General features: G+C 68.3%; 54 protein-coding genes and 2 pseudogenes (2 of these 56 only partly in view). 24 read left to right on the top strand and 32 right to left on the bottom strand.

Annotated features, from left to right (window positions below; translation table 11 throughout):
* Positions 1–1,118, bottom strand: partial view of a helix-turn-helix domain-containing protein gene (locus tag AB0B45_RS14815; RefSeq protein WP_358130210.1) — the beginning only. 2,773 nt of this gene lie to the left of the window's left edge; the window shows 1,118 of its 3,891 coding nt (coding positions 1–1,118); it begins with the start codon at positions 1,116–1,118; its stop codon lies off the left edge, out of view.
* A gap of 265 nt (positions 1,119–1,383) precedes the next feature.
* Here AB0B45_RS14815 and AB0B45_RS14810 point away from each other — a divergent pair, with 265 nt between their 5' ends.
* The 4 genes and pseudogenes from AB0B45_RS14810 to AB0B45_RS14795 all read left to right on the top strand — a co-directional run.
* Entirely contained in the window at positions 1,384–1,857 is a 474-nt protein-coding gene (locus AB0B45_RS14810; RefSeq protein WP_358130207.1) for a hypothetical protein, read from the top strand.
* A 38-nt stretch (positions 1,858–1,895) separates the two neighbouring features.
* Positions 1,896–2,279, top strand: coding sequence for a hypothetical protein (locus tag AB0B45_RS14805; RefSeq protein ID WP_358130204.1), 384 nt, complete (start codon positions 1,896–1,898; stop codon positions 2,277–2,279).
* 44 nt (positions 2,280–2,323) lie between these two features.
* On the top strand, positions 2,324–2,680 hold the full coding sequence (locus AB0B45_RS14800) for a hypothetical protein (RefSeq protein WP_358130203.1): 357 nt from the start codon (positions 2,324–2,326) through the stop codon (positions 2,678–2,680).
* 132 nt (positions 2,681–2,812) lie between these two features.
* Positions 2,813–3,034, top strand: a pseudogene (locus AB0B45_RS14795) (transposase); the annotation flags it as partial.
* 109 nt (positions 3,035–3,143) lie between these two features.
* Here the strand turns inward: AB0B45_RS14795 and AB0B45_RS14790 are convergent.
* From AB0B45_RS14790 to AB0B45_RS14755, 8 genes are all read right to left on the bottom strand, one after another.
* Positions 3,144–3,434 carry a hypothetical protein gene (locus AB0B45_RS14790; protein ID WP_358130200.1) on the bottom strand — a complete coding sequence of 97 codons (291 nt, stop codon included), beginning with the start codon at positions 3,432–3,434 and terminating at the stop codon, positions 3,144–3,146.
* A gap of 5 nt (positions 3,435–3,439) precedes the next feature.
* Positions 3,440–3,751 (bottom strand): hypothetical protein, encoded by a 312-nt coding sequence (locus tag AB0B45_RS14785; RefSeq protein WP_358130197.1) that lies wholly within the window; start codon positions 3,749–3,751, stop codon positions 3,440–3,442.
* A 173-nt stretch (positions 3,752–3,924) separates the two neighbouring features.
* Positions 3,925–4,074, bottom strand: coding sequence for a hypothetical protein (locus AB0B45_RS14780; RefSeq protein ID WP_358130194.1), 150 nt, complete (start codon positions 4,072–4,074; stop codon positions 3,925–3,927).
* Between the two features lie 102 nt (positions 4,075–4,176).
* On the bottom strand, positions 4,177–5,214 hold the full coding sequence (locus tag AB0B45_RS14775; RefSeq protein ID WP_358130192.1) for an ATP-binding cassette domain-containing protein: 1,038 nt from the start codon (positions 5,212–5,214) through the stop codon (positions 4,177–4,179).
* Between the two features lie 217 nt (positions 5,215–5,431).
* Complete coding sequence (locus AB0B45_RS14770) at positions 5,432–6,847, bottom strand: aspartate ammonia-lyase (protein ID WP_358130190.1); 1,416 nt, start codon at positions 6,845–6,847, stop codon at positions 5,432–5,434.
* A 16-nt stretch (positions 6,848–6,863) separates the two neighbouring features.
* Positions 6,864–7,811 (bottom strand): asparaginase, encoded by a 948-nt coding sequence (locus AB0B45_RS14765; RefSeq protein WP_358130187.1) that lies wholly within the window; start codon positions 7,809–7,811, stop codon positions 6,864–6,866.
* Positions 7,812–7,906: 95 nt separating this feature from the next.
* Complete coding sequence (locus AB0B45_RS14760) at positions 7,907–9,370, bottom strand: amino acid permease (RefSeq protein WP_358130184.1); 1,464 nt, start codon at positions 9,368–9,370, stop codon at positions 7,907–7,909.
* Positions 9,367–10,068, bottom strand: a complete 702-nt coding sequence (locus tag AB0B45_RS14755; protein ID WP_358130181.1) for a FadR/GntR family transcriptional regulator — start codon at positions 10,066–10,068, stop codon at positions 9,367–9,369. The genes AB0B45_RS14760 and AB0B45_RS14755 overlap by 4 nt, the downstream gene beginning before the upstream one ends.
* An 814-nt stretch (positions 10,069–10,882) precedes the next feature.
* Here AB0B45_RS14755 and AB0B45_RS14750 point away from each other — a divergent pair.
* Entirely contained in the window at positions 10,883–11,794 is a 912-nt protein-coding gene (locus AB0B45_RS14750; RefSeq protein WP_358130178.1) for a glutaminase, read from the top strand.
* A gap of 291 nt (positions 11,795–12,085) precedes the next feature.
* On the opposite strand, the gene AB0B45_RS14745 is transcribed toward AB0B45_RS14750, so the two are convergent.
* Positions 12,086–13,009 carry a hypothetical protein gene (locus AB0B45_RS14745; RefSeq protein ID WP_358130176.1) on the bottom strand — a complete coding sequence of 308 codons (924 nt, stop codon included), beginning with the start codon at positions 13,007–13,009 and terminating at the stop codon, positions 12,086–12,088.
* Positions 13,010–13,269: 260 nt separating this feature from the next.
* Between AB0B45_RS14745 and AB0B45_RS14740 the strand changes: the two genes are divergently transcribed.
* A complete protein-coding gene (locus tag AB0B45_RS14740; RefSeq protein WP_358130173.1) occupies positions 13,270–13,407 on the top strand; it encodes a hypothetical protein in 138 nt (45 codons plus the stop codon).
* A gap of 117 nt (positions 13,408–13,524) precedes the next feature.
* Here the strand turns inward: AB0B45_RS14740 and AB0B45_RS14735 are convergent.
* The 3 genes and pseudogenes from AB0B45_RS14735 to AB0B45_RS14725 all read right to left on the bottom strand — a co-directional run bounded on the left by AB0B45_RS14735 (position 13,525) and on the right by AB0B45_RS14725 (position 16,282).
* Positions 13,525–14,567 (bottom strand): annotated as a pseudogene (locus tag AB0B45_RS14735) (serine hydrolase domain-containing protein).
* Positions 14,568–14,737: 170 nt separating this feature from the next.
* Positions 14,738–15,199 carry an integrase core domain-containing protein gene (locus AB0B45_RS14730; protein ID WP_358130170.1) on the bottom strand — a complete coding sequence of 154 codons (462 nt, stop codon included), beginning with the start codon at positions 15,197–15,199 and terminating at the stop codon, positions 14,738–14,740.
* A 42-nt stretch (positions 15,200–15,241) separates the two neighbouring features.
* Positions 15,242–16,282, bottom strand: a complete 1,041-nt coding sequence (locus AB0B45_RS14725; RefSeq protein WP_358130167.1) for an integrase core domain-containing protein — start codon at positions 16,280–16,282, stop codon at positions 15,242–15,244.
* A gap of 482 nt (positions 16,283–16,764) precedes the next feature.
* On the opposite strand from AB0B45_RS14725, the gene AB0B45_RS14720 reads away from it, so the two are divergent.
* Positions 16,765–17,166, top strand: a complete 402-nt coding sequence (locus AB0B45_RS14720; RefSeq protein WP_358130164.1) for a hypothetical protein — start codon at positions 16,765–16,767, stop codon at positions 17,164–17,166.
* Between the two features lie 518 nt (positions 17,167–17,684).
* Here the strand turns inward: AB0B45_RS14720 and AB0B45_RS14715 are convergent.
* Positions 17,685–18,002: a hypothetical protein gene (locus AB0B45_RS14715; RefSeq protein WP_358130161.1), complete on the bottom strand. Its 318-nt coding sequence runs from the start codon at positions 18,000–18,002 to the stop codon at positions 17,685–17,687.
* Positions 18,003–18,352: 350 nt separating this feature from the next.
* Entirely contained in the window at positions 18,353–18,841 is a 489-nt protein-coding gene (locus AB0B45_RS14710; protein ID WP_358130159.1) for a MarR family transcriptional regulator, read from the bottom strand.
* Positions 18,842–18,992: 151 nt separating this feature from the next.
* Here AB0B45_RS14710 and AB0B45_RS14705 point away from each other — a divergent pair, with 151 nt between their 5' ends.
* The 10 genes from AB0B45_RS14705 (at position 18,993) to AB0B45_RS14660 (ending at position 31,503) form a co-directional block, all read left to right on the top strand.
* Entirely contained in the window at positions 18,993–19,922 is a 930-nt protein-coding gene (locus tag AB0B45_RS14705; RefSeq protein WP_358130156.1) for an NADP-dependent oxidoreductase, read from the top strand.
* A gap of 45 nt (positions 19,923–19,967) precedes the next feature.
* Complete coding sequence (locus AB0B45_RS14700; protein WP_358130154.1) at positions 19,968–20,924, top strand: alpha/beta hydrolase; 957 nt, start codon at positions 19,968–19,970, stop codon at positions 20,922–20,924.
* A gap of 242 nt (positions 20,925–21,166) precedes the next feature.
* Positions 21,167–21,328: a hypothetical protein gene (locus AB0B45_RS14695; protein WP_358130151.1), complete on the top strand. Its 162-nt coding sequence runs from the start codon at positions 21,167–21,169 to the stop codon at positions 21,326–21,328.
* A gap of 568 nt (positions 21,329–21,896) precedes the next feature.
* Entirely contained in the window at positions 21,897–24,647 is a 2,751-nt protein-coding gene (locus AB0B45_RS14690; RefSeq protein ID WP_358130148.1) for an AAA family ATPase, read from the top strand.
* A gap of 154 nt (positions 24,648–24,801) precedes the next feature.
* Positions 24,802–25,797, top strand: coding sequence for an alpha/beta hydrolase (locus AB0B45_RS14685; protein ID WP_358130145.1), 996 nt, complete (start codon positions 24,802–24,804; stop codon positions 25,795–25,797).
* Between the two features lie 165 nt (positions 25,798–25,962).
* Positions 25,963–26,910 (top strand): alpha/beta hydrolase, encoded by a 948-nt coding sequence (locus tag AB0B45_RS14680; RefSeq protein ID WP_358130142.1) that lies wholly within the window; start codon positions 25,963–25,965, stop codon positions 26,908–26,910.
* An 8-nt stretch (positions 26,911–26,918) separates the two neighbouring features.
* On the top strand, positions 26,919–27,629 hold the full coding sequence (locus tag AB0B45_RS14675; protein ID WP_358130140.1) for an alpha/beta hydrolase: 711 nt from the start codon (positions 26,919–26,921) through the stop codon (positions 27,627–27,629).
* 349 nt (positions 27,630–27,978) lie between these two features.
* A complete protein-coding gene (locus AB0B45_RS14670; RefSeq protein ID WP_358130137.1) occupies positions 27,979–28,833 on the top strand; it encodes an alpha/beta hydrolase in 855 nt (284 codons plus the stop codon).
* A gap of 426 nt (positions 28,834–29,259) precedes the next feature.
* Positions 29,260–30,003: an aspartate/glutamate racemase family protein gene (locus tag AB0B45_RS14665; protein WP_358130134.1), complete on the top strand. Its 744-nt coding sequence runs from the start codon at positions 29,260–29,262 to the stop codon at positions 30,001–30,003.
* A gap of 84 nt (positions 30,004–30,087) precedes the next feature.
* On the top strand, positions 30,088–31,503 hold the full coding sequence (locus AB0B45_RS14660) for an FAD-dependent oxidoreductase (RefSeq protein ID WP_358130131.1): 1,416 nt from the start codon (positions 30,088–30,090) through the stop codon (positions 31,501–31,503).
* A 124-nt stretch (positions 31,504–31,627) separates the two neighbouring features.
* Here AB0B45_RS14660 and AB0B45_RS14655 read toward each other — a convergent pair whose 3' ends face one another.
* Positions 31,628–32,560 carry an MBL fold metallo-hydrolase gene (locus AB0B45_RS14655; RefSeq protein ID WP_358130289.1) on the bottom strand — a complete coding sequence of 311 codons (933 nt, stop codon included), beginning with the start codon at positions 32,558–32,560 and terminating at the stop codon, positions 31,628–31,630.
* Between the two features lie 152 nt (positions 32,561–32,712).
* Positions 32,713–33,105: a zinc-binding dehydrogenase gene (locus tag AB0B45_RS14650; RefSeq protein ID WP_358130129.1), complete on the bottom strand. Its 393-nt coding sequence runs from the start codon at positions 33,103–33,105 to the stop codon at positions 32,713–32,715.
* A 371-nt stretch (positions 33,106–33,476) separates the two neighbouring features.
* Here AB0B45_RS14650 and AB0B45_RS14645 point away from each other — a divergent pair, with 371 nt between their 5' ends.
* Entirely contained in the window at positions 33,477–34,736 is a 1,260-nt protein-coding gene (locus AB0B45_RS14645) for an alpha/beta fold hydrolase (protein WP_358130126.1), read from the top strand.
* Between the two features lie 18 nt (positions 34,737–34,754).
* On the opposite strand, the gene AB0B45_RS14640 is transcribed toward AB0B45_RS14645, so the two are convergent.
* Positions 34,755–36,797, bottom strand: a complete 2,043-nt coding sequence (locus AB0B45_RS14640) for an ATP-binding protein (protein WP_358130124.1) — start codon at positions 36,795–36,797, stop codon at positions 34,755–34,757.
* A gap of 110 nt (positions 36,798–36,907) precedes the next feature.
* On the opposite strand from AB0B45_RS14640, the gene AB0B45_RS14635 reads away from it, so the two are divergent.
* The gene (locus AB0B45_RS14635; RefSeq protein ID WP_358130121.1) at positions 36,908–37,969 is read left to right on the top strand and encodes an SGNH/GDSL hydrolase family protein; all 1,062 of its coding nucleotides are present in this window, start codon (positions 36,908–36,910) and stop codon (positions 37,967–37,969) included.
* 116 nt (positions 37,970–38,085) lie between these two features.
* Here the strand turns inward: AB0B45_RS14635 and murF are convergent, their stop codons facing one another.
* From murF to AB0B45_RS14575, 12 genes are all read right to left on the bottom strand, one after another.
* On the bottom strand, positions 38,086–39,465 hold the full coding sequence (gene murF / locus AB0B45_RS14630; protein WP_358130119.1) for a UDP-N-acetylmuramoyl-tripeptide--D-alanyl-D-alanine ligase: 1,380 nt from the start codon (positions 39,463–39,465) through the stop codon (positions 38,086–38,088).
* A complete protein-coding gene (locus tag AB0B45_RS14625) occupies positions 39,462–40,418 on the bottom strand; it encodes a D-alanine--D-alanine ligase family protein (protein WP_358130116.1) in 957 nt (318 codons plus the stop codon). Before AB0B45_RS14625 ends, murF begins: the two co-directional genes overlap by 4 nt.
* Before the next feature lie 124 nt (positions 40,419–40,542).
* Positions 40,543–40,683 (bottom strand): hypothetical protein, encoded by a 141-nt coding sequence (locus AB0B45_RS14620; RefSeq protein ID WP_358130113.1) that lies wholly within the window; start codon positions 40,681–40,683, stop codon positions 40,543–40,545.
* Between the two features lie 151 nt (positions 40,684–40,834).
* Positions 40,835–41,029 (bottom strand): hypothetical protein, encoded by a 195-nt coding sequence (locus AB0B45_RS14615; protein ID WP_358130110.1) that lies wholly within the window; start codon positions 41,027–41,029, stop codon positions 40,835–40,837.
* Positions 41,030–41,213: 184 nt separating this feature from the next.
* Complete coding sequence (locus AB0B45_RS14610) at positions 41,214–41,747, bottom strand: hypothetical protein (protein ID WP_358130107.1); 534 nt, start codon at positions 41,745–41,747, stop codon at positions 41,214–41,216.
* Between the two features lie 13 nt (positions 41,748–41,760).
* Positions 41,761–42,309 (bottom strand): MauE/DoxX family redox-associated membrane protein, encoded by a 549-nt coding sequence (locus AB0B45_RS14605; protein WP_358130104.1) that lies wholly within the window; start codon positions 42,307–42,309, stop codon positions 41,761–41,763.
* Between the two features lie 13 nt (positions 42,310–42,322).
* Positions 42,323–42,841: a hypothetical protein gene (locus AB0B45_RS14600; RefSeq protein WP_358130101.1), complete on the bottom strand. Its 519-nt coding sequence runs from the start codon at positions 42,839–42,841 to the stop codon at positions 42,323–42,325.
* A 54-nt stretch (positions 42,842–42,895) separates the two neighbouring features.
* Positions 42,896–43,054 carry a hypothetical protein gene (locus tag AB0B45_RS14595; RefSeq protein WP_358130098.1) on the bottom strand — a complete coding sequence of 53 codons (159 nt, stop codon included), beginning with the start codon at positions 43,052–43,054 and terminating at the stop codon, positions 42,896–42,898.
* Positions 43,054–43,572, bottom strand: coding sequence for a hypothetical protein (locus AB0B45_RS14590; RefSeq protein ID WP_358130095.1), 519 nt, complete (start codon positions 43,570–43,572; stop codon positions 43,054–43,056). Before AB0B45_RS14590 ends, AB0B45_RS14595 begins: the two co-directional genes overlap by 1 nt.
* A complete protein-coding gene (locus tag AB0B45_RS14585; protein ID WP_358130093.1) occupies positions 43,569–44,084 on the bottom strand; it encodes a hypothetical protein in 516 nt (171 codons plus the stop codon). Before AB0B45_RS14585 ends, AB0B45_RS14590 begins: the two co-directional genes overlap by 4 nt.
* Positions 44,085–44,089: 5 nt before the next feature.
* Complete coding sequence (locus tag AB0B45_RS14580) at positions 44,090–44,770, bottom strand: hypothetical protein (protein WP_358130090.1); 681 nt, start codon at positions 44,768–44,770, stop codon at positions 44,090–44,092.
* Positions 44,771–45,333: 563 nt separating this feature from the next.
* The gene (locus AB0B45_RS14575; protein WP_358130087.1) at positions 45,334–46,458 is read right to left on the bottom strand and encodes an integrase core domain-containing protein; all 1,125 of its coding nucleotides are present in this window, start codon (positions 46,456–46,458) and stop codon (positions 45,334–45,336) included.
* Between the two features lie 74 nt (positions 46,459–46,532).
* On the opposite strand from AB0B45_RS14575, the gene AB0B45_RS14570 reads away from it, so the two are divergent.
* Entirely contained in the window at positions 46,533–47,369 is an 837-nt protein-coding gene (locus AB0B45_RS14570; protein ID WP_358130084.1) for an AraC family transcriptional regulator ligand-binding domain-containing protein, read from the top strand.
* A gap of 81 nt (positions 47,370–47,450) precedes the next feature.
* Positions 47,451–49,181 (top strand): IS1182 family transposase, encoded by a 1,731-nt coding sequence (locus AB0B45_RS14565; protein ID WP_358130081.1) that lies wholly within the window; start codon positions 47,451–47,453, stop codon positions 49,179–49,181.
* Positions 49,182–49,971: 790 nt separating this feature from the next.
* On the opposite strand, the gene AB0B45_RS14560 is transcribed toward AB0B45_RS14565, so the two are convergent.
* Positions 49,972–53,517: a GDSL-type esterase/lipase family protein gene (locus AB0B45_RS14560; RefSeq protein WP_358130078.1), complete on the bottom strand. Its 3,546-nt coding sequence runs from the start codon at positions 53,515–53,517 to the stop codon at positions 49,972–49,974.
* A 386-nt stretch (positions 53,518–53,903) separates the two neighbouring features.
* Between AB0B45_RS14560 and AB0B45_RS14555 the strand changes: the two genes are divergently transcribed.
* From AB0B45_RS14555 to AB0B45_RS14545, 3 genes are read left to right on the top strand one after another with little or no spacing between them, the layout of a single operon-like run.
* Entirely contained in the window at positions 53,904–54,392 is a 489-nt protein-coding gene (locus tag AB0B45_RS14555) for a hypothetical protein (RefSeq protein WP_358130075.1), read from the top strand.
* Positions 54,393–54,401: 9 nt separating this feature from the next.
* Entirely contained in the window at positions 54,402–55,502 is a 1,101-nt protein-coding gene (locus AB0B45_RS14550) for an integrase core domain-containing protein (protein ID WP_358130072.1), read from the top strand.
* Positions 55,503–55,535: 33 nt separating this feature from the next.
* The gene (locus tag AB0B45_RS14545) at positions 55,536–55,781 is read left to right on the top strand and encodes a hypothetical protein (RefSeq protein WP_358130069.1); all 246 of its coding nucleotides are present in this window, start codon (positions 55,536–55,538) and stop codon (positions 55,779–55,781) included.
* Between the two features lie 695 nt (positions 55,782–56,476).
* On the opposite strand, the gene AB0B45_RS14540 is transcribed toward AB0B45_RS14545, so the two are convergent.
* Positions 56,477–57,671: the 3' portion of an amino acid adenylation domain-containing protein gene (locus tag AB0B45_RS14540; RefSeq protein WP_358130066.1), read on the bottom strand. It continues 1,460 nt past the right edge of the window; 1,195 of the gene's 2,655 nt are visible here — the last part of the coding sequence; the start codon falls outside the window, past its right edge; the stop codon is at positions 56,477–56,479.

The raw sequence follows: 57,671 nt of genomic DNA, 5'->3' as shown, positions 1-57,671 counted from the left end.
GTGCGGGCGACGGCTCCGGCGATCCCGCCGACTGCGCGGTAGCCCGCCACCGTGAGCACGTTCCCCCGGCGTTGCTTCCACGTGGACAGCAGAGCGTGCGAGAGCAGCGGCAGGGCCCCCGGCTCGTGAGCGCGGCCGAGCTGTGGCGCGGGGCCAGGTTCTCGCGGTGGCGCGCCCATGTCGCGAAGCAGCAGCTCGATGAGTCCTGGCTCCAGGGTCAGGCCGCTCTCACGGGCTGGGCCAGTGATGACCTCGGCCAGCTCGTCCGGCGTCATGGGTCCCAGCGGGACATGGCCGTCGTGCAGCGCCTCCACCAGCTCGGGGTGGGCCAGGCAGTGGCTGTAGAAGTCGGCGCGCAGCCCGAGCACGACCAGCGATGCCGTGTCCTCGTCTGCCTGGCCGGGCAGCGGGCGGGATGCCAGAGCGTGGACCCCGACCAGGAAGGCGCGCCGCTGGGCCTGGTCGGCGCAGAGCGTGAACGCCTCCTCGAGCTGGTCGACGATCAGTACCGCACGACCCTTTACGGCGGCTCCCACCTGCGCCGCGAACGCGCCGGGATCTCGCATGAGGGTGGCGGCCAGCCCGGCCGCGTCGCCGCCGAGTGCCGTGCCGAACCCGGCGGCCAGCGCTTCCACAGGAGCCTTCCCTGGCGTGATCAGGACAACCGGCCATCCGCGCGAGCCCGCGGCGGGCAGCGCCCCGCGCTGGACGGCGGGCACCAGTCCCGCGCGCAGTAGGGACGACTTGCCCGCGCCCGAGGGGGCGACGACGACCAGCGGCCCGCGGCGGGGCTCGGCCAGCCGAGCCACCAGCGCGCGCAGGGCGCGCTCACGACCGAAGAACCACCGGGCATCGTGCGGCTCGTAGGCGCTGAGCCCGCGGTAGGGGCAGGCGCCGGCTGACCGCTCTACGAGCCCGGCGAGCTCGCCGCCGGTCTCCAGCACCTGGTCGCACCGGTGTGCCACGCCTGGGGTGAGCGTCTTCTCTCCCGATTCGATGCGGCTGAGGTAGCCCTTGCTGTAGTGCGTCGCCCGGGACAGCTCGTTGAGCGAGAGCCCGCGCTCCGTCCGCAGCCGCCGCAGCCTAGCCCCGGCTTCCTGCGACCCTTCCAAGGACACAGACCCCCCGCTTTCACCGGTCACCAATGCGTTTCCCACGGTAAAGGGAAAGGGCGGAGATCGGCCACCGGAAATAGCGGCACAGAAAAGGCTCATTTATTGCGCTATTGGCCCTGGTTGCCATTTGCGTAGGTTTCCCGGTTGCCCGGAACGCGAGGCGGCGGGCAACCCCTTTTCCCAGGTCACCGTCCGGCGCGATGGTCGAGTCAGCACCACCCCACCACGTCAGGAGGTATCCATCGTGTTTTTGCCCATGGTCCCGGCCGTGGCCGCGCTGCTGTTTTCCGCACATGGCGCCGCGGCCACAGAAGAAACCGCGAACACCGCTCGGAACGGCCGTTTCTGCTCGGTGCTGGTCGGCGCCGCCGCACCCAGGGGCGTCTCACCGACCCTCGCGCAATCGTGCTCGGACCTCTCGCGCCAGGCGGCGGACGCCGGGCTCCGGCTCAAGGCACGCGCCCTTGGGCTGCGGCACCAGGAGGTGCCGATCATGTTCTGGTACACCGACCCGGAGTTCCACGGCGAATGGACGACCGTCTATGGCCAGCACGGTCACTGCGACGCCGCCGGCTACACGGTGCGGCCGAACACCTATTGGGCGACCAAGCTTTCCTCGGTGAAGGGAGCGGCCTACTGCGACCGGATTCGGGTCAACGACGGCCCCGTCTTCGACCTGCCCGCTCCCCGGATGCCCGGAGTCGACTTCGCCAACAAGATCCACGTCTGGGCCAGCCGTTGAGGCGCCCCCTCATCACCAGCACGAGAAGGAGAACACATATGTCCTGCACCGACACCCGCCGCCCGTCCGTCCGCAAGCCCCTGCGTGTCCTGGCGGCAGCCGCCGCGCTGGCCAGCCTGGCCACCGTGGCCACCTCCGTCGCCGTGGCCCCGGCCGAAGCCGCGCAGCGGCGCGACATCTGCGATGCCACGGTTCACCGGGAGTCCGGCCTCTTCGGCAAGTGGTACGTCGAGTCGCGCTGCTCTCAACCGACCACCGCCTACCACCAGGTGGTCGGCAAGTGCGCGTGGATCGGCATCCGCGAGCGGATCATGTACTACACCATCGAGGGGCCTTGGGTGTCGGGAACCGAAGTCTCCCGAGCCACCTGCGCCGGTGTCACGCACTGGATTGAGGGCCTGGACGTCCGGGTGCGCGGCTGATCGCGGCTCACACAGGCACACACACGAGAAAGGATCACCCCGATATGAAGCGCGTTCTCCTGGCCCCGCTCGCTTCGGCCGTCCTCGCCCTGGTCGCGCCAGCCGCGCCGGCCGCCACCGCCGCCTCGACCGTGGTTCACGTGGGCGAGTGGGTGAGCCCGCACCTCACCGTGCACGCCTCTCCAGGCTCCGTCGTTCACGAGCCGGGACGGATCCTCGGCAACATGCTGCCCAGCTGGGACGCCAGCGCCGAGTGCTACTTCGATCGTGGCGCCGCACTGAACCTGTGGGGGCGACACCACAAGGTCTGGGTGAAGATCAAGTGGGGCTGGACCGGTTACGCCTGGGTGTGGGCCGGAGGCCTGCGCTCCCACGCCGGCCTCCCGTTCTGCACCCCCTGACCACCCGTCCGGGGCGGCCTGCCAGGCCGCCCCGGACGGTGCCAGGAGATATTGGCTAGGTGCTCACGATGGCGGAGGAATGATCTTTGTTGTGCTCTGATCTCTCGCTGTAGCCGAGCGAGAGGAGCCCGGGTGGCGAAGCCGAAGCCGTGGGAGGTCAGCGACGAGCTGTGGGCGGTGATCGAGCCGTTGCTGCCCCAGCGTCGGCGGCGCTTCCGGCATCCGGGTCGTCAACGGCTCGATGACCGGCTGGCCTTGCAGGGCATCTTGTTCGTGCTGCACACCGGGATCGCTCGGGAGCACCTGCCGCAGCAGCTGGGCTGCGGCTCGGGGATGACGTGCTGGCGCCGCCTCGCCTCATTGCGTTAGCAGCTCTCAGCCCACCAGGCGGCGAACTTCGTCCAACCCGGCGGACGACTCGACGTAGCCGAGCTCCGAACGCAGCACCTCGAGGAGGTGATCCTCAGCCTTCTTCGCCACCCTCCGCTTCCTCCTCGTCGTCGGGGTTGTCGTCCTCGACCACCGACCCCGGCTCCTGCGGAAGCCACGACTGGTCAGGGCCGAACTCGGTCACATCGGCGCCCATGTACGGCGCGGGCGGCGTCGGATCTTCGTCGTCAGGGGTCACGACGACCTCCACGGTGGTCAGCCGTAGCCAGTCGGCCACGGTCATCTTCAGGTCCGCGCTGGTCACGCGGATGGGGAGCACGGCGGGCACGAGAAGCACGCCGTCCTCGACGGGAAACACGGTCAACTGGGTCAGCCTCGCGTCAGGCTGATCAGAGCGATCACGACACCGGCGATCGTCACCAGGACGCTGGCGACGGCGATGATCTGCTTGGTCCGGTCGGACAGCTGGGCGCGGGTGACGGCTTCTCGTTCGACCGCGTCCGCGCGCGTCTCCAACTGCTCGACCCGTTTGGCCAGCTCCGCGTGACGGCCGTCGACGTGGTCGAGCCGCTGCAAGATCAGCGCGTTCTGGCCGTTGACCCGCTCGAAGCCCAGCTCGACCAGGCCGCGCAGCTCGGCCAGCGCGAGCGTCACTGTTAGAGGCTGCTCCTGGCTCGTCACGGCAGCACCGTCTCACCATCGAGCGAGTAGGTGATCTCGTAGTTGTCGTACTTGCGGGTCACCACCGTGCGGCCCTCGCTCGCCAGGGCTGAGGCGAACTCAGCGGCCGACACCGGCTCCGTCCGATACTGGCCAGGTAGACCAGTCGGATGGTCCACGATCGCGTACAGCACTCACCGGGGCGGCTGACCAGACGGGACATCCCGCACGCACACGAACCACGTCCGATCCGACAGGTACTGCACCTGGCCGCCCGAGTAGTAGGCGCCTCGGCGGGCGTGGCCGTACAGGTAGAACAGCTTGGCCGCCTGGTCCACCTTCACCAGGTCCGGATGTGCTGGCCGCCCGTCGCTGTGAACACGCCCGCGTCCGCAGCGAGAAGGCGAACGCGCCCACACCCCACCTCAATGATCCTTTCCGGTCCGCTAGGGGCGTGTCTTCCTGGCGAACCCGCTGGCGAGCGCCACGTCCCTGATGTCTTTGAGCGCTACAGGGCCCGTGGGAGTCTCCACCTTCCAGAACTCCCACCCGTTACCTACCTGCCCGCCCAACACGAACTCCCCGGCGGTCGAGGGCGCGGCGAACGTCTCACCGGACGCGACCTCGATGCACCCGTCCTCCTTGACCGTGGCTGAGAACGTCTTGCCGCGGCGGCGGGCGGTCAGCGTCGCACCTGGCTGGATCAGGTCGGCCTTGATGAGGTCGCGTGTCTCGACGGGATAGCGGCGGATGCGCGTTCCCTGAGGCAGGACTGGGCCGGGCGCGGCCAGGGACGTCTTGCTCGCCAGGTTGGTCACCACGCCGGCGCTCAGGACGGTCATGCGAGAGGCTACCGGCAGTAGCCTCTCGGGGTCGCGCTCGACGAGGAGTACCGCGATGGAGTTCGGCAGGCCACGGATCACCCTGGCAAGACCGGCTCCCTCAGCGGCAGTGAGACCTGCCGTGAACGCGTCCAGCAGCAGCAGACGAGGACGGGCGGCCAATGCCATCGCCAGCGCCAGCCTGCGCTCCTCGCTCAAGGAGAGTGCGCTGGTCGGCTCCTCCGCTAGCGCGGCCAGATCCACCCGCTCCAGGCACGTGCCGGCCTCGGCTGCGATCTCTATGCGCGTGCGCGCGGGAAGCCAGCCGCTCGACCCTCCGCCGCGTCGCGTGCGCACCGCGAGCTCAACATTGTCACAGCAGGTCAGCCCCACGAACGGGCTGCTGTGCTGAAGGACTCTGACGATACCAAGCATGGTCCTGCGCGACTCCGGTAGCCCGGTGATGGCCTCACCGTCGAACTCCACGGTGCCGAGCGTCGGCGTGAGCGCGCCGGAGATCAACGCGAGCAGCGTCGACTTGCCGGAACCCGGAGGGCCGACGAGCGCGCGGCGTTCGCCTTCCTCGAGGGTGAGGCTGACCCGATCGACCACTTTATGCCCGCGGAACCGCATGGTGACATCACACAAATTGAGCAGGGACATGCTTCCTCCAGAGTCGTGGGGAACAGCAGTCGTGAGACAAATGGCGAGCCGCGCGCCGACCAGCGTCTTCCGTGACCTGGCCGCTGGGGTAGGAGGCCTACGGGGCTCGCCGAGGCCTGGCGGCACGTCGCCGCGCATATCCGCCCGGACCCCGACCCTTCGGCGGCCCAACTCACGGTCGCCACGGCGCTGTACACCGAGGAGACCAGGCCGGCCGCTACTCGGGCCCGCCCCTGACCCCTGCGCCGGCCACCTCCTCCGGGCGCAACAGCGCAGCCAGCCGGTCGGCCGGGAGGAGGCCCTTTTCCAGGACGAGTTCGGCGACGCCGCGGCCGGTGGAGTGTGCTTCCTTGGCGATGGCGGTGGCGGCGGTGTAGCCGATGTGCGGGTTGAGGGCGGTGACGAGCCCGATGGAGTTCTCCACCGCCGCGCGCAGAGTCTCGGTATTGGCGGTGATGCCGGACACGCAGCGTCCGGCGAGGGTGAGGCAGGCGACCCGCAGGTGGGTGATGCTCTTCGCGAGGGAGTGCAGGATGATCGGTTCGAAGGCGTTGAGCTGCAGCTGTCCTGCCTCGGCGGCCATGGTGATGGTGATGTCGTTACCGATGACCTCGAAGGCGACCTGGTTGACGACTTCGGGGATGACCGGGTTGACCTTGCCTGGCATGATGCTGGAACCTGCCTGGGCCGGAGGCAGGTTGATCTCCGCGAGGCCGGCGCGCGGGCCGGAGGAGAGCAGCCGCAGGTCGTTGCAGCTCTTGGAGAGCTTGACGGCGATGCGTTTGAGCACGCTCGACAGGTGGACGAAGGCCCCGCAGTCCTGGGTGGCCTCGACGAGGTTGGCGGCGGTCACCAGGGGGAGTCCGGTGATGGCGGCCAGGTGTCGGCGGGCGGCCTCGGCGTAGCCTGCAGGGGCGTTGAGGCCGGTGCCGATCGCCGTCGCCCCGAGATTGATCTCGTGCATGAGCAGGGCGGACTCGGCGAGCCGGCTCTGGTCCTCCTCCAGCATCACCGCGTACGCGGAGAACTCCTGGCCCAGGGTCATCGGCACCGCGTCCTGGAGCTGGGTGCGGCCCATCTTGAGTATGTCGCGGAACTTCTCGGCCTTGACGGCGAAGGCCTCGCGTAGGAAGGCCATCGCATCGAGCAGTTCGTGCACCATGACGATCGTGGCGACGTTGACGGCGGTCGGATAGACGTCATTGGTGGATTGGCTGAGGTTGACGTCCTCGTTCGGATGCAGGTGGTGATAGTCACCCCTGACGTAACCCAGGATCTCCAGCGCCCGGTTGGCGATCACCTCGTTGGCGTTCATGTTGGTCGAGGTGCCGGCGCCGCCCTGGATCACGTCGACAATGAACTGGTCATGCAGGCGGCCGTCTCGGATCTCCTGGCAGGCGGTGGCGATGGCCGAGGCCTTGTCAGTGGCGAGCAGACCGAGCCCTTCGTTGGCGCGAGCCGCGGCTTCCTTCACCGCGGCGAGCGCGTTGATCAGGTGCGGGTAAGCGGATATCGCCGTACCGGTGATCGGGAAGTTCTCCGCGGCGCGCAGAGTGTGCACGCCCCAGTACGCGCCGGTGGGCACGTCCCGGTAGCCGAGCAGGTCGTGTTCGCGGCGGTGGCCGGCAGTCATGGGCGCAGGTGCTCCTTCACGTGATAAAGGGAGATTTGGGGGCGAGCGCGCCGACGGCCCGTAGGCTTCCGACAGCGGAGCTACCGCCCATGACCGGCGTGCTGGCGAATCCGGCGAGGATCTCGGGGTCGACCCCGCACCGGGCGAGGGCCGCCGCGGCCACGGGCATCCGGGCGCGGTCGGCGCCATCGGCCACCTTCACGCCGACGGTCCGCCCATCCGGCAGGGCCGCGACCTGAACGCCTTCGAATCCGTCCTTGGCGAGCAGGCCCGGCACCGCGCGCATCAGCCGGGCGACGTCCCGCCCCGTGCCGGAGGCCATCTCCGGGTGCTCGCGCATGGCGTGCGCGACCCGGCCCTCGTGGGTGTAGGGCGCGGCCGTCGCCAACCGCGCTACGGCCCGGGTGAGCCCGAGCAGGGATACGGACAACAGTGGTGCGCCGCATCCATCGACCGCTACCCGGGCGACCCCCTGTCCGGTGAGATCCTCCACGGTCGCGGCGACCGCCCGCTGCAGCGGATGCTCAGGGTCGAGGTAATTCGTGAGTGGCCAGTTTCGGATCTGGGCCGTCATCAGCATGGCGGCGTGCTTGCCGGAGCAGTTCTGGACGAGCCGGGTGGGTCCGAGGCCGCGGCGGATCCACTCCTCGCGTACCGCTGGGTCGTAGGGCAAGTCGGGGACGTTGCGCAGGTCCGCCTCTGTCAGCCCGGCGGCGTGCAGGATGCGCCGGGCCGCGGTCAGATGCCGCTCCTGTCCCGAGTGGCTGGCCGCGGCCAGGGCAAGCAGTTCGCCGTCCAGCGGCAGGCCGGCGCGCAGCAGGCCGACCGCCTGGACGGGCTTGAGTGCCGAGCGGGGATAGAACGCGGCCTCGATATCGCCTGCCCGGAATTCCACACCGCCATCCGCGGCCAGCACCACGACCGAGCCGTGGTGGACGCTCTCGATCACGCCTTCGCGCACCACGTGGGCGAGCGGGACGTGGGCCGGTTCGCGAATGGTGGGCGGGCCTCCCAGAGGACGGCCCATGCTGCCGCCCGCCCTGGTGGTGTGACTCATGCTCAGTTTTCGTCCTCGGCGCGCTTGGATTCCGCGGCGTCTCGTACGACGCTGACCCGGCGGCGTACCAGGAACCAGCCGACGACGAGCGCCGCCGCGATAGCGGGGAGTGCCATGACCGTGATGCGTCCGGCTCCCTCGTCGGCCCACATCAGGACCAGCACGAAGGCCAGGAAGGCAAGCGTGACGATCTCGGACCAAGGCGAGCCGGGGAGGCGGTAGTGAGGGCGGACGATGTGGCCTGACCGGGACTTCCGCCAGAAGAGCAGATGACAGACCATGATCACGGACCAGGTGCTCAGGATGCCGATCGCCGCGAAGTTCAGCACGATCTCGAACGCCTTGCTCGGCACGACGTAGTTGAGGCCCACGCCCAGCACGCAGATGGAGCAGGTGAGCAGGATGCCGCCGTACGGCACCTGGCTTCGGCTCATCACGCCGGCGAACTTCGGCGCGGAACCCGACATCGCCATGGAGCGCAGGATGCGCCCGGTGGAGTAGAGCCCAGAGTTGAGGCTGGACAGCGCGGCGGTGAGGACGACGAGGTTCATCACGTCGCCCGCCGCGGGCACTCCGATGTTGGACAGTACGGTCACGAACGGGCTCTCATCGGCCGAGTAGGCGCTCCAGGGCAGCAGCATCGCCAGCAGTACCACCGAGCCGACGTAGAACAGGGCCACGCGCCACATGATGGAGTTGATGGCCTTCGGCACGACCTTCTCCGGCTGGCTGGTCTCGCCCGCCGTGACACCGACCAACTCGACCGAGGCGTAGGCGAAGACGACGCCCTGGATCACCAGCAGCATCGGGAGCGCCCCGTTGGGGAAGATGCCACCGTAGTCCGCGATCAATGATGGCCCTGGAGTGTGGCCTTCGATCGACTGGCCGGCGACCAGCAGGAAGATGCCGATCAGCATGAAGCCGACCAGTGCGCCGACCTTGATGATGGCGAACCAGAATTCCAGCTCACCGAAGATCTTCACGGAGATGAGGTTCACGGTCAGCACGACCGCGAGCGCGATCAGGGCGATCACCCACTGCGGAACATCGGTGAACATGCCCCAGTAGTGCGTGTAGGTCGCCACTGCCGTGATGTCGGCTATTCCGGTGGTCGCCCAGTTCAGGAAGTACATCCAGCCCGCGACGAACGCTCCCTTCTCTCCGAGAAACTCCCGGGCGTAGGAGACGAACGCCCCCGAGGACGGGCGGTGCAGGACAAGTTCGCCCAGGGCACGCACCACAAGGAAGGCGACGACCCCACAAACCGCGTAGGCCACGGCCAGGGACGGCCCGGCGTTGGCGAGCCGTCCGCCCGCGCCGAGAAACAGTCCGGTGCCGATGGCGCCGCCGATGGCGATCATGTTGATGTGGCGGGATTTCAAGGACTTGCTGTAGCCGGCGTCGCCGGCGTCGACATGCGCGGCGGCTTGCTGTTGTCCCTGTTCTGTCTGGAGGGGTTGGCTCACGTCTGGTTTCTGCCTTCCATGGGGGGATCCGTGCGGTGGGGCCGCACGATGGAGGTCAGGGTCGTCTCGACTCGTTCCAGATGGTCCTTCATCGCTTCCACGGCATCGTGCTCGGACTGGTCGATGAGGGCCTCGACGATCGCGCGATGCTCCCGGTTCGACTGCTCGCGCCGTCCGCCGAGTTCGTTGAGGAACGCCGACTGGCGGGCCAGTGCGTCGCGGATCTCCTCGATGACCCTCCGGAAGACCGGGTTCTGGGCAGCTTGGGCGATGGTGAGATGGAAGAGGGTGTCCATCGCCACCCACGCGGTGGTGTCGCTCTCCTGTTCCATCCGCTCCAGCAGGTGCGAGAGATGGTCGAGATCCTCGGGAGTCCGGCGCACGGCCGCGTAGCCGGCCACCGGGATCTCCACATGACGGCGCACCTCGAGGAGGTCGCTCGCGGAGTAGTCGCCGAAGGTCGGGTCCTCCACCGGGCCGTTGGAGACGACAAAGGTGCCCTTGCCGGTGCGAGAGACCGTGAGCCCCATCGTCTGAAGGGCGCGCAGGGCCTCACGGAGCACGGGCCTGCTCACCGCCAGGCGGCGGCAGAGCTCCGCCTCCGAGGGCAGCTTCTCCCCTATCGCATACTCACCTCGCTCGATAGCACCGCGTAGGTAGGTCAGCACCGCTTCCATCGCGCTGACCCGCCTGGGCATACCATCAGCTGTCTGCCTGTCTGACAGGTTCACCCGGGCATCCTCGAACGCGCGCGGCAGAGCTGTCAAGGGGTCCCGTAAGGTGTGCGGGCGCTGCTGTGGAAATTATTGGCGGAGTTGCCGGTAGTGCTCCAAAACTGAAACACAGTGCTTGACCTGCGACGACAGCTTGATACCAGCCCAGCCTTTGAGTATCTGATCAAATCAGGTTGAGCGCTCGCTCGGACGATAATGATCAGCACTGGGATAACTCCAGCTCCACGTAGGTGGACCAATTTTCAGCCGGATGGTCGGTGACCCCGAGGATGTGCACCCGCCGTGTGGAGATCTCCACCATGACCAGGCAACACAGGCGCTTGAGAAGCGTGGTGTCGCAGCGGAAGAAGTCACACGCCAAGATCCCTGATGCACCGCCCCGACCCTTCGGGTCAAGTCGACGTTCTGCTCGGCGGCCTCCGACAACCATCGCTCGACGCGGGAGATCGTCGCGGTCGTGGCGAAGGGCACCAGCGTCAAGCGCCCCACCGACCGGTAAACCAGAGACAACAACACCCCGCGATGGTGACACCCACCGCCCCGATCACGCAGCAAAATCCCAGCTCACAGCACGAAACCGTGTTTCCGAGCGGCACACCCTCGCAATCGCCGGCGCACACGGCGTTCGCAAGACCACCGGGCGCTGGCCGGGCGACGACCCGTCGGCTGGAGCGGCCGGGGCCACCAGCTGAGGCTCTGCTGCGGCGGCCAGTTCGCCCCGCAGCGATAGCGGGATTTGGCGGTCAGGTGGTTGGCAGGCTCAGGCCAGAATGGTCCAGTGAACTACGAGCGACTGCTGCACCGGATCGTGGCCGAGATCGCCCCCAGCATCGGCGCGGGACGGGTGGCCGACTATATTCCGGCCTTGGCCGAGGTTGATCCGGGCCTGTTCGGCATGGCGGTGGCCACCTCCGAGGGCGAGCTCTACGGAGTCGGTGACTGGCAGACCGCAATGTCCATCCAGAGCGTGTCGAAGGTGTTCAGCCTGACCTTGGTGCTGGAGCGGGAGGGGGAACGGATTTGGCGCCGGGTCGGCCGCGAGCCGTCCGGGGATCCGTTCAACTCCCTGCTCCAGCTTGAGCACGATCACGGGATTCCGCGCAATCCGTTCGTGAACGCCGGCGCCCTGGTGGTGACCGACCGGCTGCTCACCCTGACGGGGGATGCCAGAGGCGCGGTCCTGGGTTTCCTTCAAGCTGAGACCGCCAGCAAGTCTGTGGACTTCGCCCCGGCGGTGGCTGCCTCGGAGGCCGAGCACGGACACCGCAACGCCGCGCTGGCCCACTTGATCGCTGACTACGGCAACCTGGAGAACACGGTCGAGGCGGTGCTCGAGCACTACCAGTGGCAGTGCTCGATCATGATGACCTGTGCCGAGCTGGCGCAGGCCGGTTTGTTCCTGGTGCGGCACGGGGTGGCCAGTGATGGGTCTCGGTTGCTGTCCCGCAGCGACGCCAAGCGGCTGAATGCCGCCCTGCTGACCTGCGGCACCTACGACAGCGCGGGGGAGGTCGCCTACCGGGTCGGACTCCCGGCCAAGAGCGGGGTTGGCGGGGCGATCCTGGCCGTGGTGCCGAACCGGTGCGCGCTGGCGGTGTGGGGACCGGGCCTGGATGACAGCGGGAATTCGGTGGCCGGGATCGCCGCGCTGGACGCATTCACCACAAGCACCGGCTGGTCGGTGTTTTGACGCCCATCGCCGCTCGACCAGGGCTTGGCGAGCATCAACAGTGGCTGAAAGGGGAGGCGGAACCTGTCAAACCTGATGAGATACTTGTTGCTTGTAGTGGGTTCTCGGGCTGACAGGTCTCGAGTGGCGGGCGGGTAGCGTCGCCGACCCGTGGAACCGTTCGGGGTGGGCCAGGAACGCCGCGCGTGCAGGTTAGTGACCCTGCGCCTGCCGAAAATTACATCCATGCAGGTCAAGCGGCATGTGAGTACTCGTGAAGGACGCCGCCAAGCCGGTCTCGTCGGCGTATGTTCAGGTCGGTGATTCGCTCTGGATCTGTGATCGGATCCGGGACGGTACCCAGCGGGGCCGCTTGGGCCAGGCTTTGGTGGGCTCGGTGCTGGTTGTAGAACTGTTCGTACTCGCCCAGGGCGTGGGGCAGGTGGCGTTGGCGAGGATCTCGTTGATGAGGGTGGGAAACTTCCCATCCCGGTCTCGGATGAGAAAGCGCGCCCGACAGCCCGCATCGTCCAGATCCATCGCGAGATTCCTTATCGCCTGGGTGACCCAGGCAGCGGTCGGGTGGGCGGTGGTGCCGAGCACGCGGACTCGTCTGGTGGCGTGCTCGATGACGGCCAGGATGTACTGGCGCCGCCCGTTGAGGGTGACGGTCTCGATGAAGTCGCAGGCCAGAAGTGCGTCGGCTTGCGAGCGCAGGAAGTCTGCCCACGTGATGGACGCCCGCTCGGGTGCCGGATCAAGACCCTCCTGCTTGAGGATCTCCCAGACCGTGGACGCAGCGACCTTGATGCCGAGCATGGTCAGCTCGCCGTGCACCCGCCGATATCCCCAGGACGGGTTCTCACGAACCAGACGCAGGATGAGAACTCGGATGGAGCCGACGGCGACCGGGCGCCCAGGCCGCTTTGGCCGGCAGGTACGGGCGTGCCGCTGTTTCACCAGATCGCGGTGCCAGCGCAGGACGGTATCCGGGCGGACGAGAAGCCGCAGCCGGCGCAGGACCTCGCGAGGCAGCGATGTCAGTAGGGCGGCCAGGAAGACACGGTCCTCGGGAGCGAATCTCACCCTGGCATCGGCGCCGAACTGCCGTTCGAGGAGAGTGATCTGGTGACGCAGAGCGAGGATCTCGATGTCCTTGTCCCGATCGCCCATCGGCAGTAGCCGCAGAGCGGCGAAAGCGTTCGTGACGGTCAGATAGGCCAGGCGAAGGAGCACGGCCGATCATCATGCCGCATTCGTTTCCCTCGCCTGGCGTCGAAGCTCCTACACCCCACGCGAAGCCCTGCAAGGCCACGACCTGGGTGGATGGCATTCTCGGCAGGCGCAGCGCAGTGATGCCCAGGATGTGCACACGTCGTGTCTCGATCCCCATGGCGAACAGCACGTACAGGCGTTTGAGGAACACGGTGTCCACGTGTAGGAAGTCGCATGCCAAGATGCCGGACGCTTGCCGCCGTCGGAAGAGGGTGCCCTCGATGCCGGTACTCGCCTCGATCAAGTCCGCCGCCATGGACTGGACTCCGGACGGGCGCCTGGTCCTGACTGGTGACTTCGTCATGACGGACAAGGTGCACCCGGCGGAGTCCGACTATGCGGCCGTGGTGCTCGCCTGACGGTGCGGGGAGACGCGGGTGTCACTCAAGCGGCTGCCCGTTGAACAGCGCCACCTGGCCGTGCTCGCGCCTTAGCGGCTCACGCCTGAGGGGCCTGGCCGCCTTGAAGCTCGCGCCTCACGAGCACAGCAGGTCCGCCCCCGCCTGGGTGATGGCCTTGATGACCGTGAGGTCCTGGGCGGCGTCCAGTGTGGTGGAGACCGCGAAGTGCTTACGCCCGTCGAGTGTGCTGATCGTGGCCGAGGTGAACCCGGCGGCGCCGCCGTTCGTCTGCACGAGCTTGCCCCCGCAGGGCAACGGTGGCGGCGCGGGCGCGCCCTCCGGCGGGGCGGTGATCACCTTCTGCAGGTCGGCGGGCAGCAGCTTGCCCTGGATGAAGGCGGCGCGGTAGGCGGCCATGTCCCGGGCGGTGGAGATCACGCCTCCGGCCCCGTGGCCCCAGCTGGCGTTGATCCGGTCCATGTCGCGCAGCTTGCCGTCGGGCCCCGGCGTGTAGCCGTGGCCGTGCGGCCCCTTGATGCCCACTGGAGGCCGGACCGGCAGATAGGTCTTGGTCATGCCGAGCGGCCGCAACAACGCCGCTCGAACTCGGCGGCCAGGCTCCGGCCGGTGATCCGCTCGATGATCATGGTGAGCAGCGTGTAGTTGGCGCTGGAGTACGAGAACTTCTCCCCCGGCTCCTGGCTGCGGGGCTGAGACCGGGAGACCTTGAGCAGGTCGGCGGGCCGGTAGTAGGTCGTGATGTCGAAGATGTCCACGAGGTCGTGGCGGAACCACTCGGGCACCCCGGAGGTGTGGCGGATCAGCTGCCGTACGGTGATCTCGTCGGCCCGCTCGACCAGATCCTTCTCGGCCACGACCGGCAGGACGTCGCTGAGCCTGTCGTCGAGCCCGAGCCTGCCCTCCTTCACCAGTTGCAGGGCCACGGTCGCGGTCATGCCCTTGGTCTGGGAGCCGATCCGGTAGCGCGCGTCGGCTGGGATCTTCCCTCCTCGGCCGTCGATCAGGCGCGACCCGGCGCTGCCCCGGCCGACGCGCCTGCCGTCCACGTACAGCTCCCCGATGGCCCCCAGCACTCCCTTGGTGTCGGCCAGCCTCTCGACCACCCGTTGCACCTCGGGCCGGGTCAGGGCGTGAGCGGGCTGTGCCGTACCCAGCATCAGCACCGCGCAAGCCAGAGCGGCGTATCTCATCACGATGATCCTTTCCTCGCGTCGGCGGAGTTCGAGGATCTTCGCCGGGGTGCTAACTCCCGATAAGGACCATCCGGAGATACGGCCGCCCCGGGTCGCGATGGGCGGAGCTTGTGGGTGCCGAAAGTGGTGTCACCCTAAGCGACCTGCGCGTACTCATGGATCAGGCCGCCGAGGCGATCTCTGCGAACCAGCCGAATGCGATCCGTCGGCGGGGGCAGATCACGTTGTCCGTTCGGCGACGCCTGGTTCAGGATCCTGTGGGGTCGATGATGGTTGTAGTGATCGGTGCACTCCCCCAGGACATGTCGCAGCTGCCGCTCACCGGTGACCTGCATTCGGTCCAGGCATTCGCGGCGCACACTGCCGATCCACCGCTCGGCAATCGCGTTGGCCCGCGGCGCCCGCGCCGGCGTCGTGATGACCTTCACCCCGATCGAAGAGAACACCGCATCGAACATCGCCGTGAACTTCGCATCTCGATCCCGGATCAGGAACCGCACACCACCGGCGCTTGCCTGCAGGTCCATGAGCAGGTTGCGGGCCTGCTGCACAACCCACGTACCGGTCGGATTCGCCGTCACGCCGGCCAGATGCACCCTGTACCGCTCGAATATCGAGTTACGTGAGCTGAGCTGCGGTTAAGCGGCGTGGTGGTATTCGCTGATCATGCCTGCGACGACGGGTCTTCGGCAAACGGTCCGCAGGTCGTTGAGTTCGGCCACGTCTCGTGCGGACTGCGTTGCGGTGTCCGGGGGCCGTTGGTGCCGGGCCTGGTGCGGCCGATGCCCGTTGTAGTGGATCAGATACTCGCGGAGCACCAAGGCCAGATGGCGTTCACTGAGGATCAGGATCCGGTCCAACAGTTCGCGGCGCAGGGTGCCGGTGACCCGCTCGCAGATGGCGTTCATCCTCGGCGTCCGCGGCAGAGTGGTGACGATCCGAAGCCCTTCGGCTGTGAAGACCTCCCGAAAGGCGATAGTGAGGAGCGGGTCCCGATCGTGGATCAAGAACCGCAGCCCGGCGATGCGCTCCCCCAGGTCCATCGCCAGGTTGCGGGCCTGCTGCAACGTCCACGCCCCGGTCGGATGCGCGGTCACTCCGGCCAGGTGCAGTCGCCGGCTGCCGTGCTCGATGAAGACCAGCACATACAGCCGCTTGAGCAGAATCGTCCCGACCACCAGGAAGTCACACGCGATGATCGCGTGGGCTTGAGCGGTCAGGAACTGCCGCCAACTCGGCCCGGCCCGGCGGGGTGCCGGATCGATACCGGCCCCGTGCAGGATCTCCCACACCGTGGAGGCCGCGATCCTGAAGCCCAGGCGAGCCAACTCGCCCTGAATCCGCCGATGCCCCCAGGTCGGATTCTCCCGCGCCATCCGCACAATCAGCGCCTTGACCGGCCGGCAGGCGCAAGGCCGACCCGGGCACCGCCTGTCGGTGAACGTCCACTTACGCGCCACGAGGTCGCGATGCCAGCACAAGATCGTCGCAGGGGTTACCGGGAACACCTCGGCCCACCGGCGGCGCCGGATCAGTCGAGACAATGCCGCGAACCAGAGCCGGTCGGCACGACCCCATCGCGGCAGGACTCCGAGTTGACGGCGGAGCATTTGGTTCTCGTGCCGGAGCGCCAGCAGCTCAGCCTCTCTGGACGCATCAGAGCGGACCAGCAGCAGCACAAGCCCGCATAAGCACCGAACCACCCGGTAGATCAGCGACAACAGCACCCCGCGATGGGGACAGCCGCCGAACTGATCGCGCAGCAGAATCCCAGCTCAGAGCCCGAAACCGTGTTTTCGAGCGGGACAGCAGCCGCAGGAGCGAGAAGGTGGTCGTCACCAGGAGATAGGCCAAGCGCAGCAACACGACTGATCATCCTGCCGCTATCTGGCGCACCGCTCGAGGCGTTCACCCGAACGGACGGGTCGTCCACCATGCCTTTGACCTGCACGGATGCATAATCGGCACTCACAGGTCTACCCGGAAGGCAAGTTGGATAGAAGTTGGACTTTTTTTGATCTGCCGCATGGTCACCTACGTCGATAAATTCTCTCATCTCGGATCCGTGCGAGTGCAGCAAAGAGAGTGAGCTCTCGGATTCGGGCCGGTGATTGACATGCCTTGCGGTATGTCAATTGAGAGACAAAAGAGGAGATCGTACGTGGGTAAATTCAAGAATGGCCTGATGGCCATCGGCGGCATTGCAATGGTCGGCGGCCTGTTGGCCGCAGGAACGGGTACGAGCAGCGCCGCCAGTGAGATCGGATTCCGGCTTAGCAATTTCAACAGCCTCACAGTCACACTGTGCGTCAACACGGGCACTGACCGCGACTGCCTGAGGGACTCGCGCTTCAACGGACAGTCGGAGGTCAGAACATTGAGCTACGCCAGCTTGAACACGTGGCGCTGTTCGGTGGTCATCCGCGACGGCTTCGGGAAGGTATCCGAGTCTTATGCCACCAAGCCGTTCAGCCGAAACGAGTTCAAGGAATGCCTCGTACACAACGGCAAAATCCTACTCAAGCGGCCCAACGGTACTGAGATCGTGGCCCCCCGGGCTTAACACCTCATAACAAATGATCAGCGAGTATTGCCCGTCGCCGAGCCGACGGGCAATACTCGTCGAGTTATCGCGGGAGCGAAAGCGGCCCCGGCCTTCCGAAAGCGCCTCTTGCGGCCACGGCAGGTTGACACCTGCGGCTGCCGAAAATCGCATACATGCAGTTCAAGCGGCATGTGAGTACTCGTGGAGGATGCCGCCGAGCCGGTCTCGTCGGCGCATGTTCAGGTCGATGATTCGCTCGGGATCTGTGATCGGATCCGGGATGGTACGCAGCGGGGCCGCTTGGGCCAGGGCCTGATGAGCGGTGCCGGTTGTAGAACCGTTCGTACTCGCGCAGGGCGTGACGCGGGTGGCGTTCGTTCCACAGTAAGCAGCGGTCGAGAAGCTCTCGTCGGCACGACTGCACACATCGTTCCATGGCCGCGTTCATGCGCGGCATCCGGATCCCTGTGAGCACGGTCTGGATACCTGCGTCGGAGAGGATCTCGTCCATGAGGGCCGGGAGCTTCGCATCCCGGTCACGGATCAGGTAGCGCACCCGGCAGCCCGCGTCCTCGAGTCAGATCGCGGTGCCGGCGCAGGACGGTATCCGGCCGGACGAGAAGCCGTAGCCGGCGTAGCACCTCGCGCCGCAGCGAGGTCAGAAGCGCGGCGAGAAAGGTCCGGTCCCCAGGCGCGAGTCTCAACCTGCTGTCGGCGCCGAGCTGCCGTTCAAGCACGGCTACCTGGTGGCGCAGGGCGAGTATCTCGATGGCCTTGTCCTGATCGCCCATCGGCAGCAGCCGCAGCGCGGCGAAGGCGTTCGCGGCGGCGAGGTAGGCCAGGCGAAGGAGCACGGCTGATCATCATGCCGCACAGACTGCCTCTCGGAGTGACCGGAGATTGCCCACGCCATGAGAAGACCTGCAAGGCCGGTGACTTGGTCGGATGACTTTTTCGGCAGGCGCAAACCATCGAGTGACCTCACCTCAGGCGTCCGCGCTACAGGGGACCCTCAGGAGAGCTTGCGAGGCGATGACGATGCCACACGCCGCCGACAACTCCGCCGCCACATCGCGTCGCTACGCGATCATCGCCTACGGGACGCCACCCCGGAGCGGGAACCGCAGCTACGAGCGGTAAAGGTGCTGCTGGACGCGCTGGGAGACGGTATCGGGCGTTTCGTCGTTGCTGAAGGGCTGGGCGCTTACTTGCGGGATTTGCGGGGGGCGGCGGAGCGGGGCGGCTCGGCGCGCATGTGGTTGCGGACGCGGGTCATGATGTCGCCGAGGTCGTGCAGGTCCTCTTCAGTGAGGGGGTTGAACAGCAGGCGGCGCACGACCTCGATGTGGCCGGGCAGGACGCGCCCGACGAGGGCGAGGCCGCCGTCGGTGATGGTGACCAGTGTGGCGCGCTCGTCGTCGGGGCTGGGGCCGCGCGTGACGAGGCCGGCCCTCTCCAGCAGGCTGGCCTGGTAGGTCAGGCCGCTGCGGCTGTAGACGACGCCGTCGGCCAGCTCGGTCATGGTCAGCTGCCTGGCGTCGGCGAGGCGGGCCAGGAGCTGGAACTGCACGTAACTCAGGTCGCCCTCCGCCCGCAACTGCTGCTCGACGGCGTGCTGGAGCAGGCTGACGGCCTCCATAAGCGCGAAGTAGGTGCCCAGCTGCGTGGGGTGGAGGGCGTCGGTTTCAGGCATCCACCCATCCTATATGTTTCGAATTCAAAGCATATCTCGAAAGCGCAGTGATGAACGTCACATCCTTCCCGGGATTGCTTTGAACTCGAAGCAGGTTACCGTCTTCGCATCACATCGCTTCGAATTCGAAGCAATAACTCGAGGAGAGATCATGAAGGCAGTCCGGTTCCACCGCTACGGCGACAGCGACGTCCTGACCTACGAGGAGGCAGACCGCCCCGTCCCCGGCGCGGCGCAGGTGCTGGTAAAGGTGGCCGGCACCTCGTTCAACCCGGTCGACGCGGCGATCCGCGCCGGGTACCTGCAGCAGGTGTTCCCGCTGGTCTTCCCGCACGTGCCAGGCATCGACGTCGCCGGCACCGTCGCCGAGCTCGGCCCGGACGTCACCGGCTGGAGCGCCGGAGACCCGGTCGTGGCGTTCCTGCCGATGAGCGCGCCCGGCGCCGCCGCGGAATACGTGCTCGCGCCGTCCGAGGCGCTGGCCCCCGCTCCGCGGACGGTGGATCTGGCCGACGCCGCCGCCCTCCCCGCGACCGCTCTGACGGCCTGGCAGGCACTGTTCGAGCACGCCGAGCTGAGGGCCGGGCAGACCATCCTGATCAATGGCGCCGGCGGCGCGGTCGGCGGGTACGCCGTCCAGCTCGCCAAGCGGGCCAGAGCCACCGTCACCGCGACCGCGAGCGCGCGCAGCGCCGACCGGGTCCGGGCCTACGGGGCCGACCGGATCATCGACTACACCGTCATCCCCGTCACCCAGGCCGCCGGCGGCCGGTTCGACGTCGTGCTCAACCTGGTGACCACCTCGGTGGAGGAGACCGCCGCCCTGGTCGGCCTCGTCAGCGACGGCGGGGTCCTGGTCAGCACCACCACTCCCGCTCCCGAGGACACAGCGCGCGGGGTGCGGACGGTGCGGGCGTTCGCCCGCAGCGACACCGCCCGGCTCGCGGAGCTAGTCGCCCGCGTCGACGCCGGCGAGCTGCGAATCGACGTCGCCGACCGGCGCCCGCTGGCAGACCTCGCCGACGTCCACGAGCAGGCGGTCACCGGGAGGCTCGTCGGCAAGACGGTCATCACTGTCTGACCCTTCCTCACCCTCATCCCCGACACATCCACACGGAGTCCTGTTATGCCTTTCGCTCTTGATCCCCAGGTTGCCGATGCCCTTGCGCCGATCGCCGCGGCGATGGCCGGCAGCACGCCCCCGCCGGTCGGGGACGTCGCCGGCCGCCGCGCCGCGCTGGAAGGGCTCATCGCCCACGCCGACGCGGCCCAGCCGAGGCCTGCCGACGTCACGATCACCGACCACCACCTGCTCACCTCCGACGGCGAGAAGATCCTGCTGCGCTGGTACACCAAGCAGGGCGCGCCCAGCGAGCCCGGACCGGCGGCCGCCTACTTCCACGGCGGCGGCATGATCCTCGGCCACGTCGGGCTGTTCGACGGCGCTATCTCCCGCTACGGCTCCGCCAGCGGCACCCCGATCCTGTCGGTGGACTACCGGCTCGCTCCCGAGCACCCGCACCCGACCCCGGTCGAGGACGCCTACGCCGGCCTCGTATGGCTGCACGAGAACGCCGCCGTACTCGGCGTCGATCCGGCCCGCATCGCGGTCTTCGGCGACAGCGCCGGCGGTGGGATCGCCGCGGCGGTCTCGATCCTGGCGCGAGATCGGCAGGGGCCCGCGATCGCCCAGCAGATACTGGTCATGCCGATGCTCGACGACCGCACCCTCACCCCCGACCCGCAGCTGGCGCCGTACGCGCTTTGGTCCTGGGACGACAACCGCACCGGCTGGGGCGCGCTGCTGGGCGACGCCATCGCCGGCCCCGACGTGCCGGCCCACGCCGCACCCGCACGGGTGGCCGATCCGGCCGGACTGCCCCCGGCCTATATCGAGGTCGGCCAGCTGGACATCTTCCGCGACGAGGACCTCACCTACGCCCTACGGCTCAGCCAGGCCGGCGTCCCGGTCGAGTTCCACCTTCACCCGGGCGTGCCGCACGAGTTCGAGAGCATCGCCTTCATCTCCGACGTGGCCAAGCGTGTCATGGCCGACCGGATCCGGGTCCTCTCCTCACTCTGACGGCATGCGCCGGTGCCGACGGCGGGGGCCCGCCCGGAGGGCGCCTGCCGGTGGCAGGCCGGCCGAGCCGTCCCCGCCGGAGGACCTGGCACAGGTGCACGGAATGACCTCTGGCTAGCCACATGCACCTATGTCGCCAGCCATCTCTCCATTGATCACATCGCTAGGGAACGCACCATGACAACCACCTTTTCACCCCGGACGACGCCGCGATCCTGCTGATCGACCACCAGGTCGGCACCATGCGATGGAAGGATGCCGACGACATCGCCCTGCGCCGCATGGAACGCGCCGGCGCCGACATCACCTCCACCAACCAGGTCCTGGCGGAACTCGCCGCCGACTGGGCTTCACCTTCCGGCCAGAAGGTCCTGCCCATCATGTTCGACCTCATCCCGGCCTGAACCCAGGCCGGCATCCGACCCCGCCCGACATCGACCAATGGCCGGTCACACGCATCGGTCCACCGCCCAGGCGGTCACCCCGATCGGAGACCGGCCATGAGCATGGCATTGCGGGTGCCGATTATTCATCCGTGCAGGTCGCGGGCATGATGCGTTCCCTCGCGCTCCCGTCACTTGCCCGCACGGCGCGCTAGATGGCCGGCCCGGTCTACGGCGGCCCTGCCTGTACGGCGAAGCCGTACGGGGGAAATCGCTCTTGTCGAACGCGATCCAGCGATCCTGGGCGCGCTGCCTGAGGGTACGGCGCTGGACTCGCGGCGAGGACGCGATGTTCGGATTGGCCGGCCATCCGGCGTGTGTGAGCGGCATGGGAGAATGCGTTACTGCTCCGACGCTGTGGCCTGCCTGGCTGAGTAGTCGCTGGCCTCAGGGCAGTGATGCGACGGGAGAGGAGGCATGCCGTGAACGACCCGACCGGTTGTGCCCCTTGCGCAGGGTCCACCAGCTCTTCCGGAGCAGGCATCGTGGAGACGGCGGGCACAGCGCCACGCGTAGGGCCGAGCCAGCTATGACCCTGGTCGGTCGGCGGTCCGAGATCCGTCGCATCCTGAACGTCATCGAGGCGGAGCGCGGCGAATCGCGGATGCTGATCCTGCTCGGCGAGGCCGGCGCGGGCAAGACGAGGTTGGTGGCTGCCGTCGCCGACCATGCCCGTGGCAGCGGAAGGGTCGTACTGACGTGTCAGGGCAGCGAAGCGGAGTCGCAGCAGTCCTTCGCGTCCTTGCACCAGCTGCTTCTTCCTGTCCTGCCGGAGGTCGGCACTCTTGCCGAGCATCTGCGGGGGGCGCTGGAGAGCGCGGTGGGCATCGCTCCGGTGAACGGCCAGCCGGACCCGATGCTGCTGCGTGTGGCGGTCCTGACATTGCTGACTGGCCTCTCCCGGCGGCGGCCCGTCCTGCTGGTCGTGGACGACGTCCAGCACTCCGACCGCGACTCTCTCGACGTCCTCGGCTTCGTAGCCCGCCGTATCACGGCGGAGGACGTTTCGGTGCTGCTGACGTCGCGTGGGCAGACTCCCCCGGAGGGTGTCGCCGGGGACCTGCCCACGCTGCACCTGGGGCCATTGAGCGAGCAGGCCGCGGCTGACCTCGTGGACGCTCAGCCGCACCCGCCCACCGGCCGGGCGCGGATCGACCTGCTCCAGCAGGCCGGCGGAAATCCGCTGGCCATCATCGAGCTGTGCCGGGCGGCCAAGATCGGTGGCACGGGAGCGCTGCCCGGTGGTGGCCTGCCGCAGACGGAGCGCATCCAGCAGATGTACGCAGCGCGTCTGCGCGGCCTGCCGGAGATCACCCAGCGGCTACTCCTGTACGCGGCGGCGTCGGAGTACGAAGACCTCGCCACGATCATGGCCGCCGCCGGCGCGGGGCCGGATATCGCGGTATGGGCTCCCGCCGAGGCCGCCGGCCTGGTCACCGTCGCGGAAGGGCGAGTCGTCTTCCGGCATCCGCTGGCGCGTGCGGGCTCGTATCACGGGGCTCCGGCCTACCTCCGGCAGCGGGCGCATCGGAACCTCGCGGCCGTTCTGACGGCGGATCCGGCCCGCCGGGCCTGGCATCTGGCCGCCGCGTGCCTCGGCCACGACGAGTCGGTGGCGGCGGCCCTGGAGGACACCGCGGAGCTCGCCGAGCGGCGTGGCGGGTTCTTCGCGGCGGCGCGGGCGCTGGAACGGTCGGCGGAGTGCAGCCTCGCCGCGGATGACCGGGCACGCCGGTACGCCAAGGCGCTCAGGGCCGCCAACAACGCCGGCGACCCCTCGTGGGTGCGCGAGCTGTACGGCAAGGTCACGGCGCTGACTCATGATCCGGACGTGCTAGGCCTGGCGGCGTGCGGCGCCGGCATGGCCCTGTCGTTGTTCGGCCACCAGCGGGAGGCGTTCCAGGTGCTGCTCGGAGCGCTGGAGCCGAAGTCCCCGAAGCATGGTACGACGGTGCTCGCCCTGATCGCCGTGCTCCAGGGGGTCGCGTTCCAGTCGGGGCTGCCCGAGGTCAGGGGGCGGATAGCGGGCCTGCTCGACCGGATCGAGACCGGAGGCGGCGACACGCCCTACGCGGAGCTGGAGACGATCGCGGCCTTCGACGCGGTTCGAGCCTCCACCCTGGCTGGGGCCGACCCGACGAACGCCCCCGAGCTGTTGCGGCGGACCTTGCGGCCGAACCTGCCGGAGCCGCTGGTCGGCGTCGCGCAGATGAACCGGTTGAGCGCCGTTGGCTGCATCGCCTGGGCGGCCGACGAGTCCGTGCTGTGCGTGGAGTCCCTCCGGCAGGCGTACGCCATGTTCCGCACGTATGGCTCCATGGGCGTTGCTGCTCCTACGCTGGCGTTGATGGGTTCGGCGCTGATCGACACCGGGCGGTGGGCGGAGGCCGACGACCTGCTGGAGGAGGCCGGGACGCTCGCGGCCGTCCACAAGCTGCGGCACCTGGAGATCGACGTCGAGGCGCTGCGGGTGACCCTCCAAGCCCTGCGCGGTCAGCCCGCGGTCATGCCGGCCGACCCGGCTTGGACGGTCGTCGGCCTGGAGGAGAACCGGGCCACACACGCGCGCTTGCTGCACGCCGCCGGCATCGCCGCCGCGTCGGCGGGCGACTTCGACGGCGCGTTTCGCCGGTTTCGGCTGCTGTTCGACGAGGACGGCGCACCTTTGCACTACTTCCTGTCGCACCGGTCGGTCGCCGATCTCGCGGCGGCCGCCCAGCGGGCGGGCCAGGGGGAAGAGGCGGCCCGCATCATGGCGGCGGTGCGCACCGCGTTGGGCCCGCGGCCGACGACCCGGATGACGCTGCTGCTTCACCACGCCGCCGCGCTCATCGGCGATCCGAAGGACGCCGAGCACCACTTCCGGCTCGCCACGGTGAACCCGGCCGGCGAGGAGTGGCCGCTGGTCCGGGCTCAGGCGAGGCTGCACTACGCGCAGTGGCTGCGCAGGCGGCGGCGCCCGCTGGACGCCCGCCCGCTCCTGGCCACGGCGCTGGAGTCGTTCAACCGGCTCGGCGCGATCGGCCTGGCCGAGGAGGCACGAGGTGAACTGCGGGCGAGCGGCGTCGCCGGCTCTCCCGCACCGGCCGATGCGCTGGCGGGGCTGACCGCTCAGCAGCGCCAGATCGTACGGCTGGCGGCCCAGGGACTACGCAACCGGGAGATCGCCGAGCAGCTGATGCTCTCGCCCCGCACGGTCAGCTACCACCTGTACAACGTTTATCCGAAGCTCGGCGTGAGCAGCCGCAACCAGCTCCGCGCTCTGCTGGGCGATCTGTGACCGCCATGGCGAGCCGTCCGGCGGATGCGCCCATCTCCGAAGGCGGCAGAGATTCCGGTTCGTCGCGGACGGAGGGCAGCGCCGAGGGCGATCGCCCCAGCGGCCGGTGGGCCGCTGCTCGTTGATCACTACGACGACAGGAGAGGTGAGGCGCGTGAGTTTCGAGCCCGTCACGGGCCCAGGAGAGCCCGACCGCTTGGCCGTCGTCCTCGATCCCCTCGTTCAGCGGTTCGTCGAGGCCTCGGCCGCACCGCCCTACCTGCACCAGCTCGGTCCGCTCGACGGCCGGCAGGCGCTCCTGGAGATCCAGGGCCACACGCACGACGACTTCGATGTGGACGCCGAGTACGCCGTGGCGCCGGTGGGCCCCTCCGGGCTCGTCGGCTTCTGGATGTTCCGGCCTCCACGGACGGCCGGTCCTCTACCCGTGGTCGTGTACCTGCACGGCGGCCGCTGGATGCTCGGCGACGCGCGGACTCACGCGCGCATGATCTGCGAGCTGGCGGCCGCCAGTGCCGCCGTGTTTGTGGTCCCCGAGTACACCCGCACTCCCGAGGCCCGCTACCCCGTCGCGCTCGAGGAGTCGTACGCGGTGCTGACATGGTTGGTCGAGCAGGCCGCCGCCCTGGCGCTGGATGGCCGGAGGCTGGCGGTGGCCGGCGACTGTGCCGGTGCGACCATGGCCACGGCGCTCACCATGATGGCCAAGCAGCGCGGCGGCCCCCGCATCCGCGCGCAGCTGCTGTACTACCCGACGACCGACCCGTCCTGCGACACCGTGTCGCGGGAAAAGTTCGCGTCCGGCTACCTTCTGACGCGCGCGGCCTTGGAATGGTACTGGCAGCAGTACACCGACGACGGCGATGAGATCGCCGAACCCACTGCCTCGCCGCTGCGGGCCACCACGGCGGACCTTTCGGGGCTGCCTCCCACCCTGGTCGTATCGGCGGAGGCGGACGTCGTACGGGACGAGGGTGAGCAGTACTCGCGCCTGCTGCGGCGGGCGGGGGTGCCGGTGACCTGCGTGCGCTATCTGGGAACGGTGCACGACTTCGCATTCCTGAACCCGCTGCGGGACAGCCCGCCCACGGTGGCCGCGGTAAGGCAGGGCGGCAGCTTCCTCAAAGACGCCCTGGCCGACCGGCGCTGACACCGACAAGCCGCCTCTCCATCCGCGGAGGAGACAGGTCCCCTCTCTTCAGGATGCAGCCAGCGACAGACCAGTCGATTTACTGATGCATCCGTAAAGGCAGGTTTGCCAGCCTGAGGTGCGTGAGGCCGCAGCGGCACGTCATGCACAGGGAGAGAGGCCAGGATGTCCACTGTCAAACCGGTTCTCGAAAGGGCCGCGCAGGCCTTCGCCGAGGCCACCGCCAACCCGCCCTTCCTGTTCGACCTCGATCCCGCCGACGGCCGCAAGGCCGTAGACGAGGCCCAGACGCCCGAGATCGAGGTGCCGGGCACCGGCAAGGAGATTCTCACGGTCGCCGACGGGTTGACGGTGAGCGTGTTCCGGCCGGCGGGCGTGAGCGACCCCCTCCCGGTGATCCTCTACGTGCACGGGGCGGGCTGGGTGTTCGGCAACGACCACACACACGGCCGTCTTGCCCGCGAGCTGGCCCTCGGCGTGGGCGCGGCGGTGGTGTTCGTCAACTACAGCGCTTCCCCCGAGGCCCGCTACCCGGTCGCGATCGAACAAATCCACACCGCCGCCCGCTGGGTGGTCGAGCAGGGTGCCGCCCATGGCCTGGACGCCTCCCGCCTGGCGGTCGCCGGAGACTCGGTCGGCGGGAACATGGCCATCGCACTCACGTTGCTGGCCAAGGAGCGCGGCGGGATTCCGTTGGCGGCGCAGGTGCTGTTCTATCCGGTCACCGACGCCGCCTTCGACACCGGCTCCTACCACGAGTTCGCCGAGGGGTACTTCCTGCGCCGCGACGGCATGCGGTGGTTCTGGGACCAGTACACCCCTGACGAGGCTGAGCGGGCCGAGATCACCGCCTCGCCGTTGCGGGCCACCACCGGCCAGCTGGCGGGCCTGCCGCCGGCGCTGGTCATCACCGCCGAGGCGGACGTGCTTCGCGACGAGGGCGAGGAGTACGCGAACAAGCTGCGGGCGGCCGGGGTCGCGGTCACCGCTGTGCGCTACCAGGGCGTCATCCACGATTTCGTGATGCTCAACGCCCTGCGCGCAACCCGCGCCGCCGAGGCCGCCATCGGTCAGGCCATCGACTTCCTGTCCACCGCGCTGAAGACCCACTAGGAGCGATCTTGACCACTTCGCCCACCGTCGTCCTCGTCCATGGGGCGTTCGCCGAGTCGGCCAGCTGGAACGGCGTCGTCAGCAGGCTGTGCGAGCATGATCTGAGCGTGATCGCCATCGCCAACCCGCTGCGTAGCCTGTCAGGTGACGCCGATGTCGTAGCCGGCCTGGTGTCCTCCCTCGACGGCCCGGTCGTCCTGGTCGGCCACTCCTACGGCGGCCAGGTCATCTCGGGCGCCGTTCGCGGCGACGAGCAGGTCAAGGCGCTGGTGTTCGTGGCGGCGTTCGCCCCCGAGGAGGGCGAGAGCATCGCCGAGCTGAGCGGCCGCTTTCCCGGCAGCACGCTCGGTGAGACGCTGAACGCGGTCGCGCTGCCCGACGGCGGCACCGATCTGTACATCCGCCAGGAGCGCTACCACCAGCAGTTCGCCGCCGACCTGCCGCCGGAGCGCGCCGCCTTGGATGCCGTCACCCAGCGACCGTTGAACGACCGGGCGTTGCATGACAAGTCCGGTCCGCCGGCCTGGCGGCACCTGCCGTCCTGGTTCGTCTATCCCGAACTGGACTTCAACATCCCGCTAGCCGCGCACCGGTTCATGGCGGAACGGGCCGGTGCCCGCGAGCAGGTAGAGATCGGCGGCGCCTCGCACGCGTTGCCCTCTTCCCAGCCCGTCGCCGTGGCCGATGTCATCCTCAAGGCCGTCGAAGCCGTGGCGTGACGATCCTCTCGCCGCAAGCCGAGCAACACCTGAGCCCCCGCGAGAGTCGGTAAATCGGCATCGGCGGCGGGTCGCCTCGGACTGGTGATCCGCCGAGCCGTCATCCGGGGAGCGCGCTGGTGCGCTGGCGAAGGGCCGTGCCCTGCTCGGTGAGCGACACGTGAACGGCTCGCTCGTCGTCGGCACGGCGCTGGCCTCGTGCCGGCCCGTTCGCCGAGGGGTACCCATCCCCGATGACCGCGGTCCGCCACGCTCCAGCATGGCCGAAAACCAGGCCGAACGCGGCACACCCGTGACTCGCCCCCGTAAGACCGCCACCTCCCGGTAACAACCTCGAAGGAGAACCGCTATGTCTCGTTCCTCCCCCACCCGCTCGGTCGTTCGCACCCTCGCCACCATGGCCATCGCCCCAGTCGTGGTCGGCTCGCTGCTCACCGCCACCGCGGCAAGCAGCAGCGCCGCCGCTTCGCAGCAGGACGAGACATCCAAGGCCAAGCCGACCATCGTCCTTGTCCACGGCGCCTTCGCCGACGCCTCCAGCTGGTCCGATGTCATCCGGCGCCTGCAACGCGACGGCTATCGCGTCATCGCCACTGCCAACCCCCTGCGCGGACTGAGCAGCGACGCCGCCTACCTGCGTAGCGTCCTGGACACCGTGGACGGGCCCGTGGTCCTGGTCGGCCACTCCTATGGCGGCTCGGTCATCAGCCAGGCCGCCGCCGCCGACCCGGACGTCAAGGCGCTGGTCTACATCGCCGCGTTCATCCCCGACGCCGGCGAGAGCGCCGCCGAACTGGCCGGCAAGTACCCCGGCAGCACCCTGGGCGAAACCCTGAGCAAGGCCTCCTACCCCCTGCCCGACGGCGGCACCGGCACCGAGCTAACCATCAACCAGGACAGGTTCCGCAAGCAGTTCGCCGCCGACGTGCCCGCCACTACCGCCGCGATCATGGCAGCCACCCAGCGGCCGGCCTCCACCCTCGCCCTGGAGGAGAAGGCCACGAAGGCCGCCTGGAAAGACATCCGCTCCTACGCCCTGATCGCCGGCAAGGACTACAACATCCCGCCCAGGGCCCAGCAGTGGATGGCCAAGCGCGCCCACTCCCACACCGTCACCATCAAGCGCGCCTCACACGCAATCTCGGTCTCCGAACCCGCAGCCGTCACCGACCTCATCCGCCGCGCCGCCGGCGACATCCGCTGACACACCTCGGCCTCACCGGCCACGGCCGGTACCCGGTCACCGAAGGCGGCCTCCTGCCGGAGGCCGCCTTCGGCCGTTCTCTCTGACGCCACGCAGGCGAAGGCCTTCATCCCAGCGGCCCGAACCATCGACCGGTCCATCGCCGGCCGCACCCGTTCCCCGGCAGTAGCCCACCGGTGCCTACGCTGAATCGCCCTGGCCGGCGTTCGTGCCCGAACCCTCCGCCGCACGGCAGACCAGGGACACCTGCCGCATATCCAGTCGCCGGGCCGTCCCCCTCGCCGGCACGGCGCTCGCGTCGGCGCCGTCAGCAGGGGATCGCAGAGCCCCTTTTCCCTGGCCAGGGACGACTGGGCAGTTTTCGGCCTGTGAAATGAGCATGCAGTCCACCTAGCCTGCCACCACGAGGTAACGAAACGGAGTCTCATGCGTACTATCGGTCTCATCGGCGGGCTGAGCTGGGAATCGACCGTCATCTACTACCAGATCATCAACCAGCGGGTACGGGAGCGCCTGGGCGGCAGCCACTCCGCAAACAGCCTTATCTGGTCAGTCGACTACACCACGGTCGAAAATCTCATCTTCGCCGACCGCTGGGACGAGGTGAGCACGCTGCTCGTTGACGCCGGGCGGAAACTAGAGGATCTCGGTGCTGACGTCCTGCTCATTTGCAGCAACACCTTCAACCGCGTGGCTGATCAGGTGGCGCAGACCTCGAATGTTCCCGTGCTCCACATCGTGGACGCCGTAGGCGCTGGAGTCCGCGCCAGGGGCATGCGCAAGGTCGGCCTGCTGGGAACCCGTTTCACCATGGAAGAGCCCTTCTATCGGGACCGGCTGGCCGCGCAGGGCTTTGAGGTGGTCGTCCCGGAGCGCGAGCAGCGCGAGCTGATCCATCGTGTGATCTTCGACGAGCTGGTGCGCGGAGTTCTGAAGGAATCATCCAGGAATGCCTATGCGCAGATCATCGCCGATCTCGCCAACGACGGCGCCGAAGGCGTCGTCCTCGGCTGCACGGAAATCGAGCTCCTGATCGATGAAGGGTGCATCGGCATCCCGGTGTTCCCGAGCGCGCGGCTGCATGCGGAAGCAGCGGCCGACTTCGCCCTCGCTCCGGAGTCGGCGCATCGCCTCATGGCAGCCGGGAGCCCATCGGACTGGAGCACATGAGCAGTCGCCGCGCATGGGCAGAATGTGGACACCATCCGGCCTGGTGAACGGGCGGCCCTCGGGCCGATCGTAAGCGGTATGACCATGAACGTGATCGTTATCGGAGCCGGGCCGGCCGGCCTCGCCACCGCAATGCTTCTCGCCGGACGGGGCCACCAGGTCACCGTGCTCGAACGCGACCCCGCAGAACCACTCTCGACGGGCCCGCAGTCGTGGGAGTCCTGGGAACGGCCAGGAGTGAGCCAGTTCCGGCTGGCCCACGTGATGATGCCCCGTGGGCTTGCCCTGCTGGAGGCAGAGCTGCCCGAGGTGGTGGCCGAGTTGGAAACGGCGGGCGCCAGGCGGCACAACATGATCGCCGGTGCATGGGGCGCACCTGCCGTAGGAGGCCGGCTCCCGGGGGATGAGCGTTACGAGACCATCGCCGCCCGCCGGCCGGTCCTGGAGTTCGCGCTGGCGACCGTCGCCGCGCGCACCGCCGGTGTCACCATCCGGCGGGGTGACGGCATCACACGGCTGGTACCCGGCAGTGAACGGCTGTCCGGCGTGCCGCATGTCGCCGGAGTGGAGACCCGCGGCGGGGCGGTGCTCCACGCCGACCTCGTCGTGAACGCGAGCGGCCGCAACTCGCAATTCGCCAGGATGTTCGCCGAACTCGGCCCGATCCGCGACACCGAGGAGCGAGCCGAGGCGGGGTTCGTCTACTACGCCCGGCACTACCGTGACAGCGGCAACGGGTTGCCGGAGGCCACGCGCTGGCCGCTCATCCACCAGGAGACCGTCACCGCGGGCACCCTGCCTGGCGACAACGGCACGTGGTCCCTGATCCTCGTGGCCTCAAGCCGCGACCAGGACCTGCGGGCCTTGCGGGAGGTGGACGCGTGGGACCGCGCCATCGAGCTGTTCCCCGAGTACGCCCACTGGGCACGACATGGCGAGCCGCTCACCGGCGTACAAGTCATGTCGGCCGGCCAGGCCAGGCGGCGGGACTTGGTCGCCGACGGGCTGCCGGTGGTGACAGGCCTGCTCGCCGTGGGCGACGCCTGGGCGACGACGAACACCACGTTCGGGCTGGGGCTGTCGATGAGCCTGGTACAGGGCGCCCTGCTGCGGGACGCGATCGACACCGTGGACGTGGTGGATCACGTCAAGCTGGGCCTCGCCTTCGCCGAGTCGCTCGAGACCACGGCCGCGCCTTACTACCGGGCGCTGGCCGACTGGGACACGCACCGGCTCGCCGAGATCGACTCCGTGCTCAAGGGCGAGCCGTACGAGACCGCCGACCCGGCCTGGCTGGTCATCAGGGCGCTGGACGCGGCCAAGGTGTCCCACCCCGACCTCGTGCGGGCCCTCGCGGACGTAGGCTCGATGCTCGAGCCCGCCGAGCACGTCCTGGCCAGACCCGGCCTCATCGACCTGATCATGAGCCTGGGCGCCGACGCCTCCCGCTATCCCGCACCCGGACTGTTCCGCCGCGAACTGCTGGCCGCCATCGGCTGACGGCCCGCGCCACCACCGGTTCGACGCCGAACTGGATCTGGCGTCCGGACGCCGGCTGATCGCGGCGAAAGGGCGCCCTGCCACTCCATGCAACGGCGGGGCGCCCTTTCGTCAAGGCTCGGCCCTAGACAGACGTCGGCAGCGGGCCGCCGTTCCAGGTCATCGTGTCGCCGAAAGCGGTGAGGAGATCCACCTCGCCGCCGACGGCCTCGGCGTAGGCGCGGTGGAGGTTGAGCACCAGGCGTTCGGCGTCCCCCCATCCCGCGAACTCACCGAGGTCAGCTTCCTGAGCGGCGGCCAGTGGTGTGAGCCCGTTCTCGCGCCCCTTTCGGGCGACCTCGAGCACGAAGCGGTAGTAACGCTCGTGAACGGCCAAGATCTCCGGCAGATCGCTCGCGGCCGCGAGAGGCCCATGCCCCGGTACGACGTGCTCGGCCTCGAAGTCCGCCAGCCAATCCAGCGACTTCAGCGCCCCTTCCACCGACCCCATCAGCAGCAGCGGTGTGAGGCCGTTGAACACCAGGTCGCCGGTGAACAGCACACGCTCTTCAGGAAGCCAGACCACCACGTCCCCTGCCGTGTGCGCGCCATGGCCAGGGTGCCGCAGGTCGATGCGGCGCTTGCCGGCGAAGAGGGTCAGCTCGGACTGAAACCCCACGGACGGGACGCGGCGCGTCACGTTCCCCCAATCGGGCACCGGCGTCCAGATCGGCGGGCACCCGTCGATGAGGGGGTCGGCCAGCAGCGCGTCCCGCATCGCCGTATGCCCGAAGATCACCGTCTGGTCCGGCAGCAAGCTGTTTCCGTATGAATGATCCCCGTGCTGGTGGGTGTTCACCGCCATCCGCACGGGGGCATCGCCGGTCGCCTCGGCGACCGCCTTCAGGAATAGGCGGGTACGCTGCTCGGTCGCGCACGTGTCGACGATCAGAACGCCGTCGTCGCCCGCCACGGCTCCGGCGTTGTTCACCCACCAGGTGCCGTCCGGCCGTACCCAGGCGAACACCCCCGCGCGGACTTCGTGCAACCTCGCCGTGTCAGCCTGCTTCTCCACGATCAAAACTCCCTTCTCCAGCCGTGCCAGCCTCGGGTTTGGCGCTGTTGATTTCACAGACCGATCCATGGCCGATCAGTGCTCCACAACGGCTCCCTCGCCCCCATGGCTACAGGTGCTGACCGGCTAGGACGGTGGCCGGTCAGCGTCGATGTTCAGGTGATCAGCAGGGTCTTGCCGAGTGCCGTACGCGCTCCGATGGCGGCATGTGCGTCGGCGACGCGCTCAAGCGGGAACGTCTGCCCGATGGCCGGTCGCAGACGACCTACGGCACCATCGGCCAGCGCCTGCACGGACAGCTCCTGCATGGCGGCGGCCGAGGGGAACGCCGCGCCCATCGGCACCAGGGTGACGCCGTTGCCGGGGATGATCGGCAGCGGGGGCAGCCGCATGGGCGCGGATCCGGAGCGCACCAGCGTTTCCACGTACGTGATGCCGCTGGCCACCACCTCGACCAGGGCCTGTCCCTCCCCCGGCACGGGATCAGGAGTTTCCTCGGCCAGCAGCACCTCAGGCCCACCGAACTTCCTCAACCAGACTGCCCGCATTTCGACTCCTTGGTGCTGCCAAGCGCCATGTCGACCACTGACCCGCAGACCGACCACGCTGCGCAACCTTCGGCCGCGTCGCCCCAGAATGAGCCATCCGGGAGTTCATAGTTCAGGCCGTTTCCCGGCCAATTACCGTCCGGCAGCACCGCGTCGTCAGGGTCAGACCGGCCATGCCCGTCCTCGCAGACCGCCCCACGAACGCAGCCTTGGCGACGGGCCCGCCGCAGCGCCCGGACCCCGCCGTCCCGGGCAATCAGTCAGACGGAATATGGACAGGGAACGGTCTGGGGAGTGGCAAGACGATGGCGCCACGCTGGGGTCTCGTTTGCACCCGCGTCTTGAAGGAGTCACATGTCCAGGAGCGTGTCATGCGTGTAGAGGTCAACGGAATCGGTCTCGAGGTTCAAGCCAGCGGGGAGGGCCCGGCGGTCCTGCTCGTGCACGGCTACCCGGACACCCACGCGCTCTGGCGCCACCAAGCGGCCGCGCTCAACGCCGCCGGCTACCGTACGATCGCCCCCGACCTGCGCGGCTTCGGCGCCTCCGACAAGCCGCAGGACGTGGACAGCTACGACCTGGCCCTGCACGTCGGCGACCTGCTGGGCATCCTCGACCACTTCGAGGTACGGCAAGCGCACCTGGTCGGCCACGACTGGGGAGCCACGCTCGCGCAACTGACCGCCGTCGCCGCGCCCGCCAGGGTCGCCAGTCTCACCTGCCTGTCCGTCGGCCATCCCGGTGCCGTGGGGTCCGCCGGCCTGGAACAGCGAGAGAAGTCCTGGTACTTCCTGCTGTTCCACTTCGCGGGAATCGCCGAGAAGTGGCTGAGCCGGGACGACTTCGCGAACATGCGGGACTGGCTCTCCACCCACCCCGAACCCGACGAGGTCATCGACCGCATGCGCGATCCCCGAGCACTGACCGCGGGACTGGCGATCTACCGCAAGGGGATTCCGCCCGAAATGGTGCTCGGCAGGCCTGACGACATCCCACCCCTTCCCGTACCCACCATGGGTGTGTGGAGCGACGGCGACCGCTACCTCACCGAACAGTCCATGACCGGCACCGCCGAGCACGTCACCGGATCGTGGCGGTACGAGCGCCTGGACGGCATCGGCCACTGGATGCCGCTCGAAGCACCCGAAGCGGTCAACAAGCTGCTGCTCGACTTCTTCTCGTCAGTGAACGCCCAGGAGCCGTACGTGATGGAAACCGGGACGAAGACCCTCACCCCGACCGAATCGACGAACCGCCGGACCGTCGCCGAGATCTACTCGGCGCTTGCCGCGGGCAACATGGAGGCGTTCGCGGAGCGCCTGGCGCCGGACATCAAGTGGACTGTGGTCGCCGGCGCCGAGACCGGTGGCACCTACTACGGTCCACAGCACGTCCTCCACAAGGCGTTGGCACCGATCGCCGCGGACTGGGCCGACTTCGAGGTCACCCCGTTCGAGCTCACTCCTGCCGGCGACAAGCTCTTCGTCGTGGGCGAGTACAGGGGCGTGCACCGGGCCAGCGGCAAGGTGGGGCAGGCCAGGTTCATCCATGTCTGGCATCTGCGGGATGGGATCGCGCAGCGGTTCGAGACCGTCCTGGACACCCACGCTCTGTGGCGTGCCACGCAGTAGGCCCGCGTGGGTTCGTCCTCAGCCCTGGTTCGTTCCGTAGAGTTCGCGGTGCCAGAGATCTTCGCAGATGCGGTCGATGCCGGTGAACAGGTGGCGGCGGTAGGTGGTGAAGGGCAGGTCGAGGCGTTCCGCGGCGGCTTCCTGGGTGGGGGCGCCCCGGCGGTAGGTGACGTCGACGGCTCGCTGGAACTTGGTCGCGCGCGGGTCTTGACCCAGGTCGTCGATGGCTTGTTCGAGGAGCTGGCGCAGAGCTTTGGCGGGGTCGAAGTCGGGGTGTTCGGCGACGAGCCTGCTACGGGTGAGGGGGCTGGCGGCCAGCTCGGCGGGCCGGGACAGGTTGCGCAGGGCCTTGCGGACGGCGTCGGTGAACTCTGATTGTGACAGCACCGCCAGCTCGGGTGTCTGGGCGGCGGAAACGTCCTGCGTGCCGGTCAGCAGCAGACGGTTCAGCCTGTTCAGCCACGCCTGAACGGGCACCGCCCGCCAGTCGTGGGCGAACAGGGCGTACTCCGTGTCTCCCAGCCACGCGTGCTCTCCGATGTCGTGCATGTCGTAGTGCCGGAGGTAGTCACGCATGGGGCTCTCACTCGGCATGGCCATGAAAGACCAGGCCATGCGGTCGGCACGCAGGCAATACCCGATGGCCCGCCATTGGATCAGGTCCATCACCGGCGACATGCCGCGATATCGCTCGCACACCCAGGTCCGGCCGACCGCCAGGTGCTCGCCCGGCCGCAGCGGTGCGATGGAGCGGGCGTTCGCCCAGGCCGTCGCGGTGATCGGGTCAGCCACCGCGTCCTCCTCGCTGGGCTTGTCCAGGCGAAGCCAGGAGCAGAAGGCGACCAGATCGCCGGTCTCCGTCCGCCGGTAGAGGCGGAACGCCTGTGGCTGGCGGCGTGCCCAGAAGGCGACGGCGGCCGCCGACTCCCCGTTCTCCACCTCGGCGGCCAGTTCGATCAGGGCCGCGGTGTCCTCGAGCCGGAAGGCGTCCTCGTAGACCTCGCCCTCTCCGCGCCAGCTGTGGAACTCCGCCGTCGATCCGATGTCGCGGTGCAGGAAGAACAGCGAGCCGACGGCCGCCAGCGCATCGGAGTCGGCCGCGGTGGGAATCTGGGCGGCCAGGTGGGCGTGGATGCGGTGGTGCATGTCGGCATATCCCTGCGGGTCGCGCCAGCGCAGGTCGGCTTCCAGCACCTCCCGTACGACGTCGTGCGGGAACAGGCCGAGACTGCTGGACTCGACGAACGGCAGCCGCCGCAGCCAGGCGAACAAGGACGCGGCGTCCTCCGGTACGACCGCACGCAGCAGGTCTTCGGTGGTCACGTAGGCGTGCGCGCAGACTTCCAGGGCGTGCCGGTGCGCCGCGCTGGGCACGTCGCCGACGAGCTGGTCGAGCAGGGTGGCGACCACGTCCTGCGTGGGCATCCAGCGGGAGCTCGCGTCGCGATCCTTGATCGCGACCGCCGCGCCCAGCGACAGGGCGAGGGGATGGCCGCCCGCGAAGGCGAGCAGCGGCCCACGCAACTCGGCGGCCACGCCGCGGGCGTCCAGCAGCGCCGCGGCGTCCACTGGCCCGAGGTCACGCAGCGATATGACCTCCAGCGCGCCCGCCCAGCCGGGGTCGGCCCGCCACAACATGTCCGGAGGGTTCCGGCCGGCCACCACGACCGTCGCATCGACCGGCACGCGGGGCAGGAACCGCTCGCGCAGCCAGCCCTCCAGCCCCTGGATGCGCTCGAAGGTGTCGATCAGCAGCACCGCGCGCTCGTCACGCAGCACCGATCCGGCCTCGGCCTCGAACGCCGCCGGAGTCGGCTCGAGCGTGCGCCCGTCCAGCATCGTCACCGGCCGTCCGGCGGTCGCCGCCTCCTCTGCGAAGCGCCGCACCAGCGCCGACTTCCCGACCCCGCCGGGACCGTGTACGTACAGGACGCTGCCGCCACCGCGCAGCGCCGAGCCGAAGGCGCTGAGCTCCTCTTCCCGTCCGACGAAGGCCCGCTCCCGCGCAGCCTGCAGCCGCCGCCCCAGTAACGCGACGTTCTGATCATCTCCCGAAGGCATGGGGATAACTGTAGCTTTCCGGACGCTCTGATTCGGCGGCTTGCCGCCCGAGCCAGAGACCGCGGGCGTCCTTCGTATGAGCACCAAATGGACATGAAACGCACTGGTAGATGAGCAGTCTGCTCCGCGAAAGTGCTGCAGGAAATCCCGGCCTGCCATCGTCGCGGATCGCCGCCGACCTGGCCGAACGGCCCCGGCACCGGGCGGTGGCGGGTCATGACCCCAGCATCACCTTCACCCCTGGAGACTTCATGTTCCGCTATGCCCGCTTTCGACCCGTTCAGCGCGCGACCGTGGTGGCTGCCGCTGTGCTCGGCGCCTGTGCAACGCTCGTCACCGCGGGCGGGGGAACCGCCGCAGCTGCCGGAACCAGCGCGAGCAGCTCGATCGCCGCGCGGTACGTCGCACTCGGCGATTCCTACGCCTCCGGATACGGCATCGACGGTGTGGAGAACGCGGCATGCGACCGTTCCACGAGCAGCTACCCGTCCATCCTGCGCAGCACGTACAAGTCGCAGAGTTTCACGAGCGTCGCGTGCAGCGGCGCCACCACGCGCAGCATCTGGAACGCGCAAGGCAACCAGGCTCCCCAGATCAAAGCGCTCAAGCCGGACACCAGCCTGGTCACGCTGACCCTCGGCGGCAATGACATCGGCTTTACGCAGCTCGTCATCACGTGCGCTTCTCTCATGCAATCACAGCCGACCGGCGACCCCTGCCGCCAGAACTTCCAGAAAGGCGGCGAAGATCAGATCCTCGCCCGCATCGACGCTTTGAAGCCGCGGATCGCCTCCGTGCTGACCGACATCAAGAGGAAGAGCCCCAAGGCCACGGTCGCGCTGGTCGGCTATCCCTCACTGCTGCCGGACAGCGGCGAGAGCTGCCGCTCGACGCAGGTGCCCTTCGCCGACGGTGACTTCGGCTACCTGCGCAACATCACCAAGAGGCTCAACAGCGCGCTTCGCGAGCAGGCCGCCAAGGCCGGCGCCGTTTACGTCGACACCTATACGCCGACCATCGGCTACGACATGTGCCGGGCGCAGGGGCGCGTGATCGAGCCGCTGTTCACCGCCGATGACCGCGTCGCCCCAGCCGCCGCCCACCCGAACCTCGGGGGCTCTCTTAGCATGGCGGCCATCATCAAGAAGAAGCTGGACGCGCTCGGCCGCTGATCATCCCTCAGCAGCCACCGGAGGTCGCGCAGGCGGCCGTCGCCTCCGCAGGCGGTGGCCGCTTCCTACCCCGGCAGGTGACTGCATACGTTCTCTCTGTGTCGCTGACCGCGGCGTCAGGCCCTGGCCAGTTCGCGCGCGCAGGCGCCGAGCCCGATCTCGCTGGAGGCCTTGACCAGCACCACGTCCCCCGGTTCGAGAAGCCCGGCGGCCAGGCGGATGGCCCCGGCGACGCCCTCGGCGAGGTGGACGGTGACGCCCAGGTTCGCCAACTGCGCCTCCTGTGCCATCGCGACCGGATCCCCCGAGCCGACCGCGATCAACACGTTGATCCCGAGCTCGGCCACGAGCCGGCCCACCTGCGCGTGCCGGGTGCGCGAGGCGTCCCCCTGCTGCCCCATCGCGCCGAGCACGGCAATGGAACGGCGGGCACCGGCCAGCGCCGTCAACGTGCGCAGCCCGGCACGCATGGACTCGGGGTTGGCGTTGTAGGCGTCGTTGACGATGGTGACGCCATCAGGTCGTTCAAGGATCTCCAAGCGGCCCGTTGAGCGGCGCCTGGCTGCGTTCAGCCCGTCGGCAGCCTCGTCGGCGGACAGGCCGAGCGTCGTGGCCACGGCGGCGGCGGCCAGGGCGTTGCTCACCTGGTGCTCGCCGATGAGGTCGAGCTCGACGCGGGCCTGGCCGGAGGGTGTAACCAGCTCGAACGAGGGCCGTGCCCCGTCGCCCATCCGCACGTCAGCGGCGCGTACGTGCGCTCCTGCCGACCTGCCGTACAGGGTGACCTGCGCTCGGCTGCGGCCGACCATGCCCACGACGTACGGGTCGTCGGCGTTGAGCAGCGCGAATCCGTCGGTGGGCAGCGCCTCGACCAGTTCGCCCTTCGCGGCGGCCACGTCGGCCAGCCCGCCTCCCATTCTCACCACATGGGCGGCGCCGACGTTGAGCACGACGCCCACGCGCGGCGGCGCGAGCTCGGTGAGGTACGCCAGATCGCCCTTGCGTCCGGCCCCCATCTCCAGCACCAGGTACCGGGTCGTGGCATCAGCGCGCAGCACGGTGAGCGGCAGCCCGATCTCGTTGTTGAACGACTTGTCCGTGGCGATCGTCGGCGCGTGCCGTTCGAGCACCTGGGCCAGCAGGTCCTTGGTCGTGGTCTTGCCGACGGAACCCGTCAGGCCGATCACGACCGGGCTGATGTGGCCGAGCATGTGCCTGGCCAGCAGGCCGAGCGCCAGCTGGACGTCGGGAACCACGAGGGCGGGCACGCCGACGGGCCGGGAGGCCAGCACGGCCACGGCGCCGTCGGCGACGGCCTTGGCCGCGTAATCGTGACCGTCGACCCGCGCGCCCACCGTCGCGACGAACAAGCCGCCCGGCACGACGTCGCGGGAGTCGACCGCCGAGGGCGCCGTCACCAGCGCCTCCGGGTGGCGGACGTCGCGCAGGTCGGCACCGAGGACCTGCGCGATCTCACTCAGCCTCATGGGGATCATGAGCCACTCCTCGTGAACGCCAGGTCGATGAGGCGTCGTAGTAGGTCGGGATACGGAACGCCGCTGGCCGCCCAAGCCTTGGCGTAGACGGAACGGGAGGTGAAGCCGGGCATGGTGTTGATCTCCAGCACATAAAGGCGTCCCGTTTCCTCCCCGTACAGGAAGTCGACGCGGGACAGTCCGTAACCGCCGATCACGCGGAAAGCACGCAGTGCCAGCTCGCGCACGTCCTCGGCCACCCGCTCGGGCAGCGCGGCGGGGATCGTGGCGATGTTGGCCCGGCTGAGGTATTTGGCTTCGTAGTCGAGCCACTCGCCACTCATGTGGAGCTCGCCGGGCACCGACGCCTCTGGGGCGTCGTAGCCGCCGAGGACGCCGCAGATGAGCTCACGCGCGTTCACGCCTTGCTCGACGATGACGACCCGGTCGTAGGTGAACGCCAGCTCGATGCCCGCTCGCAACTCCGCCATGGAGGTGACACGCGAGACGCCGATAGAGGAACCCATGTTGGCTGGTTTGACGTACATCGGCCACTCGAGCGACTTCACCAGGTTCCAGGGGTCGGTTGTGGCACCCCATTCGTGCTTGGTGAACCACACGTATGGGGTGACGGGAATGTCCTCGGCCAGGAACGCGCGTCGCATCGCGACCTTGTCCATGGCCACGGCCGAGGCGAGAACGCCGCAGCCCACGTACGGGATGCCCAATGTCTCCAGGTGTCCCTGCAGGACTCCGTCCTCGCCGAACGGCCCGTGCAGGACGGGGAAGACCACGTCGAACAGGTCGCGGCCCAGCTCCAGCGACCACCTGCCCTGCCTGTCGATGATGAGGGCGGTGGGCTCGTACAGATCCCTCGGCAGGGCGTGGAGCACCGCCTGCGCTGACTGGAGCGACACCTCGTGCTCGGCGGACGGCCCGCCCGCCAGCACGGCCACGCGCAGGCGTTCAGTCACGATCGATCAGCCTTTCCAACATTGAGCCCGCCACTGTCCGCGACGGACCTGGCGAGCATCGGCTCATCGCCCGGCCGGTTCCCAGGCCATTTGCTGTCCACTTCCTGGCCAGGGCAGCCCGAGGCTAGTGGCCGAGGTATGCCTCCCGTACGCGATGGTCGGCGAGCAGTTCCCTGCCCGTGCCGGAGTGGGTGGTGCGGCCAAGGTCGATCACGTAACCCTGGTCCGCCATCGTGAGCGCCGCGAGGGCGTTCTGCTCAACCAAGAGAAGAATGCCTGCAAGGCCAGCGACCTGGCCGGATGACATTTTCGGCAGGCGCAGTGACGTCGTTTCATCAGATCGCGGTGCCAACGCAAGACGGTATCCGGCCGGACGACAAGCCGTACCCGGCGCAGAACCTCACGCGGCAACGAGGTCAGAGGCGCAGCGAGAAAGGCCCGGTCCTCAGGGTGAATCTCACCCTGGTGTCGGCGCCGAACTGCCGTTCAAGGACGATGATCTGGTGGCGCAGGGCGAGAATCTCGACGTCCTTGTCCCGATCCCCCAACGGCAGCAACCGCAGCGCGGCGAAGGCGTTCGTGACGGCGAGATAGACCAGGCGAAGCAGCACGGCCGATCATCATGCCGCACGCGCTCTCCCTCTCCTGACGGCCAGAGCTCGCGCACGCCACACGAAACCCCACCTGGTCATGACCTGGGCGGATGTAATTATCGGCAGGCGCAATGCCCGAAGAGTAGAACATTGCTCATGTTCTTGCCAGGGCCCTCTTTTGGTCCCCTGACCGTGTCCGTGGTCAGCTCGGGTTGGCCAGCGCGTGCTTCCTGGCCGTTTCCGCAATGCGGATCAGGTCGGCCTCCGGCGCCGTCCCGCCGATCACCACGAAGCTGTCCCCGGCCGTCGCCGCGATCGCGACTCTGCCGTTTGCGCGCGCTATGTGCGCGGGCCCGGCGGCGCTCTCGACCGTGCCGACGGCGCCGCATTCGGCGTGGAAGCGCTTGAACGCGTCCATCGCCTCGATCCCGGTGGCCACCAGTTGTGACACGGACGAGCCGTCGTCCGCCCCGAACGAGCGCACCAGCGTGTGCGCCCCCTCCGGCGCGATGACGCGCCGCCCGCAGGGGACGAGCTCGGGGGCGAGCTCCACCCACCTCATCTCCCTGGTCTCGGTCGCGGTCCACGTCCGCCCGCCGCCGAGTTGCTCCGGACTCAGCAGCGGCGAGGCCGCCTCCCGGGACTGGGCGGACGTCGCGGACTGGGCGGACGAGGCGCCGCACCCCCCTGTCAGCAGGGCGGCCACCGCCACGCACACCAAGGTCGAAAGCTTCATGAAATCCTCCTCCCTACTCATACCGAGCCTCGCCCCCAGAGGTTCCGGACACGTCGAAGACCCGATCGGTCACCACCATGGCCACCGCGACAAACGCGCCGAGCGCCAGGTCGACGGCTCGGAGCAGCGGTTCTGCCGCGGGCACCGCCAGCCCGGACGCCACGACGGTGCCCGCCGCAGCGATCATGGCCGCGCGGCCGATCTTCGCCGCCGACACGGGGCTGGTGTCGTCCAGGCATCCGCAGGGCACCGGCCCGCGCTTGCGCATGAGCACCCACAGGTAGCCGACCAGCCCCGCGAACCACGCGGCCACGATGCCGGAGGCGACGCTGAGGAGCACGCCGCGCCCGGCCAGCCAGCCGGCGACCAGGGCGAGGCCTGCGATCGGCTCGACCGCCTCGGCCACCACGACGAGCCCGGCCACGCGGCGCGGGAGCAGCCCGTGCCCGGTGACGACCCGCCTCAGGCTGCTGCCCGTGGCGACGCGCTGCCACGTCGCCACGAGCAGCAGCAGCGCTCCCGCCAGGACGAAACTGCCCACGACCGAACTCAGTCCCGGCACGCGGATCCCTTCCTCATGGCAGGAGCATCGCTCGAGGCAGGAGCATCACGATGGCCGCGACGAACGCCACGGCGCAGGCCCGCCCGACCCAGGGCATCGAGGCCAGCATCCTGGTGTCCCAGGCTGCGGGATCCCCGCTCAGCGTCCTGGTCAGCGGCATGAGCGCCCTGCCCAGGCCGAATCCCAGCCCCGCCAGCAGGCCGGGCCCGAGACCTCCGACGAGGACGACGCTGAGCACCAGCGCATGCGGGAGCGCCGTCGGCGTGAACGTGCGCACCCCGGTGCCCATCTCGAAGCCGAACTGCAGCGGCCCGCCGAACTCGCTGCGCGGGATGACGTCCTGCGGCACGAGCCTGCGGTTTTGCGGCAGCGACAGCGGCCGCCCGGCCAGCTCGAAAGCCAGGACCACCACCAGGGGCGGGATCAGCACCCACCACCTGACGACCGGATCCACGATCGAGACCAGCCCGCCGACCGCGCCCACGACGACGCCGGAGAACAGCGCGCCGAGGATCAGCCCGGTGCTGAACACCCACAACTTGCCCCGCCAGACCGACGAGGTCAGCAGATCCGCTGAGTTGAGGCTTCAAACCGAGCCGGACAGCGAGTATCCCGCGGTCACGCCGAGCAGCGTCCAGGCCAGCGGCTCCAGCGAGACGCTCCACGCTCGCTGCGTGCCGAACACCGCGACCGTGAGCGCCGCCAGCCCGAACGCGACGTGCCTGGCGTCGAAGGCCCGCGTCATCAGGGGTTCGACCAGGAGCAGATGTAGAAGTACGTGCCGCCGCAGGTGGCGACGTTCCCGTCGGCGCACCGGTACGGCGTGCCGCTGTGCGTCCAGCGCCAGGCGTTCTTCTTGCCGTAGCTGCCCGTTCCGCAGGCCACGACCGCGTAGCTGTTGTAACAAGTGCCGGAGCTCCGCTTGAACCAGCCGTCAGCGCCGCAGTAGCTCCTGGAGTAGGTACCGCCCACGCAGAGCTTGGAGTTGTTGTCGTATCCGGACCAGTTGTTGTATCCGGCACAGTGCAGCCACTCCGAGCCCACGGCCGCGTTCGCTTCCCGCGTCTTGAACGGCGGGAGGACCGACAGCACGTTGAGCGCGAGCGCGCCACCGAGCACGCCCACCCCCTTGAGCATCGTCCTGCGCGAGGGGGCGGTGCTGGTGAGCATGCCCCGCCTGGTCTTCGTGTCGCCGGGCTCGTCGTCGACCGAGGGCACGTCGGCCCAGTAACGGTCGGTGTCGATGTTCGTCTCGTGGCTCATCGGATGATCACCCTCTCATCAGCGGTCACGGGCGCGGCCTCGAGGAAGGCGTCGAGATCGGCATTGGAGCCGACCACGCGCCGCCACTGCTCCTCGCCCGAAGGGGAGTACTTGATCAGCGTCGGGGTGGCCCCGACCGCGATGGTGCCCAGAAGTGTGGCGTCCACGATCGCTGTCACCGCCTCGCCTTCCACCCACTCGGCGCACCGCTCGGCGGCCGACAGCAGGACCAGGTGCCCGGCGGCGGCGCCCGACACCTCCATCAGCCTGCTCGCGCGTTCCCGGCACATGGGACAGGTCTCGGTCACGACCAGCACGAAGGTCGGGCGCTCGTCGCCGGAGGCGAAGCGCGGGACGCTCCTCGTCGCGGGGGTCGTGCCCGCGGGCGCCGGTCCCTTCGCCGCCGCCTGTTGCAGGTCCCTGACCATGCGCAGCAGCGCGGCGAAGGCGAACAGCAGCAGGACGGTCCCCAGGAACGACAGGACCGCCAGGGAGTTGACGACGTTCTGCATAGCGGCTAGTTCAGCTCGCAGGTGATGGACTCGACCACGGAGACGAACTGCGGGTCGTCGCTGCGCGCCGCCATCACCGTGGTCGCCGTGCTCCGGTTGACCAGGAGCGCCGACCGGGACCGCAGCTGGCCCGACTCGTCGTGGTCGTCCACGCGCCACATGGAGCCGCCGCGCACCTGCTTGCCCCTGGTGCGCGGCACATCGGAAGCAACGTCGGCCAGCGGCTTGACCTGAACCGAGCAGACCTGGTCGATGGTGTTGACCGCCAGCAGGTTGGCCAGGCTCATCCCGGAGCCCGCCCGCGGGAGCATGGTGAGTCCCTCCGGCGCGTCCTGCACATCGAACGCGGCGAGCTTGTCCATGAACACCTCGAACGGCACGCCGACGCCGTTGACGTAGGTGGAGATCTCGTGATGCGGGCCGATCCACATCATCGTGGTCCCACCCGCCTCGGGATCCTCAAGGGAGCGCAGCGTGCCGCCGTTCCACCCGGCCTCGCGCACGGTGTACTTGCCCCACTCGCCGAGCTGCTTGCCGATCACCTCGGCCGATCCCGCAGGAGTGACGTAGAAGCGCAGGCCGCCTTCCGGGCCGAACGCCCACACGATGTAGGCCCATCCACCGATGAACGGCTTGGCATTGCCGCTGACGGATAACGAACGTCCGTCGGGCGTACGTACTTTCACCTCGTGCACCTTCCCTTTCGAGCGATCTTGGAATGAGTGCAGCACGAAGCAGGCAGGAAACGTTTTCCCTACCGCTGGACTGCACGAATTGCTCGGGAGACGCAAGGCTTGGCACAGGCGTCTCAGCCGTTACGACCGGGCTCTGCGAACGTGATCTTCATATCAGCTCACATATAGGAGGCGTAAGCCCCTTTCGATCACGACTTTTCCGCCGAGACCGCAGGTCGTCGTAGGGAACGGTCCAAGATCCATCTCGGGCCAAGTTGTGTCGTCGCGGCGGGAAACGCGCGCGGCCGGGGACCGTCCCCCTGGACGACTTTGTTGGTTGACTCATTGGGTGATCTTTTGGGGTGGGGTGCGTGGAGGATGGGGTCATGTCTCTTCGTCCTCGGCCCGCTCGTGAGGTTCCGGATGCCACGGTGATGGTGGCGCGGGCGGCTTTTCCCAAGGGTTCGCTGGCCATCCGGTTACGGGATGAGCTGGGTGAGGTGTTCTGCGATGAGCAGTTCGCGTCGGCGTTTGCGGTGCGGGTGGTCCGGGCATCTCTGCGCCTGCCGAAAACTCTATCCATCCAGGTCAAGCGGCATGTGAGTACTCGTGGAGAACCCCGCCGTGCATCGCCGATGTACGTTCAGGTCATCGATTCGCTTCGGATCGGTGATCGGATCCGGGGCGGTACGCAGCGGAGCCGCTTGAGCCCGGGCTTGGTGGGCTCGGTGCTTGTTGTAGAACTGGTCGTACTCGCGCAGGGCGTGCCGCAGGTGGCGTTCGTTCCACAGTAGGCAGCGGTCCAGCAGCTCTCGGCGGCACGACTGCACCCATCGCTCCATGACAGCGTTCATGCGCGGCATCCGGATACCGGCGAGCACGGTCTGGACGCCGGCCTCGGACAGGATCTCGTCCATGAGGGCCGGGAACTTCGCATCCCGGTCTCGGATCAGGTAGCGCGCCCGGCAGCCCTGCGGGTGCCGAATATTCATCCGTCCAGGTCGTGGGGGTGATGTGTTCTCTTGTGCTCCCGCCGCGCGCCCGCACGGCGTGGCGTGCGTGGCGGCGCCGAGGATCCGGATGCGCCGGCTGGCGTGCTCGATGACGGCGAAGACGTACAGCCGTGCCCCGGTCAGGGTGCGGACTTCGAAGAAGTCGCACGCCAGCAGGGCGTCTGCCTGGCTGTGTAAGAAATCGGCCCAGGCGGTGTGCTGTCGCTCGTGCGACGGGTCGATGCCGTGGTCTTTGAGGATCTCCCACACGGTGGAGGCGGCGACCGTGACGCCGAGTACGACCAGCTCGCCATGGATGCGCCGGTATCCCCAGGAGGGATTCTCCCGGGCCAGGCGCAGCACCAGCAGGCGGATGGAGGAGCGGGTAGGCGGGCGCCCTCGATGCCGGGGCGTGCAGGCTGCGGCGTGGCGGCGTCTGAGCAGGTCGCGGTGCCAGCGCAGGATCGTGTCCGGACGCACCAGCAGCGCAAGGTGCCGGAGCCTGTCTCTCAGCAGGCGGCCAAGCAGCCCGGCGAGTACGAAGCGATCACTTGGGGTGAAGACGGGCTTGGGAGCCTGGCGCTTCAAGACCGTCAGCTGGTGCCGCAGCACCAAGATCTCGATCTCCTTGTCACCGTCACTCCTCGGCAGCAGCCGCAGAAACGCGAAGATGGTCGTCACGGTGAGGTAGGCCAGACGCAGCAGCACGACGAATCATCATGCCGCGGCGGCGTAGGTCTCACGACTCCGAGACTCGAGGTACGTGATCACCAGCCAGCGCTATGGCCTGCACGGATGAATTTTCGGCCCCCGCACTCGCCGCCCGCGAAGAACCCGAGGTCCGCAGCGCGCTAGAAGTGATCATGCGCTACCAGCACCTGCACAACGAAGCGCTCCGCACCCAGCTCACCGAGGCCAACGGACTCGCCACCATCCAGCTCGCCCTCGACCTGGGCACCGGACGCGGCGGCCGCCAGGCCACGGAACTGCTCATCGGCGCCATCCACCGCTATCTCCACAGCCTCATCGGCAGCGATTGGAAGCCCGTCAGCGTCCTCTTCACCCACGGCGCACCGGCCGACACCGCCGCCCACCACCGCGTCCTCGGCCCCTCAGTGCGCTTCGGCCAGGAGGTCAACGGCATCGTCTTCTACGCCGCCGACCTCGACGCCCCCAACAAACTGTCGGACCCCCTCCTGAGACCCTACGCCCGGCAGTACCTCGAAGCGCTCGCGGCCCCCCGGCCCGAGGCCGAGGTCGACCGCATCCGGGACCTCATCGAGGCACTGCTCCCCACCGGTCGCTGCTCGCTCCAGCGGGTCGCCCACAGCCTCGGGGTCGACCGCAAGACCGTGCACCGCCACCTCGCCCGATCCGGCGAGACGTTCTCCTCGGTGCTCAACTCCACCCGCGCACAGCTCGCCCACCAGTACCTCGGCAACCAGAACCGCCCGCTCACCCAGATCGCGGAACTACTCGGCTTCTCCGCCCTCAGCACCTTCTCACGCTGGTTCCGCGGCGAGTTCGGCTCCAGCCCCAAAGCCTGCGCACGGCCCACCGCAGCACCCTGTAGGACTCTGCTGGTTAACTCGGATTGGTGGCTCCGGTTCATGATCTGATGGTGTTCGTCCTGATCACGAGCGGTGTGGCAGCAGTCGTCGTTGTCTTCGTCCTGGCTGCCTGGGTGGATGGAGGCGGCGATGTCGATGCAGCCGGTGCCGTGGCCGGAGCCGGCGCCCGAGGTCGCTACGGCGATCCGGGCCATCTACCGGGGCAAGCGGCAGGTGCCGTTACCGGTGCAGGTGCGTGATGAATTAGGCGAGGTGTTCGCCGATAAGGCGTTCGCGGGCGCCTTCGGCAGGGAGGGCCGGCCGGGCTGGTCGCCGGGACGGCTGGCGTTGATCACGGTGTTGCAGCGGGTGGACAACCTCACCGACCGGCAGGCCGCTGAGGCCGTCGCCACCGATCTGACCTGGAAGTATGCGCTCGGTCTGAGCTTGGACGACCCGGGCTTTGATGCCAGTGTGCTGAGTGAGTTCCGCTCCCGGGTGATCGCCCATGAACTGGAGGAAAAGCCGCTGGATCTGCTGTTGTCGGCGTTGCAGGAGCGGGGCTTGCTGGCCGCGGGTGGCCAGCAGCGCACCGACTCCACCCACGTGATCTCCGCGGTGCGGGATGTGAACCGGGTGGAGCTGGCGGGGGAATGCGTGCGGGCCGCGTTGGAGGCGCTGGCGGTGGCCGCGCCCGGCTGGGTGCGGCAGGTGCTGGAGGTGCCCGGCTGGGCCGGACGCTACGAACTACGGGCTGATTCCTGGCGGATGCCCACCTCCAAGACCAAGCAAGAGGAACTCGCGCGGGTCTACGGGGCTGATGGATATGCGCTGGTCGAGGCCGTCTACGCGCCGTTCTCTCCGACCTGGCTTCGGCATTTGCCGGCCATCGATGCGCTGCGCGTCATGCTGATTCAGCACTATGTACGCAGTACCGACCGGCGGGGACGGCAGGTGATCAAACGGCGGCAGGACCTCGCATCGGGCGGCGAGGGCCTGCCGCCGGGCAGATACCGGCTGGCCTCGCCGTATGACCTGGATGCCCGCTGGGCGGCCAAGGGCAGCGAACTGCTGTGGAACGGCTACAAGGTGCACATCAGCGAAACCTGCCACCTTGCCGCCGACACCCGCAGCACCGACCCCGCCATGAGACCGCCGAACCTGATCACGAACGTGGCCACCACCGACGCCACCGTGCCCGACACGGCGATGACCGAGGTCATTCACCAGCATCTGGCCCGCCGTGGGCTACTGCCCGCCGAGCACTACCTGGATGCCGGTTACTCCTCCGCCGAACTGATCGTCCAAGCCCGTGAGCAGCATCAGATGGCGCTTATCACCCCATTGCGGAGCGACAACTCCGTCCAGGCCCGCACCCGCAACGGCTACGACCGCACCGCCTTCACCATCGACTGGGAACGTCGGCAGGTCACCTGCCCGCAAGGACAGACCAGCACCTCCTGGACACCCTGCCGGCAGAAGGAGCAGCCGATGATCGTGGCTGCCTTCCCGCTCAGCACCTGCCGCCCCTGCCCGGTGCGGAACTTATGCACCAGTGCCCAGCGCAGCGGCCGCCATCTCACCCTGCATCCCCGAGCGATCCAGGAAACCCTCGACGCCGCCCGCGCCGAACAAGCCACGCCCGCCTGGCACGACCGATACGCCCTCCGGTGCGGCATTGAAGCGACCATCCACCAAGCCGTCACCGTCACCGGCCTGCGCCGCGCCCGATACCGCGGCATCAAGAAGGTCCGTCTCGAACACATCGTCTGCGCCATTGCGGTCAATTTGATCCGCCTGGACGCCTGGTGGAACTGCCACCCCCTGGAACGGAGACGGACCAGCCACCTGGCCCGGCTTGAACCGGCCCTGACCGCCTGAAACGAGTTAACCAGCAGAGTCGTGTAGCGCGTCAAAACTCGCATGTACGGTCTGAGCTGGGGTTCCTCTGCCTGGCTTATGCGGCTCGACGGTACTCGTTGATCGCGCCGCCGAGCTCGGCCGCGCCAGCTTCGATCTCCTGCGCAAACGCGTCCTCTACGCGACCTGAGATCGCGGGTCGTCGCGGCGCGGATGGTCAGGCGGTTGCTGTCGGCGGTGATGGTGTGGAGCGTGACGTTGTCGACGTGGTGGAGCCAAAGGTCCTGGAGGAGATCGTTAGCCACGACCGTTCATGATCGCGGGTCGGTGACGCTCCGTGGCCCTGGCACGAAAAGTGATCCAGAACCCACTTTCAGATGTCGTTGACAGGTGGTACGCGATGCGTTCCGCACCCCTACCGGGGCGGCAGGGACCATGTCCCGCCCTTGCAGGCGGGCGGGCCGTACGTGTAGCGCCGTCCGCTACCCGTCTCCGCAACGATCACATCCTGGTCCCCGATTCGCAGGCATTCTGAGTTGGCGACCGGTATTCGGGCCGACGCCCCCACCGCGACGTTCCAGGCGTGGATGGAGTCGCCGAGCCACCGCACCGAGACGGCCTCGCTCGTGTGGTTCTGGACCTCCAGCCATCGCGTCGGCCGTGGCTGGCAGGCGCTGAGGCTTACGATGACCGCCAGGCACACGGCAGCCTTACCTATGCTTCTCACATCATCCCTCGAGTGGCTGATCCCTACACTTTAGAAAAGCACGTGACGGCCTCGTGGTCATCCGAGGCCGTCATGTGAGGCGCGTCAGTCCGAGACCGCGCAGTAGCAGTTCTCGGCGTCGGGGCGGATCAGCCCGAAGGCCGGAGCCGGGAGCCGGTTGCGGAGTTCGGATGCCTTCCGCACCTCCTCCTGGAGCGCCTTAAGCTTCGGATCGTCCGCCGTGAGGGATGGGGCGATGTACCGCACTCGCTTGGCGGCCGAAGGAGCCGCCTCCAGCGCGCCGTTGGCGGGGATGACGCGGAAGCTGTAGTTCGTCGCCCCGCTCATGAGGTAGCCGGCGGTGAATCCGGGGTTGTTCCCGGTGCCGTCGGGCGTGATCGGGATGGGGAGGCGGCCCCAGGTGGGGTTGGCTTGGGTGTGGTCCATGCCCTCGATCCAGTATCCGACGGCGGTGAGCGAGTCCTGCCAGGTGAGGTTGGCCTCGTGGTGGTTGCTCGTCCACGCGTCGGTCATGCTGACCGCGGGAGGCTTGCCGTGTCCAGCGCGCGCGCCCAGACCGGCCCCGGGCATGCCGGGGCCGTAGCGGTTCACGCCGGCGACCGCGATGTTGTAGATGCGGTCGTTGGCGAGCCCGGTGTAGGTAGCCGACGTGCCTGTGACGTCCAGCGTGGGCAGCCAGACACCGTCGGAGCCCATACCGTAGATCTGGTACCCGGTAGCGCCTGGCGTGGCCGTCCAGGCCACCGTGATCTTCCCGTCGGCGGGGGTGAGTTTGACGTTGTTGGTCTGCGGCAGTGTCAGGGGGTTCGGTACGGCGGCTGCCACGCCGCTCGGCGCGGTCTCCGCGGATCCCCGAGCTGTGGAGATCTTGAATTCGTACCGATGGTCCTTGATCACCCACCGACTGATCCAGTGGTCGCCGCCGATCTGCATGGGCAGTTTCTGGAAGGCCTCGCCGGCCGTGGCGTCCCGGCTGTGGAGATAGTAGCCGCTGGCGCCGAAGACGCGGGCCCATCTGATGGTGATGCCTTCCGCGGTCGGCGTGGCCGTCACCGACGCCGGAGTGGTGATGGACAGGTCGGGGACGCTGCCCGGGATCGAGCCGAACGCGGAGCCCAGCGAGAAATGCGCGGCGAAGGCGTCGGCGTACGCCTTGGCGAACTTGTACTCGCCCAGCCCGTTCGGATGCACGCCGTCATAGGTGTCGGTGACCGGGTTGAATCCGGTGTTGACGTCGACGACGTGGACGGGTGAGGCGGGGGTGGACAGGGACGCGGCGACCCCGAGCAGCTTGGCCTTGTAGTCGGTGATGGCGGGGTTGAGCCATTCGTAGCCCGGCAGCTCTGTACGGTTGATGACGTTGGACACGAGGATCTTCAGGTCCGGTTTGGCCGCCCTGGCCTCGGCGACGAAGTTCTTGAAATAGCCGATGGTGGCGTCCGCGCCGCCCCAGAACGCGATGTCGTTGAAGCCGAGCGCCACGGCCAGGTAGTCCGGCCGGGCCGCGGCGACGTCGGCTTTGATCTTCCCGATGGCGTCGACGTACGTCCATCCCCACATGGCGTTGTGCTCGCTGTCGAAGTTCCCGTCGCGGTAGCTACCCGTGGATGGGCCGGGATAGAACTCCTGGGGCGGCATGGCTCGCCCCTCGATCTGCGCGATCATGCGCTGGTCGGTGTACTTGTCATACGTGCCACGCCGGGGGCCGACGAAGTCAACTCTGGCGCCTTTGGCCGTGAAGTGGTTGGCCAGGCGGTACCGCCAGGTGTAGTCGCCTTCACTGCCGTGCGTGATCGAGTCCCCGACGACCATGATGCTGGCGCCGGTTTCTGCCGTCAGGGCAACGTTCCAGGTGGTGTTGAACGCGGAGTCCACGGCGTCGCCCGAGTCGGGAACCAGGTCGGTGCGCAGCAGCATGAGCGCCGCGACCTCTCCGGTCTTGAGAGTCGTGGCCAGCCGGCCACTCGCATCCGGCAGGACCCAGCGCAGCGGGTTCATAGACACCGTGCCGCCGGAGAACGGGAAGACGACGAGCAGCGTGCGCAGCTTCTCGGTGTCGGCGGTGGTCGGCCCGGTGGCTGTGGCCGTCACCCGGCCCTGTCCCGTCGCGGGCGGATAGATCTCCACGTAATGGGTGCCGCCGGGCCCCATGTTCACCACGCCGTTCTGCGTGGCGCCCCACGCGGGCGCGGCGTGCTGGCTCCTGGGCCGTCCGGGGCTGCCGGCTAGCCGTGCCCGCCAGACGTTCTTCGCGTCTGGGTCCTGGTAGCCGCTGGAGGCGCCCAGGAAGTCCGACAGCGCCTGGACCGGCGTGTCCATCCGGTAGTTGGCCACCATGTAGGCGCGCAGCTCATCCCTGATGTTGCGCCCGTATCCGGCGGCAACCTGCTGGATGGCCTCGAGCGGCAGGGCGTCGTCCATCTCCTCCCAGGTGCGCAGGACGAAGTCGGGATGGGTGCGTTCGGTGAGGTATACCGCGAGCGGGAACAGGCCGTATTGCCGTGACTTCCCCATGCCGTCATGGGCGTTGATCGCCCGGTTGGGCTCAGCCAGGTACCTCGTGATGTGGCTGGAGTAGGCGTCGGCTCCGGGCGCGGTCGCGCCGATGCGGCGATACACCTCGTGCGTGGCCCATTCGGCGGTCGCCTCCATCCACCAGTTGATTGACGTCAGGTTCATGCCGAGGTGGAGGTTGGGCAGGTAGTGGTACTGGTTGGCATGGAACAGCTCGTGCCGCGGCAGATACGTGTACCAGGATTCGCCGCCGATGTCGGCCGGGTCGGACGGCATGAAGATGACCGGCCCCCCGTCGATCAAGTCGCCGAAGGGGAACGTCAGCCCCGGATTGTCGTTGTAGTCGAACCCGAGGTAGACCTCGATGTGGTCACCTGTCAGGCCGTACCCCATGGCCTTGTACTGCTGCGCCGCCACGGTCAGCGAGGCGATCACCTTGTCGACCGCGTCCGGCACCCCGTTCGCCGGCGAGGTGTCCACTGCGGGCACGCCGTCCATGCTGGCGCCGGTGTCCGGGTTCTTGGAGAACCCATCGATCCGGTAGTACAGGTCGAAACGGATGGTGGAGGTGAAGGAGCGTTTACAGCTGAACCAGTGCAGGAACTCGATGTACGGGGTGGCGCAATCCGCCCAGGCCGCGGCCGCCGCATCCGCCTTTTCCGCCCGTCCCGGTTTGACAAGCAGGTCCTTGACCCAGGCCTGCGTTTCCGGGCTGGCCTTGTCCAGCAGCGACAGGGCATATCCCATGGCCAGGCCGGCGGAATGCGGCAGGCCATCCTCCGGCTGGAATTTGGCCGGCAGCCGGTCCGGCTGAGCGACACGTTGTACCGAGTATCGGATGTATTCGTCGACCGATATCGCCTTCCGGGCCCAGGCCCGGGAAAGCCGGTCCTCGGGACCGAAGTCGGGGCGTTTCTTGGCGAGTTTCTTGTGCAGCTCGCTCTCCAGCTGCTCGACCGGGTTGTAGGGCTGGCCGGCCGGGCCCTCCGAGGCCGGTGGGCCCGGGCTGGGAGTCGGGGTCGGCGTGGCGGCCACGGGGAGCTGCGCCAGGAGCAGCAGGAGCGCGGACCCGAGCGCGATGAAGACACCGCGCCAACCAGATAATTGCCTGAGCATGGCACCACCAATGCAATCGACGGCCGGAATTTGGCAATGCGGCGGCGAAGCCTGTGGGCATCCGGCGAGAAAGCGGAATCGCCTGCGGGTGAAACAGCTCGGCCGCAGGCATGGCGAATCGCGGTATTACCGCCGCTGGGTGCGACATCTTCGCCATGATCCGCGAAGTTCGACCTCATATTTGCACGGCGCCGGACCAAAGATCCAGAACCTTTATCGGGAAATTTGGTGTACCGTTATGGCGGTGTGCCACGGTGGCCTCAATGGCCCTGTAGGGCTCAATAATTGGATTCGGTGTCTGACCTGCCGACTCTCAGTGGCGCCTCATCGCGCTCGCGGTGGTCCCCCTCGTGCTCGCCCGCCGCGGCGATCGCAGGCTGCACCGCGTGCTCGACGAAGCGGCGCACCTGCTCCGACGTGAACGTCACCTCCACGACCTGTGCCTGCAGCCGGGGCCGGTAAAGGAGATCCGCATCGCCGGTAGCGGCGGCTTCCTCGACTCCCGTGCCGCCGCGCTCTGGACGAAAGCTACGGGGCGGGAACTCGGTGCACGTGCGCGGAGCGGAGCATGGCAGTTCCTCGGCTGGGTGATCTTTACCGCAGGCTACGTCACCGCCATCGCGATCGCCTCCCAACTGGCGATCGGCGGTAAGGCCAGCATCGGCGACGTTGTCCTGGTCATTACCCTGGGCAGCCGCCTGCAGGGCCAGATGTCGACGACGACCGGCACGATCAACCACGTCGTCGACGGCCGCCGTCTGCTCGAACACTGCGCCTGCCGAAAATGTCATCCGGCCAGGTCGCTGGCCTTGCAGGCATTCTTCTCTGGCCAGGGCAATCTTCGGTCGCCAGGAAAGACAATCTGTGCGGCATGATGATCGACCGTGCTGCTTCGCCTGGCCTATCTCGCCGTCACGAACGCCTTCGCCGCGCTGCGGTTGCTGCCCATGGGCGATCGGGACAAGAACATCGAGATTCTCGCCCTGCGACACCAAATCAACGTTCTTCAACGGCAGTTCGGCGCCGACGTCCGGGTGAGATTCGCTGCTGCGGACCGGGCCCTTCTCGCCGCGCTCCTGGCACCACTGCCTCGTGAAGTCCTGCGCCGACTGCGGCTCCTCGTCCGCCCGGATACCGTTCTGCGCTGGCATCGCGATCTGATGAAGCGGCGTCATGCCCGTACCTGCCGGCCGAACAGGCGAGGTCGCCCGCCCACGGTGCGGTCCATTCGTGTCCTCATCCTGCGAATGGTTCGCGAGAATCCATCGTGGGGATATCGGCGAGTGCACGGCGAGCTCACCACGCTCGGCATCAAGGTGGCTGCGTCGACGGTCTGGGAGATCCTTAAGCAGGAAGGGCTTGATCCGGCACCCGAGAGGGCGTCGACCACGTGGGCCGACTTCCTGCGCTCGCAGGCCGACGCCCTGTTGGCCTGCGACTTCATCGAGACCGTCACCCTCGATGGGCAACGTCAGCACATCCTGGCGGTCATCGAGCACGCCACCAGGCGCGTTCGAGTGCTGGGCACCACCGCGCATCCGAACGCGAGCTGGGTCATCCAGGCGATCAAGAATCTCGTGATGGATCTGGAAGAGGCGGGCTGCCGGGCGCGCTACCTGATCCGAGACCGGGATGCCAAGTTCCCGGCCCTCATGGACGAGATCCTGTCCGACGCCGGCATCCAGACCGTGCTCACCGGCATCCGGATGCCACGCATGAACGCGGTCATGGAGCGATGGGTGCAGTCGTGCCGCCGCGAGCTTCTCGACCGCTGCCTGATCTGGAACGAACGCCACCTACGGCACGCCCTGCGCGAGTACGAACAGTTCTACAACAAGCACCGAGCCCACCAAGCCCTGGCCCAAGCTGCTCCACTGCGCGCCGTCCCGGATCCGATCACCGATCCGAGCCGTATCGCCAACCTGAACATACGCCGACGAGATCGGCTCGGCGGGGTTCTCCACGAGTACTCACATGCCGCTTGACCTGGATGGATAGAGTTTTCGGCAGGCGCACACATGTACACTGCCGGCTTCGCGTCCATCGGTATCTCTGTCGCGTCCTGGCTGGCGTCGAAGAACTTGGAGCCCGCCGGCATCGACCGGGCAGACCGGTGGGGGATCTTCGTTGGCCAGTGGGCTCCCACGTTCTTCGCGCTCGGGCTCGCGCTACAGATGGACGAGACCCACGCCACGCGCAGCGAAGAGATCGAGGCAGACAGGCCCATAGTCTCGGAGCGGACCCGGACACCAGCAGGGCTCTAGCCTTGAGCTCCACGCACAAGCCCCCGCAGATCAGCGGGGGCTTCGTCATGTCCGCCCCGGCCAGCTCGAGACCGGGCAGCATCACGACCTCGAAGCGGATCGGGCGGGAGGGGTTGTGCTCGGGAGCGTGCAGGATGTCGGGCCGGGGGTTACCGACGTCATCCATGCGCAGACTTGATGTCAGCGATCGCGCGGTGCGTGCGCTGCCCGCCCGTTCCTTCCCGCGTACAGCGGTTGGGTCACTCTCTGAGGGTTCGAGGCTGACTAGGGGCACGTCGGCGATACCGGCCCCGTTTCGGGGTATATCGCCGGGTCCAGGCGGACACGCGAGATCTTCAGTCTCGACGGTCGCCGGCGGCATCTGCCGGGCCTGAATGAGGTCGGCCACTATCGGGTCCTGGTCGATCACCTGGGCGGCGACCGCGGACAGCCGCTCGTTGTGGTTGCGGGCGTAGGTCCGCATCAAAGTGAAGGCCTCGGCCATGCTGATCTGCGCGCGGAAATGCTGGCCAGAGCCTCGGCGAAGCGTCTTCCTTGCCGAACTGCGGAAGCACCCTTGACGTGCATTTTCCGTCGAAATTCGGCGGAAATGCAGGCCAGGAATCCCGATCCGTCCTACGGATCGCCACCGTACGGGCGGCGGCCTGCACCTGCTCCATGTGCTCGGCGTAGACCGCCCACAGCTAAAACCGACCTCAGGGTGAGCAGGAGATTCGGGCGATCTCGGCGAGCGAGTGCGCAGCGTAGCCGTCCTGCTCGGCCAGCCAGGAGGCTTGCTCCGCGACGCTCGGACGGTCGAACAGCACTCTGACTGGGATCGGGATACGGAAGACCTGGGACAGTCGTACGCTGACTGCGAGCGCGATACGGGACTCGACGCCTAGGTCGAACAGGTCGGCGTGGACACCTACGCGCGAGCACTCCAGCGCTTCGGCCCAGAGCTCTGCAAGTACCTGCTCGAAGGGCGAGTCGGGTGCCGTCTTGTCCTCGTCGGATCCGGGGCCGCTCTTGCCGCATCCCCCGACGACCCCGGCGGCGGCAACGATGCCGAGTTCGGCCCGCACCTCCTCGTACGCCGCCGCGGGGTCTTCGGGCAGCGGCCAGGAGGCGAGTGTCCGGCGATCGGCTTTTCCGCTCGGGGTGAGCGGCAGGTTGGTCACGGCGACGCATGCGAACGGCACTATGTGGCCGGGCAACTGCTGCGCGAGAAGGGTGCGTAGGATCCACGGCGGCACGTCGTGGCCCGCCGCGAGCATGTAGTAGGCGATCAACCTCTTGCCGTGCGTCGGGGTGTCCTGTGCGATGACGATCGCCTCGGCGAGACCCTCTTGGGCCTTGATCCGCGATTCGACCTCGCCGAGTTCGACCCGGAAACCGCGAATCTTCACCTGGCCGTCGCGACGCCCGAGGTACTGGATCCGGCCGTCCGGCAGCAGTGTGCCGTAGTCCCCTGTGCGGTATACGCGGTCGGCGCCGTGCGCGCCCTTCTCCCCCGCCCGCTCACGCCGGGCGAAGCGCTCGGCGGTCAGTTCCGGTCTGCCCACGTATCCGTGGGCTAGGGAGACGCCGGAGACGCAGATCTCGCCGGGTACGCCGACCGGCAGCGGCTGCAGGCGCTCGTCCAGGATCTCGATCTGCGTGCGGTCGATCGGCGCGCCGATCACGGGCAGTTCCGGCCACACGGCGGGGTCAGCGGGCAGCCGTTCGGCGGTCACCACGTGCGTCTCCGTGGGGCCGTACTGGTTTTCCAGTCGCGCTCCCGTGCGCCAGAAGAACTCGCGGACCGCGGGGCTCACCTGCAGTTGCTCGCCGGCGGTAACCACCTCCCGCAGGTGGTGGGGGAACCGACCGCTGCGAACGGCGGTCTCAGCGAGCTGCTGCAGGGCGACG

Source organism: Nonomuraea sp. NPDC049152 (genome assembly GCF_040648355.1).
GTDB lineage: Bacteria > Actinomycetota > Actinomycetes > Streptosporangiales > Streptosporangiaceae > Nonomuraea.
This window is presented reverse-complemented; position numbering and strand designations above follow the sequence as displayed.

What these genes read in the sequence shown, in the direction of transcription:
- AB0B45_RS14695 (WP_358130151.1), top strand. Translation starts at nt 21,167, where the DNA reads ATGCGATGGAAGGATGCCGACGACATCGCCCTGCGCCGCATGGAACGC.
- AB0B45_RS14705 (WP_358130156.1), top strand. Translation starts at nt 18,993, where the DNA reads ATGAAGGCAGTCCGGTTCCACCGCTACGGCGACAGCGACGTCCTGACC.
- AB0B45_RS14755 (WP_358130181.1), bottom strand. Translation starts at nt 10,068, where the DNA reads ATGCCCAGGCGGGTCAGCGCGATGGAAGCGGTGCTGACCTACCTACGC.
- AB0B45_RS14680 (WP_358130142.1), top strand. Translation starts at nt 25,963, where the DNA reads ATGTCCACTGTCAAACCGGTTCTCGAAAGGGCCGCGCAGGCCTTCGCC.
- AB0B45_RS14545 (WP_358130069.1), top strand. Translation starts at nt 55,536, where the DNA reads ATGTACACTGCCGGCTTCGCGTCCATCGGTATCTCTGTCGCGTCCTGG.
- AB0B45_RS14770 (WP_358130190.1), bottom strand. Translation starts at nt 6,847, where the DNA reads ATGACTGCCGGCCACCGCCGCGAACACGACCTGCTCGGCTACCGGGAC.
- AB0B45_RS14610 (WP_358130107.1), bottom strand. Translation starts at nt 41,747, where the DNA reads ATGAAGCTTTCGACCTTGGTGTGCGTGGCGGTGGCCGCCCTGCTGACA.
- AB0B45_RS14590 (WP_358130095.1), bottom strand. Translation starts at nt 43,572, where the DNA reads ATGAGCCACGAGACGAACATCGACACCGACCGTTACTGGGCCGACGTG.
- AB0B45_RS14740 (WP_358130173.1), top strand. Translation starts at nt 13,270, where the DNA reads ATGCCGGTACTCGCCTCGATCAAGTCCGCCGCCATGGACTGGACTCCG.
- AB0B45_RS14560 (WP_358130078.1), bottom strand. Translation starts at nt 53,517, where the DNA reads ATGCTCAGGCAATTATCTGGTTGGCGCGGTGTCTTCATCGCGCTCGGG.
- murF (WP_358130119.1), bottom strand. Translation starts at nt 39,465, where the DNA reads ATGATCCCCATGAGGCTGAGTGAGATCGCGCAGGTCCTCGGTGCCGAC.
- AB0B45_RS14585 (WP_358130093.1), bottom strand. Translation starts at nt 44,084, where the DNA reads ATGCAGAACGTCGTCAACTCCCTGGCGGTCCTGTCGTTCCTGGGGACC.
- AB0B45_RS14710 (WP_358130159.1), bottom strand. Translation starts at nt 18,841, where the DNA reads ATGCCTGAAACCGACGCCCTCCACCCCACGCAGCTGGGCACCTACTTC.
- AB0B45_RS14640 (WP_358130124.1), bottom strand. Translation starts at nt 36,797, where the DNA reads ATGCCTTCGGGAGATGATCAGAACGTCGCGTTACTGGGGCGGCGGCTG.
- AB0B45_RS14690 (WP_358130148.1), top strand. Translation starts at nt 21,897, where the DNA reads ATGACCCTGGTCGGTCGGCGGTCCGAGATCCGTCGCATCCTGAACGTC.
- AB0B45_RS14665 (WP_358130134.1), top strand. Translation starts at nt 29,260, where the DNA reads ATGCGTACTATCGGTCTCATCGGCGGGCTGAGCTGGGAATCGACCGTC.
- AB0B45_RS14660 (WP_358130131.1), top strand. Translation starts at nt 30,088, where the DNA reads ATGAACGTGATCGTTATCGGAGCCGGGCCGGCCGGCCTCGCCACCGCA.
- AB0B45_RS14670 (WP_358130137.1), top strand. Translation starts at nt 27,979, where the DNA reads ATGTCTCGTTCCTCCCCCACCCGCTCGGTCGTTCGCACCCTCGCCACC.
- AB0B45_RS14805 (WP_358130204.1), top strand. Translation starts at nt 1,896, where the DNA reads ATGTCCTGCACCGACACCCGCCGCCCGTCCGTCCGCAAGCCCCTGCGT.
- AB0B45_RS14700 (WP_358130154.1), top strand. Translation starts at nt 19,968, where the DNA reads ATGCCTTTCGCTCTTGATCCCCAGGTTGCCGATGCCCTTGCGCCGATC.
- AB0B45_RS14650 (WP_358130129.1), bottom strand. Translation starts at nt 33,105, where the DNA reads ATGCGGGCAGTCTGGTTGAGGAAGTTCGGTGGGCCTGAGGTGCTGCTG.
- AB0B45_RS14565 (WP_358130081.1), top strand. Translation starts at nt 47,451, where the DNA reads ATGTCGATGCAGCCGGTGCCGTGGCCGGAGCCGGCGCCCGAGGTCGCT.
- AB0B45_RS14645 (WP_358130126.1), top strand. Translation starts at nt 33,477, where the DNA reads ATGCGTGTAGAGGTCAACGGAATCGGTCTCGAGGTTCAAGCCAGCGGG.
- AB0B45_RS14570 (WP_358130084.1), top strand. Translation starts at nt 46,533, where the DNA reads ATGGCCTGCACGGATGAATTTTCGGCCCCCGCACTCGCCGCCCGCGAA.
- AB0B45_RS14800 (WP_358130203.1), top strand. Translation starts at nt 2,324, where the DNA reads ATGAAGCGCGTTCTCCTGGCCCCGCTCGCTTCGGCCGTCCTCGCCCTG.
- AB0B45_RS14635 (WP_358130121.1), top strand. Translation starts at nt 36,908, where the DNA reads ATGAGCAGTCTGCTCCGCGAAAGTGCTGCAGGAAATCCCGGCCTGCCA.
- AB0B45_RS14595 (WP_358130098.1), bottom strand. Translation starts at nt 43,054, where the DNA reads ATGACGCGGGCCTTCGACGCCAGGCACGTCGCGTTCGGGCTGGCGGCG.
- AB0B45_RS14775 (WP_358130192.1), bottom strand. Translation starts at nt 5,214, where the DNA reads ATGTCCCTGCTCAATTTGTGTGATGTCACCATGCGGTTCCGCGGGCAT.